The sequence below is a fragment of the Streptomyces sp. NPDC004111 genome, from assembly GCF_042874215.1.
Taxonomy (GTDB): Bacteria; Actinomycetota; Actinomycetes; order Streptomycetales; family Streptomycetaceae; genus Streptomyces.
On the sequence record NZ_JBIAMU010000018.1, the window covers coordinates 173,015 to 221,858 of the forward strand.

The 48,844-nt window shown below is 68.8% G+C and carries 47 protein-coding genes and 1 pseudogene (1 of these 48 only partly in view); 27 read left to right on the top strand and 21 right to left on the bottom strand.

Annotated features, from left to right (window positions below; all coding sequences use genetic code 11):
* Positions 1 to 239, bottom strand: partial view of a type I-E CRISPR-associated protein Cse1/CasA gene (locus tag ACFYVL_RS31635; protein WP_389250934.1) — the beginning only. The gene continues 1,375 nt to the left of window position 1, outside the view; only the first 239 of its 1,614 coding nucleotides appear in the window; it begins with the start codon at positions 237 to 239; its stop codon lies beyond the left edge, outside the window.
* Between the two features lie 482 nt (positions 240 to 721).
* Here ACFYVL_RS31635 and ACFYVL_RS31640 point away from each other — a divergent pair, with 482 nt between their 5' ends.
* The 5 genes from ACFYVL_RS31640 to ACFYVL_RS31660 all read left to right on the top strand — a co-directional run bounded on the left by ACFYVL_RS31640 (position 722) and on the right by ACFYVL_RS31660 (position 5,025).
* Positions 722 to 1,456, top strand: coding sequence for a hypothetical protein (locus tag ACFYVL_RS31640; protein ID WP_389250935.1), 735 nt, complete (start codon positions 722 to 724; stop codon positions 1,454 to 1,456).
* A 163-nt stretch (positions 1,457 to 1,619) separates the two neighbouring features.
* Positions 1,620 to 2,027: a hypothetical protein gene (locus tag ACFYVL_RS31645; RefSeq protein ID WP_389250937.1), complete on the top strand. Its 408-nt coding sequence runs from the start codon at positions 1,620 to 1,622 to the stop codon at positions 2,025 to 2,027.
* 287 nt (positions 2,028 to 2,314) lie between these two features.
* Complete coding sequence (locus ACFYVL_RS31650; protein WP_389250939.1) at positions 2,315 to 2,755, top strand: hypothetical protein; 441 nt, start codon at positions 2,315 to 2,317, stop codon at positions 2,753 to 2,755.
* Between the two features lie 171 nt (positions 2,756 to 2,926).
* Positions 2,927 to 3,499 carry a transcriptional regulator gene (locus tag ACFYVL_RS31655; protein ID WP_389250941.1) on the top strand — a complete coding sequence of 191 codons (573 nt, stop codon included), beginning with the start codon at positions 2,927 to 2,929 and terminating at the stop codon, positions 3,497 to 3,499.
* A 1,103-nt stretch (positions 3,500 to 4,602) separates the two neighbouring features.
* Positions 4,603 to 5,025 (top strand): sigma-70 family RNA polymerase sigma factor, encoded by a 423-nt coding sequence (locus ACFYVL_RS31660; protein WP_389250943.1) that lies wholly within the window; start codon positions 4,603 to 4,605, stop codon positions 5,023 to 5,025.
* Positions 5,026 to 5,357: 332 nt separating this feature from the next.
* Here the strand turns inward: ACFYVL_RS31660 and ACFYVL_RS31665 are convergent, their stop codons facing one another.
* Entirely contained in the window at positions 5,358 to 5,561 is a 204-nt protein-coding gene (locus ACFYVL_RS31665) for a hypothetical protein (RefSeq protein ID WP_389250945.1), read from the bottom strand.
* A 1,476-nt stretch (positions 5,562 to 7,037) separates the two neighbouring features.
* Here ACFYVL_RS31665 and ACFYVL_RS31670 point away from each other — a divergent pair.
* Positions 7,038 to 7,622, top strand: coding sequence for a GAF and ANTAR domain-containing protein (locus tag ACFYVL_RS31670; RefSeq protein ID WP_389250947.1), 585 nt, complete (start codon positions 7,038 to 7,040; stop codon positions 7,620 to 7,622).
* An 87-nt stretch (positions 7,623 to 7,709) separates the two neighbouring features.
* Here the strand turns inward: ACFYVL_RS31670 and ACFYVL_RS31675 are convergent, their stop codons facing one another.
* Both ACFYVL_RS31675 and ACFYVL_RS31680 read right to left on the bottom strand, forming a co-directional pair.
* A complete protein-coding gene (locus ACFYVL_RS31675; RefSeq protein WP_389250949.1) occupies positions 7,710 to 8,054 on the bottom strand; it encodes an STAS domain-containing protein in 345 nt (114 codons plus the stop codon).
* Between the two features lie 261 nt (positions 8,055 to 8,315).
* Entirely contained in the window at positions 8,316 to 8,588 is a 273-nt protein-coding gene (locus tag ACFYVL_RS31680) for a hypothetical protein (RefSeq protein WP_389250950.1), read from the bottom strand.
* 1,136 nt (positions 8,589 to 9,724) lie between these two features.
* On the opposite strand from ACFYVL_RS31680, the gene ACFYVL_RS31685 reads away from it, so the two are divergent.
* From ACFYVL_RS31685 to ACFYVL_RS31695, 3 genes are all read left to right on the top strand, one after another.
* Complete coding sequence (locus ACFYVL_RS31685; protein WP_389250952.1) at positions 9,725 to 9,865, top strand: hypothetical protein; 141 nt, start codon at positions 9,725 to 9,727, stop codon at positions 9,863 to 9,865.
* Between the two features lie 554 nt (positions 9,866 to 10,419).
* Positions 10,420 to 10,644, top strand: a complete 225-nt coding sequence (locus ACFYVL_RS31690; protein WP_389250954.1) for a hypothetical protein — start codon at positions 10,420 to 10,422, stop codon at positions 10,642 to 10,644.
* Entirely contained in the window at positions 10,641 to 13,043 is a 2,403-nt protein-coding gene (locus tag ACFYVL_RS31695) for a substrate-binding domain-containing protein (protein ID WP_389250955.1), read from the top strand. The genes ACFYVL_RS31690 and ACFYVL_RS31695 overlap by 4 nt, the downstream gene beginning before the upstream one ends.
* A gap of 477 nt (positions 13,044 to 13,520) precedes the next feature.
* Here ACFYVL_RS31695 and ACFYVL_RS31700 read toward each other — a convergent pair whose 3' ends face one another.
* A complete protein-coding gene (locus ACFYVL_RS31700) occupies positions 13,521 to 14,558 on the bottom strand; it encodes a hypothetical protein (protein WP_389250957.1) in 1,038 nt (345 codons plus the stop codon).
* A 98-nt stretch (positions 14,559 to 14,656) separates the two neighbouring features.
* Here ACFYVL_RS31700 and ACFYVL_RS31705 point away from each other — a divergent pair, with 98 nt between their 5' ends.
* Complete coding sequence (locus tag ACFYVL_RS31705; RefSeq protein WP_389250959.1) at positions 14,657 to 14,893, top strand: hypothetical protein; 237 nt, start codon at positions 14,657 to 14,659, stop codon at positions 14,891 to 14,893.
* Between the two features lie 498 nt (positions 14,894 to 15,391).
* Here the strand turns inward: ACFYVL_RS31705 and ACFYVL_RS31710 are convergent, their stop codons facing one another.
* From ACFYVL_RS31710 to ACFYVL_RS31735, 6 genes are all read right to left on the bottom strand, one after another.
* Entirely contained in the window at positions 15,392 to 16,093 is a 702-nt protein-coding gene (locus ACFYVL_RS31710; protein WP_389250961.1) for a hypothetical protein, read from the bottom strand.
* Positions 16,094 to 16,474: 381 nt separating this feature from the next.
* Positions 16,475 to 17,656 (bottom strand): low temperature requirement protein A, encoded by a 1,182-nt coding sequence (locus ACFYVL_RS31715; RefSeq protein ID WP_389250962.1) that lies wholly within the window; start codon positions 17,654 to 17,656, stop codon positions 16,475 to 16,477.
* 203 nt (positions 17,657 to 17,859) lie between these two features.
* A complete protein-coding gene (locus ACFYVL_RS31720) occupies positions 17,860 to 18,240 on the bottom strand; it encodes a DUF2255 family protein (RefSeq protein ID WP_389250964.1) in 381 nt (126 codons plus the stop codon).
* A gap of 24 nt (positions 18,241 to 18,264) precedes the next feature.
* Positions 18,265 to 19,077, bottom strand: coding sequence for an SDR family oxidoreductase (locus ACFYVL_RS31725; protein ID WP_389250966.1), 813 nt, complete (start codon positions 19,075 to 19,077; stop codon positions 18,265 to 18,267).
* Positions 19,078 to 19,148: 71 nt separating this feature from the next.
* On the bottom strand, positions 19,149 to 20,063 hold the full coding sequence (locus tag ACFYVL_RS31730; protein ID WP_389250968.1) for an alpha/beta hydrolase: 915 nt from the start codon (positions 20,061 to 20,063) through the stop codon (positions 19,149 to 19,151).
* A gap of 47 nt (positions 20,064 to 20,110) precedes the next feature.
* On the bottom strand, positions 20,111 to 21,049 hold the full coding sequence (locus tag ACFYVL_RS31735) for an alpha/beta hydrolase (protein ID WP_389250970.1): 939 nt from the start codon (positions 21,047 to 21,049) through the stop codon (positions 20,111 to 20,113).
* A gap of 177 nt (positions 21,050 to 21,226) precedes the next feature.
* On the opposite strand from ACFYVL_RS31735, the gene ACFYVL_RS31740 reads away from it, so the two are divergent.
* On the top strand, positions 21,227 to 22,108 hold the full coding sequence (locus ACFYVL_RS31740) for a helix-turn-helix domain-containing protein (RefSeq protein ID WP_389250972.1): 882 nt from the start codon (positions 21,227 to 21,229) through the stop codon (positions 22,106 to 22,108).
* Positions 22,109 to 22,349: 241 nt separating this feature from the next.
* Here ACFYVL_RS31740 and ACFYVL_RS31745 read toward each other — a convergent pair whose 3' ends face one another.
* From ACFYVL_RS31745 to ACFYVL_RS31755, 3 genes are all read right to left on the bottom strand, one after another.
* Positions 22,350 to 23,213 carry a methyltransferase domain-containing protein gene (locus tag ACFYVL_RS31745; RefSeq protein ID WP_389250974.1) on the bottom strand — a complete coding sequence of 288 codons (864 nt, stop codon included), beginning with the start codon at positions 23,211 to 23,213 and terminating at the stop codon, positions 22,350 to 22,352.
* A 24-nt stretch (positions 23,214 to 23,237) separates the two neighbouring features.
* Positions 23,238 to 23,363 (bottom strand): hypothetical protein, encoded by a 126-nt coding sequence (locus tag ACFYVL_RS31750; RefSeq protein WP_389250976.1) that lies wholly within the window; start codon positions 23,361 to 23,363, stop codon positions 23,238 to 23,240.
* 361 nt (positions 23,364 to 23,724) lie between these two features.
* Entirely contained in the window at positions 23,725 to 23,940 is a 216-nt protein-coding gene (locus tag ACFYVL_RS31755; protein WP_389250978.1) for a hypothetical protein, read from the bottom strand.
* Between the two features lie 1,037 nt (positions 23,941 to 24,977).
* Between ACFYVL_RS31755 and ACFYVL_RS31760 the strand changes: the two genes are divergently transcribed.
* From ACFYVL_RS31760 to ACFYVL_RS31775, 4 genes and pseudogenes are all read left to right on the top strand, one after another.
* Positions 24,978 to 25,406: a hypothetical protein gene (locus tag ACFYVL_RS31760; RefSeq protein WP_389250980.1), complete on the top strand. Its 429-nt coding sequence runs from the start codon at positions 24,978 to 24,980 to the stop codon at positions 25,404 to 25,406.
* Positions 25,407 to 25,581: 175 nt separating this feature from the next.
* Positions 25,582 to 26,094 (top strand): ANTAR domain-containing protein, encoded by a 513-nt coding sequence (locus ACFYVL_RS31765; protein WP_389250982.1) that lies wholly within the window; start codon positions 25,582 to 25,584, stop codon positions 26,092 to 26,094.
* Between the two features lie 612 nt (positions 26,095 to 26,706).
* A pseudogene (locus ACFYVL_RS31770) lies at positions 26,707 to 27,280 on the top strand (transcriptional regulator).
* Between the two features lie 148 nt (positions 27,281 to 27,428).
* Complete coding sequence (locus ACFYVL_RS31775) at positions 27,429 to 28,055, top strand: hypothetical protein (protein WP_389250983.1); 627 nt, start codon at positions 27,429 to 27,431, stop codon at positions 28,053 to 28,055.
* A 13-nt stretch (positions 28,056 to 28,068) separates the two neighbouring features.
* Here ACFYVL_RS31775 and ACFYVL_RS31780 read toward each other — a convergent pair whose 3' ends face one another.
* Positions 28,069 to 29,064 carry a hypothetical protein gene (locus ACFYVL_RS31780; protein ID WP_389250985.1) on the bottom strand — a complete coding sequence of 332 codons (996 nt, stop codon included), beginning with the start codon at positions 29,062 to 29,064 and terminating at the stop codon, positions 28,069 to 28,071.
* Positions 29,064 to 29,453, bottom strand: a complete 390-nt coding sequence (locus tag ACFYVL_RS31785; RefSeq protein WP_389250987.1) for a hypothetical protein — start codon at positions 29,451 to 29,453, stop codon at positions 29,064 to 29,066. Before ACFYVL_RS31785 ends, ACFYVL_RS31780 begins: the two co-directional genes overlap by 1 nt.
* A 163-nt stretch (positions 29,454 to 29,616) precedes the next feature.
* Here ACFYVL_RS31785 and ACFYVL_RS31790 point away from each other — a divergent pair, with 163 nt between their 5' ends.
* From ACFYVL_RS31790 to ACFYVL_RS31810, 5 genes are all read left to right on the top strand, one after another.
* Complete coding sequence (locus tag ACFYVL_RS31790) at positions 29,617 to 32,589, top strand: CHAT domain-containing protein (RefSeq protein ID WP_389250989.1); 2,973 nt, start codon at positions 29,617 to 29,619, stop codon at positions 32,587 to 32,589.
* 35 nt (positions 32,590 to 32,624) lie between these two features.
* A complete protein-coding gene (locus ACFYVL_RS31795) occupies positions 32,625 to 33,917 on the top strand; it encodes a hypothetical protein (RefSeq protein ID WP_389250991.1) in 1,293 nt (430 codons plus the stop codon).
* A gap of 335 nt (positions 33,918 to 34,252) precedes the next feature.
* Positions 34,253 to 34,696 carry a DEAD/DEAH box helicase family protein gene (locus tag ACFYVL_RS31800; RefSeq protein ID WP_389250993.1) on the top strand — a complete coding sequence of 148 codons (444 nt, stop codon included), beginning with the start codon at positions 34,253 to 34,255 and terminating at the stop codon, positions 34,694 to 34,696.
* Positions 34,668 to 34,934, top strand: coding sequence for a hypothetical protein (locus tag ACFYVL_RS31805; protein ID WP_389250995.1), 267 nt, complete (start codon positions 34,668 to 34,670; stop codon positions 34,932 to 34,934). The genes ACFYVL_RS31800 and ACFYVL_RS31805 overlap by 29 nt, the downstream gene beginning before the upstream one ends.
* Positions 34,935 to 34,983: 49 nt before the next feature.
* Positions 34,984 to 35,289, top strand: coding sequence for a hypothetical protein (locus ACFYVL_RS31810; RefSeq protein ID WP_389250996.1), 306 nt, complete (start codon positions 34,984 to 34,986; stop codon positions 35,287 to 35,289).
* Between the two features lie 459 nt (positions 35,290 to 35,748).
* On the opposite strand, the gene ACFYVL_RS31815 is transcribed toward ACFYVL_RS31810, so the two are convergent.
* Both ACFYVL_RS31815 and ACFYVL_RS31820 read right to left on the bottom strand, forming a co-directional pair.
* The gene (locus ACFYVL_RS31815) at positions 35,749 to 36,351 is read right to left on the bottom strand and encodes a hypothetical protein (RefSeq protein ID WP_389250999.1); all 603 of its coding nucleotides are present in this window, start codon (positions 36,349 to 36,351) and stop codon (positions 35,749 to 35,751) included.
* A gap of 411 nt (positions 36,352 to 36,762) precedes the next feature.
* Positions 36,763 to 37,338 carry a TetR/AcrR family transcriptional regulator gene (locus tag ACFYVL_RS31820; RefSeq protein WP_389251001.1) on the bottom strand — a complete coding sequence of 192 codons (576 nt, stop codon included), beginning with the start codon at positions 37,336 to 37,338 and terminating at the stop codon, positions 36,763 to 36,765.
* 104 nt (positions 37,339 to 37,442) lie between these two features.
* Here ACFYVL_RS31820 and ACFYVL_RS31825 point away from each other — a divergent pair, with 104 nt between their 5' ends.
* From ACFYVL_RS31825 to ACFYVL_RS31835, 3 genes are all read left to right on the top strand, one after another.
* A complete protein-coding gene (locus ACFYVL_RS31825) occupies positions 37,443 to 37,625 on the top strand; it encodes a hypothetical protein (protein WP_389251003.1) in 183 nt (60 codons plus the stop codon).
* 2 nt (positions 37,626 to 37,627) lie between these two features.
* Entirely contained in the window at positions 37,628 to 38,458 is an 831-nt protein-coding gene (locus ACFYVL_RS31830; protein WP_389251005.1) for an SGNH/GDSL hydrolase family protein, read from the top strand.
* A 761-nt stretch (positions 38,459 to 39,219) separates the two neighbouring features.
* Entirely contained in the window at positions 39,220 to 40,005 is a 786-nt protein-coding gene (locus ACFYVL_RS31835; protein ID WP_389251007.1) for a SigB/SigF/SigG family RNA polymerase sigma factor, read from the top strand.
* Between the two features lie 176 nt (positions 40,006 to 40,181).
* Here the strand turns inward: ACFYVL_RS31835 and ACFYVL_RS31840 are convergent, their stop codons facing one another.
* Positions 40,182 to 40,532 carry a hypothetical protein gene (locus tag ACFYVL_RS31840; protein ID WP_389251008.1) on the bottom strand — a complete coding sequence of 117 codons (351 nt, stop codon included), beginning with the start codon at positions 40,530 to 40,532 and terminating at the stop codon, positions 40,182 to 40,184.
* 342 nt (positions 40,533 to 40,874) lie between these two features.
* A complete protein-coding gene (locus ACFYVL_RS31845) occupies positions 40,875 to 41,327 on the bottom strand; it encodes a hypothetical protein (protein WP_389251010.1) in 453 nt (150 codons plus the stop codon).
* 149 nt (positions 41,328 to 41,476) lie between these two features.
* Between ACFYVL_RS31845 and ACFYVL_RS31850 the strand changes: the two genes are divergently transcribed.
* The 4 genes from ACFYVL_RS31850 to ACFYVL_RS31865 are packed head-to-tail and all read left to right on the top strand — an operon-like array spanning position 41,477 to position 47,227.
* Positions 41,477 to 42,346 (top strand): DUF4158 domain-containing protein, encoded by an 870-nt coding sequence (locus ACFYVL_RS31850; protein WP_389251012.1) that lies wholly within the window; start codon positions 41,477 to 41,479, stop codon positions 42,344 to 42,346.
* Between the two features lie 32 nt (positions 42,347 to 42,378).
* On the top strand, positions 42,379 to 43,053 hold the full coding sequence (locus tag ACFYVL_RS31855; protein ID WP_389251014.1) for a hypothetical protein: 675 nt from the start codon (positions 42,379 to 42,381) through the stop codon (positions 43,051 to 43,053).
* A complete protein-coding gene (locus tag ACFYVL_RS31860) occupies positions 43,050 to 45,137 on the top strand; it encodes a hypothetical protein (RefSeq protein WP_389251015.1) in 2,088 nt (695 codons plus the stop codon). Before ACFYVL_RS31855 ends, ACFYVL_RS31860 begins: the two co-directional genes overlap by 4 nt.
* Positions 45,138 to 45,181: 44 nt before the next feature.
* Positions 45,182 to 47,227 carry a hypothetical protein gene (locus ACFYVL_RS31865; protein ID WP_389251017.1) on the top strand — a complete coding sequence of 682 codons (2,046 nt, stop codon included), beginning with the start codon at positions 45,182 to 45,184 and terminating at the stop codon, positions 47,225 to 47,227.
* A 413-nt stretch (positions 47,228 to 47,640) separates the two neighbouring features.
* On the opposite strand, the gene ACFYVL_RS31870 is transcribed toward ACFYVL_RS31865, so the two are convergent.
* Positions 47,641 to 48,036: a hypothetical protein gene (locus ACFYVL_RS31870; RefSeq protein WP_389251019.1), complete on the bottom strand. Its 396-nt coding sequence runs from the start codon at positions 48,034 to 48,036 to the stop codon at positions 47,641 to 47,643.
* Between the last annotated feature and the right edge of the window lie 808 nt (positions 48,037 to 48,844).

Below are 48,844 nucleotides of genomic sequence, written 5' to 3' on the forward strand. Positions count from 1 at the left end.
GCGGAGACCGGGTACGTCCCCGAGGCGTAGCAGATGGCCAGCAAGAACTCGATGAGCGCCACCTTCTCCCCGGGCGTGGACGCCTCGATCGTCCGCAACCGGTCGGCCCCGCGGAGCAAGTCGACGAGACTGAGTTCAAGGAGCTCACCGTCGAGAGCCAGCGCCGTGACGCACACATCCCGCCGGGGATCCCACCGCGCGCGTATCGATTCATCGCCCGGAACAGGTAACTCAACCAAGTCGCACCGGTCACTCCCTGCGCTCAGCGCTTGCCTGGTGGTGATGTGAGGCCGAAGCTAGCAGGTGAAGGACAGCAGAAGGAAAGATTCTTGAAATATTGTGATCACAGCCGAGGAAGGACACCCGGAGGCGGTCCTGCCCTGACCTCGCGGCTCATGGGCCTACACCATCGGGAAGTTCTGCGTGGTCCGTAACCTCCTTGTGCTGCCTGAAGCTGTGCGGCTCATCCCTCGGTAGTGGAGTAGTGGAGTAGTGGAGTGGAGGGGTCTGGCCGGAGCACCTGCTACGTGGACGGTCTTCTCCCGGCGCTGGCGGGGCTGGACCGGGGCGTATGCGAACCCCGGCGTACAAGCTGCCCTGGTTCCCGTATGTCGAACAGGGGCCCGCAGGACGGGCCAGTTGCGGGCAAGGCCACCCGCGACAGCGCGGTGGGGGAGGGACCGCCGCGTTCCTTGCAGCGAACGCCCACCGACCACCGCCGATGTTCGAGGATCGGCTGAACCAGTGGTGCCGTGCCGCGGGCAAGGCGATCCGCGCCCGGGTGAGCCCCAGGGTGGACACCAGGCTCGCGGCTATTGATGTCGCCGCGGTCGTGTTCACGGTGCGCGAATCCTTCGCCCGCCGCCACGTCCTGGCCGAAGCCCGCCGCCACCTGATGGAGACCCTGCGCGGCCGCGCGTTCCCGCCCGGCCTGGACAACTACATCGCCGACGCAGCCCTCTACCGCCACGCCCGCCAGACCACCGAGCCCCAAGAGGGGCGCCCTGCCCCGACTGCGGACCGGCTCGTCTACACCGCCGGCTTTGCCCTGCCGCACCGGTGGTGGATCGCCGCCGCCGACGGGAAACCGCCGCGGGAGTCGAGCCTGTACGAACGCGCCCAAGTCGCCAGCCTCGCCCTGCAGAACGCGATCCGCGACGCCCGGATCCGCCACGACCACCCCGACCGGGACACCGCCCTCGCCCCGGCCCAGCAGGCGGCGATGCCGCAGGAGTATCCGCAGGGCCGTACGACGGATCCGGCGACGTGGCTGCGCAGTCCGAAGAACATGGCCCGGCTCGGCGCCCTCACCCGGGCCTCCGAAGCCCGCCGCCGTGACATCGAGGACCGGGAAGCCCCGGCGCCCGCCCCCACCGCCGACCGGGGTGACCCGCACCGCCAGGAGCACGAGCTGCCCCGGCAGCCCCACCCCGGCCACGGGCCCGGTGTCGCGTGACAGGGAACTTGGACCGTTTGCCATCGAAGTTGGACCACCACTCGATGCGTGACAGCGAAGCCGGACGGGGAGCTGAGAGGTCAGCGCAGCCTACGAGGTCGAGGAGTGTGCTGAGGAAACCCGCGCTTGACCTCAACCGGGGTTGAGGGGCGAGTGTCGAGGCATGACTACTCACGACTCGTCGAGTCTCCTCTTCCGAAACACCATGCGCATCACCGAAGGTCACTTGGAGGCCTTCCGTGACGTCATCAGCAGGGCAGTCACGTTCGCGCAGGAGCACGGTCCTCAGCTGATGGTGGAGACCTTCGTGGACGAGGAGCGGATGCTCGCCCACAGCTTCCAGCTCTACCAGGACTCCGACGCGGTCCGCCTCCACTGGAAGCTGGCGGATCCGTACATCCAAGAGGTGATGAAGCACTGCCAGGTGGAACGCTTCGAGGTGTTCGGCGCGCCGGACGCCGACGTGGTGGCAGGCGTCCGTTCGGCTCTCGGCGAGCAGTGCATGTTGACGTTCAATCCGCGCATCGCCGGCTTCGTCCGCTTCGCCACCGGGCACCACGCACAGCTCTAGCCTCCTCATGCCCGGCACCAGCGGTCCAACTTCGATGGCAAACGGTCCAGCATCGCTGTCAGAGGACACCCGGCCTCCAGCCCTGACACGGCACGGCACTGCTCTGCTCCGGTGTCACGCCCGGCTGTCACGCTCGGGTGTCACGGTGACAGCACAGGGGGCTGACCTGCGGATACGTGGTGGTTTCCTTGCCGGGCTGTCAGCGTGACACCCAGGGCTGGTACCGCAGAGCCGGGCTCTCGGGCCGGTGGATTCTGTCCACAGGCAGGGCGTCAGATCCTCGGGTCATGAAGACGAAAGCACCGGGCCGTGCCCGGAAGAAGAAGGACCGCCAGGGGTGCGCCGTGGTGTGCAGGGCCCACGACGACTGGCTCACCGAGGACGAACGCGCCCTGCTCCTGGAGGAGTTCCCCACTGGCCTGCCGGCGCAGGTGCGCCTCATCCTGGACAAGGACGAGAGGGAGTGGAACGTGTCCCGTCTCGCCTCGTTGGTGAACCTGATGCCGCTCACGGTCCGCCTTCTCCTCCGGGGGTGGCGGCTGCCGGTCGGGTCGGGACCACGCCGCGCGATACGGCGCTGGGTTGTGGACCTGGTGTGCCCCGGGTGCATCGCCTTCCGCCAGCGCGAGCGGGACGAGCAGCAGGCCGCGGCCGGCCGGCGGGCCCGCCGTGCGCAACTGCGCGCACGCCACCGGGCCCTGGAAGCGGCCCGTTGGCGGCAGGAGTGAGAGCGCCCGGGGCCCGGAGTCCGGCGGCGGCCATGCCGAAGCCCGGCACGGAGAAGGGCGATGCAGCCGGCTGTGCAAGCCGTCGTGGCTAGATGCAAGATCGGCTTGTCAGTGCTGTCTGGCAGGCTTCACTCACCGGCACGCAGGACCGGCAGAGGACTGGGGGAGTAAGTGCCGCAGAAGAACAAGAACTTTGGGTTGTTCGGTGCCAGCGGTATCAAGGGCGGCGACGCCCTCGCCCGCCAGCTCGACCGCCTCGCCGGAGGTATTGCCACTCCGGTCACTTCCCGGCGCGGGTGGAGCGCCCGGCTGAACTATCTCACCCGCACCGCCCATGCCCGCCAGGCTGCCCGCGACGCCGGGCTGACTGTCACCGACCGCACCCTCAAGGCCTGGCAGAGCGGCAGGCAGACCCCGTCGCGGGCGAGTCTGGAGAAGATCGAGCGCGCCTATACGCAGGTGCGCCGCCAGAACGTGGCCGCCCATCTCCTCAAGCGTCTGAACCGGGAGGGGCGCGGGACTCGGATGGAGATACACCCGCTCAACCAGTCCCGCGTCGACCAGCAGCTCACCCGCGTCGTGGAGTTCCGCACGATGAACGTCCGCCGCTGGGACAGCATCGTCGCCTCCTGGGCTTCGGGCGACATCCAGGGCCTGGATGCGGCGTGGGACGACACCATTACCGATCTCGGCTCGAACTGGGGGCAGTACGAGTTCGTCACCACCGTCGGCTTCGCCGCATAGCCCCAGGGCCCGCAGGGTGCAGGGCCCGCGCCCTCGGGGGGACCGGAGGTGTGCGGGCCCTGCTGCCATGTGCGCATAGCGGTGTGCGCGTGGGGCCGCCCGCAGCCGGCCGGTCCCCATGGCCTTTCTGCGGAGCGTCCCGCCCCGGCACCCACCTGTCGATCCCCCGGACGAGTGAGGCCTGCCCCGTTCCGTCCGGCGGAACCGCGGGCAGCCGGCCGACCGGTGGGAGGGTGGAATCCAGAAGGCCCCCGGGTGTGCACGCGACCGGGGGCCTTCTCATGGAGTCGGTGCTCTGGGGGCACCGCCCGGTTCAACGACCGCCCCGCAGCACGAGTCACGGCCGCGGGCTCGGGTCCGCGGATCCGAAGTGACCGTGCCCGCCGCCCGGGTTCGCGCGGAACGTGGTGCCACCGGCCCGGCAAGCCCTGCCAGCCCCAGGCTTGCCCACCGGCGCTGACCTCACAGGCGGCAACCCAAGTTGCCGACAACCGGCGGTTGCCGCCCGCCCGCGCGTCGGCGGCGCCGTCCGTTGCACGGCTAAGGGGTCGGGGGCCTCGCCGTGCGCCGCCCTCGCGCACACGGGGCCAGGCCGCGGGCGCTCCGGCCCGTACACCCCCTTTGGAGGGAAGTAGTCGGCGCGCCGCCGCCACGCAAGAACCTGCTGTGAACTGGGGTTTTCGTGCCGCCCGCGCGGGGGGCTCCGCGACCCGGGGCGCGACGTGGAGTGCGACGTGGAGTGCGACCTGTGGAACCGGCCGGGGGTTGCACTGGGAGGGGGCTGCACAGGGGGCTGCACCGGGGGAATCAGCGGCGGATCGGAGGTCGCACCGCAGGTAGGCACCCCCCAAACCGGACATGGCCCGTTGTGCCTGGTCAGGGCATGTCGGGGGCCACCCTGTGGTGCGGACACCTCTTCTCGCGGAGCCGGGAGAGGTCCAGATGCGGGTGCGGGCGGGGTGGGCGGAGCGGCCCGGCGGTACGTCGGCGCTCATCCTCTTCTGTGCCGTCACCGCCCCCGGGAGCACACCGGCGCGAGCGCTGCGGCGCGCCGTCGGCCGGTGGCTCGGGCAGCGGGCTGTGTCCCTCGTTTGTATGGGGGGATGTATTGGGGGATTGGGGGATCGGAACGGTGTTTCCCCGAACTCGCGACCCAGGCGGGCCTCACCACTGACGAGGCCCGCGACGGCCTGGAAGCACAGCATGCCTTCGCCTCCCTGTCCCTGGACCGGCCCACCACCGACAACGGCACCGACTACGCGCTGAAGGACACCCTGGAGGCCACGGACACCGGATACGCCCTGGCGGTGGACCGGGAGGCGGTGAAGCCGCTGCTGCGGGCGCTGCCCGCGCGGGAGAAGACGATCCTGTACCTGCGCTACTTCGACGACATGACGCAGGCGGAGATCGCCCGGAAAGTGGGCCTGTCCCAGATGCATGTGTCGCGGATCCTGTCGCGCACCTGTACCCGTATCCGCCAGCAGGCCCTGCTCACCGGCGGACGCCAACCCGCCCGCGCGGCATGAGCGCTGCCGCTGCCCGCCCGGGTGTGCTCGCGCGTATGACCGAGGGCCGGAGGAGGGTGTCCGGCGCATCTGCGGGCCCGGCCGCTTTCTGGGCGCGGGCTTGGGCGTTCGTGCCGGGTTTGGGTTTCCGCTTGCGGGCAACTCGGGGTGCCAGGCCCTCTCTGAGGCTCTGGCGCATGGTTCGTGTGGGGCTTTCCCGCGCCCGGGAACCGGTGGCAGGGCGTGCGCCCTGCAGGCCCGTGGCGACCGGTCGCGCGGGGCGCACACGCCTCCGGCGGGAGCCCAGTGGTGCGCCCGAGTACCACTGCTTGCACCCCGTGACAACTCACTGTTCACGCGGGCGGCTGTCTTCCGGGCTCGGGGGGTGGTTCGGGCAGGTGGCCGTCGGGGGCGGGGAGTTCGCCCTGGCCTTCGGACCAGTGGTTGACCCATCCGCACAGGGTGCAGGCGTAGCGGCCGTTGAGCCCGTCGATGTCGGCATGGCAGCGCGGGCACACGCTGTGGGTGATCTCCGGGGGCACGGGTTCCGGCTGCATGTGCGCCTTTTTCTCTGTCCGGCCGGACCGCACGCTGGCGTTTGCGAGGGAGGCGGGCTTCGAGCGCGGATCCCTTGACGTGGTGTGCCCGGGTCCGGGCGCACCACGTCAAAAGGTCCCGGGCCCTGTGCGGTTCGGCGGTGGTGGCCGACCGTATGGGGGTGTCGTTCTGGCGGCGGGTGCGGGAGTGCCCGGCGGGGTAGGCAGGGCACGGGGCGGGATGCTGGGTCGTCGGCTGCGGCGCCCCGCCGGCCCGGGTGGTGGGGGAGAGTCTGCTCCCGTGTCCGGGCGTTGGGAGGGAGGAACGCGCGCATCGCGGGTCGGGGGTGGGTGTGCCGTGGTGCGGCGGGTGATCTGGCGGCGCAGTTCCTGGTGCAGGGCGGGGTCGAGGCGGAGGGTGTGGGCCCAGGAAACGGTCTGCTGTAAGGCGGTGCGCACCGAGATCTCGCGCAGCATGCCCCCTGCCTCGTCGACGAGCGGTATCCGCGTGGTCGCGGCGAGTACGCCGATGGCCTGGTCGACGAGGCGGTGCGTGGTGATCGCCTGCCCGAGGTCGGCGGCTTCTTCCTCCGGGGCCCGGACGTGGCCCGGGGTTCCTTCCTGCTCTCCCGGGCCGGGCGGGTGCACATGACTGGTTGCCTCCACAGGATGGCCGAGTGTCTGCGGACCTTTGTGAAGCCGCCTGTCCCCAACCACAGTGCCTGCACGCTTATTAGTTCACTGCCCAGGAGCGTGGGGCGCGGGCGGCGGGAACCGGCCAGAGGGGGCCTGGCCCTTCCCGGCCCGGGCCGCCCGGTGGTTGTCTACCAGTGCCGGGAGCGCCGCGGCTGCAGGTGTTCTCCCGGCCGGCCCTCGCGCGGGGTTGCGGAGCTTTTCCCGCCGCCGCAGCCCCTTTGCGGGGGTGCGCGGGGCCGCCTTCCTGGGGTATGCCCTGCGCCCGGCCGCCGTCCAACGCGGACATGACGGCGGCCGGCACCGCCACCTGTCCTCGGTGGGTGCGTGCCAGAGGGGGTGCCCGGTCGCGGGCCTGAACCCGGCCGCGGGGTGCCGGGGCCAAGACCATCCGCAAACCGCCCTGCCGCCGCGGTCGTCGCACGGGGCAGGCCGCGTCGGCGAGTTCGCCGAAGACATCGTGGTGGGGGTACAGCACGCGCCGGTCCACGTCGGCGGTGGCCGCCGGCCAGGGGGCCCGGGCATGTGGTGGAGGATCGTTCCGCCACGGACTGGATTGCCACATGCGTGTCTGTCGCACGGTATTTCGATGCACACTGAAAGGGCGTGAGTGCCCGGCCCGGACCCCGCCGGAGCAAGTCCTGTGAGCGGACTCCCCGGGGGCTGGAAGTGAGTGAGCGGTTGCATGTGGCGGCGTACCTCCTGGCCGAGGCAGCGTGTGAGCCTGACCCGTACCGTCTGCCCGTCCGTATCGTGCATGCCCTGCGGATGGGGATGCGTGCGGAGGGTGCTGCGGTCACCCTGATGCCGCACACGGCCACGGCGCAGCTGTTGTGCGCCTCCGACGACACCGCTCTGCGTCTGGAGGAGCTGCAGTTCGAGGTGGGCCGCGGTCCCGGGATCGCGTGCGCGGCCGACGGACAGCCGGTGGTCGTCGGCGACTGCCGGCAGGTTGACCCTCGGTGGCCGGTTTTCAGCACGGTTGTGGGGGAGCAGTTGCCGCAGGTGCGCGCCCTGCGGGCCTTCCCCGTGGTGCGCGGCTGTGAAGTACTCGGCTGCGTGCTGCTCTACCGCACGTGCCTGTGGCCCGCCCGGCCCGGGGAGGTGGAGCAGGGGAGGCTGGCGGCCCGGGCGGTGGCCCGCCTCCTGGAGGACATGGACAGTGCCCTGCGGGCCGAGGACCCGAGTCGTTTGTGGGATCCGCGCCGGATGATCGACGCGCACTGGGGCAGCACCCACCGGGCCGCCGGGATGCTCGCGGAACACCTCGGCCTGCCGGTGTCCGATGCCCTGCTGCTGATACGGGCCCGCGCGTTGAGCACCAACACCCCCCTGCCACGACTGGCCGACACCATTGCCCGGGACCCGGCAGGCTGGGACGAGGGCTGAGAGCCGCCACGGCCTGGGGGCCCCAAGCCCGCGTCGCCCGGTGGTCACCGTCCGCGCGCTCGCGTGGGCGGGCGGGGTGGTGGGGTTTCAGGCGGTTGCTGTGCGTGCGTCGTCGAGGGTGGGGTGGAGGTTGAGGACCTGGTCGGTGCCGGTGACCTCCAGGAGGCGCCGGAGGAGGTGGCCGGGTGCGGCGAGGTGCAGGGCGGTGGCCTGGTGGGTGGCGAGGAAGAGGCTGAGGGCGGTGGAGTCGGCGAAGGTGACCGCCTCCAGGTCCAGGATGACCGGTGTGCCGGTGACGGCGGCGAGGGTGAGGGCATGTGTCAGGGGTGGCAGGGAGGCGAGGTCGAGTTCGCCCCGCGCGGTGATGATCTGCCGCCCCTGGGCGTCGTACTGGCCGGTGAACGAGGCGAGGGGGCTGCTGTGGTCGGGCACGGTGACTCCACGGCGGGCGGGGGCGCGGGCATACGGCGACCACCGTCTGGGAAACCAGGGCCCCCGGCCGGGCACTGCGACGATACTTGCCGTGCGGCAACAGTTGCCGTCCGGGCCGTGCCCTGCCCCGAACCTTCACCCCACATCCGATTCACCCAGGCCCACCAGCCCCTTCCGCCCACGGCCACCCGCGGGCCGACGGCCACAGCAACAGTGGCGAGCAGGAGCGGCCCGGGCTGCTGCCCCGCGGTACCGTCGAGATCACCGACCGCCGGCGCTGCGGCAACGGCAGGCCCGGGCACCGTGTTCCAGCACACTGGTGAGTGCCGCGACGGCCGACTCCTGCTCGACCAGAGCCGCCAGCAGGACTGACTCCGCGCGCAGGGCGTCTCGGCGCGCCCGGTGTCGTGCCGCCTCGGCCTGGGCGGCGGCGGCGTGGGTGGCGCGGTAGCGTTCCTGGGCTGCTCGCACAGCGTCTTCGGTGTTCTTGCAGCGTGCGGTGGCCGTGTGCAGGGCCTCATCGTTTGCGGGCATGCCCACACAACGCTTCTTCCTGCGCGGTGATGCGATGCAGGTTCCGTAGGCGGCACCTTGTCGTGCGCAACGCCGCACCTGCAGTGGCCCTGGGCAGCGCCGATAGATTTCAAACGGGTGCGGCAGCTCCTCTTTCGAGTGGGGTGGAGCACAGCTGTCCCCTTTGGTACCTGGTCTTGATCCACCTATGATTCTGCGCCCGGGAAGCGGGGAGAGGCGGAAATGTCCATGAGTTCGGTGTGCTGGTGCCCGGCCGGAACGGGCCTGTCAGCCGAGTTCGCCGGTCAGTGGGCGGTACGTTTTGTAGGCGGGTTTGGGGCGGTAGTCGCTGGTGATGAGGCCGAGGCGGGGCGGTCGCCTCGGGGCGCGCCGAGTCGGCGTCGTGCAGGGCGAAGAGTTCCGTCTGGGTAGAGGCCCAGGCCCACGTCGGGGTGGGGGTGCGACAGGTCAACGGGACAGGGCGGCAGTTGCCCGTTCGGGTGATGGGCGGGGTCCTGGTATCGCGGGAGGATCCGCGTGTGTGGGGGGACGGTTGTTGAGCGCGGCCGCTACCGCGCGCCCCGTCGACCGGGGCGCACTCCCACGCATGGCAGAGCCCGTGGACGAGTTCCCCCTGGCCGGGCTCTGCCGCTGCTGTTGTGCCGCCCGCCCCCGGGTGGGCGGCCGGGGTCCCTCGCAGGGGTGATGGACGGGGTCCGCGGCCCGCAGGACGATGCGCAGAAAGCGTGTGGGGGCCGGTCATGTGAACGCGGCCGGTCCCGCGCGTGCCCTGTCCGCCGGGGCGCGCACGGCCGGGGAGCTTGTCGGCGGAGAGGACCGTCTCCGCCGACGGGCTCCTGTGTGTGCCTGCCCAGGGAGCCCGCTCGTACCGGCCGGTGCCGGAAAGGGTCCGAAAGGGGCGGGCGGGGGCACGCACGAGAGGTTCATCCCCGTGTGTGATGGACGGTGGCCGGAGTCCGCAGGACGATGCGCACAAGCCGTGTGTGGGGGCGGGCCGTTGGGGAGCCGGCCGGGCGTGCGCCTTGTTCGTCGGTCGGGGCGCGCACCACACACCGGCGGGGCCCGGCGAGACCCACCACCTCCGCCGGGCTCCGCACCGACGGTGCGGTCAGGGTTCTGCGGGGGAGGTGTGGGGGGTGCTGCTGACCGCCCTCGTCATCGGCCTCGTCACCGGAGGCCTCACCTTCCTGACAGGCGTTCCGGCAGCAGCCGCCGTCCTCGCCGGAATGACCAGTACGGGAGCCAGCATCCCTGTTCTGCGCACTCTCATCCGGTGACCATCCCCGGCCACCCCGCCGTACTCAGTCATACAAATCCTGTGAGGTCACTCAGAACCAGGGTTGGGAGTGACGAGAGGCGGGGCCGGCCCTCCGTTGCAGCGGGGGGCCGGCCCTGTGAGGTGCGGTGTCCGGACCAGTGGACCTCCGCTGGCCCCGGCCGACGGGGCGGGGCGTTGGTCCCAGTGTGGTTGATCCGGGGCAGTCGTGGTTGTGCGGCCTGTTGCGGATTGCGGTGCAACACCTGCGCACCTGTTGCGACCCGCAGTGTTGTGTCTTCCTGCGAGATGGCGCCGGGCCGGGAGCCGCGCCCGGCCGCAGAGGCTGTTGCTCCGGGGCGGGGATGGTGATGCGTCCAGCGGGCGGGCGCGGTGTCCGTGAGGTGAGAGTTGCGGGACCCACCGTGCAACCCCAAACGCTGGTGACGCGGCGGGGAGTTGAGGAAAGCTGAGGGCAAGTCAGCCGCTGGAGGCGCGGGTTGGGATTGCAGTCCCGGTCCGCGGAGGCACCGGGCGGCGGACGATCCAAGTGTCCGGACCAGAAGGAGCACCACGATGATCCTCACTCCTTACCGCAGGCGCCTCTGTCCGCCTGTGCCGTTGCCGCCCGTCGGACGGCTGACCATCCTCGTCGTGGTCTACGCCGTGGTGATCACCCTGGTGCTCGCGGGCTACAGCGCCGCTACGGTTCTGGCCGTCGTCTCGGGCGGGGTACTGGCTGCCACGCACGTGGCCGGTTACCTCTTCACCGCGCCGCTCACTTCTGCGGGTCTCCGGTGAGCGGGGAGCACCCTTCGGGCGCACCCCGTCCGGGCGGGCCCGGGAGCCCCCGCCCCCTCGACCCGCGCCACAGCCCAGCGCAGGCGTTCGCCTGGGCGCTGGTGAGGCTGCGAGAGGAGCAGATGGTCACGCAGAAGGGACTGGCGGACGCCCTCAGCCTCGACAAGAGCGCCGTCTCCCGGATGACCGAGGGCAAGAACCTGCCCGATGAGCAGCGCGTGAGGAAGTACGCCGAGCGTTGCGGCGCCGACCAGGAGCAGTGGGCGCGCCTGCGCAGGCTCGCCTCGGAAGCGATGTCCGCTCCCGCGGGCGATGCCGCACGCAAGGACCGGGAGACGTTCGCGCAGGCCCTGGTGGAACGCTGTGCCGCAGATCTCTCCGGCCTCAGCACCGTGCTGGGTGACGCGCAGTCACTGGCGTCAGCCTGGGCCGGCACCGGCAGTCCCTCCAGCTTGCCCACGGGGGCGGGTACCAGCAGCACGCCCGGCCCCGCCGCAGGGGCGGGGACGGATGCGGGCACGCCCGGGGCACCAGCTGCCGGGGCAGGTGCGGCTGCCGGGGAGACAGCGAGGAATACCGACCCCCTTGGGCACAGCCGCAAGGGACAGCGCAGGACGCTTCTCCTCTCCGGTGCACTGGTCGTGCTGGCGGCAGCCGTGAGCATCCCTCTCTCGTGCGAAGGCAACGGCGAGAAGCAGCCCGGCACTGCGTCCGGACTGGACTCCTGCCGCCAGCCCGCCCAGACGCTGCAAGTCGTCTCCTCGACCGACAAGTCCGCCGTCCTCGCCGACCTGGCGCACCGGTACGGAGCGCGTTCCAGCGGCGGCCAGTGCGTCAAGATCGAGGTCAGCAGCGTCGACTCGGGCACTGCGATGAAGGCGCTGGTCCGGGGCTGGGACACCCGCACGGACGGGCCGCGCCCGGATGTATGGACACCGGCTTCCACGGTATGGCTGGCGATCGCCCGCCAGCGAGCAGCAGGCAAAGACACCCTCGCCCTGCTGCCGCAGAGTGCGGGCGCCTCCCTCGCTTCCAGCCCTCTGACCGTCGCCATGCCCCGGCCGGCCGCCGTCAAGCTCGGCTGGCCCAGCAAGAAACTCAGCTGGGCAGACCTGGCCAACCTTGCCTCGAAGCCCGGATTCAAGCTGGGGAAGACGAACCCGGAGACGTCCACCTCCGGCCTGAACGCCACCATCGCTGCCTTCTACACCCAGACCGGCACGACGGGCGAACTCGTCCCCAGCGACCTCACCAACAAGAACAACCAGAACAAGGTCCGCACCATCGAGAAGGCAGCCGTCCACTACGGCGAAACCACGCTGACCTTCCTGGCCAACCTTCGCCGCTACGACGACGCCGGCCAGGCAGCCTCGTACATCGACGCGATAACCATGGAGGAGAACAGCGTCGTCGCCTACAACGAGGGCTACCCCTGCGGGAGCCGCTCCGCAGAACCCGGCTGCGCCAAGAAGGCCCCGCCCCGCACCAAACTCGTCGCCTTCTACCCCACCAACGACAGCGGCGTCGGCACGATCTACAGCGACCACCCCTACACCAAGCTGAACGGACTCACTGATGCCAAGCAGGGCGTCGCCGACGACTTCGCCCGCTTCCTGGCCTCCCAGACCGCCCAGGACAGCTTCACCGACCTCGGCTTCCGCACGCCCTCCAACGAACCCACCAAGAAAATCACCTCCGACAACGGGGCACGGCCCGACGCCCCTCTGCCCCAGCCCCTCCAGGCTCCTCCGGCCGGCGTGCTGGACAAGGTCCTGGAGGTCTGGCGGCAACTGCGCAAGCCCGCCAACGTCCTGATCCTCATGGACACCTCGGGATCCATGGGCTCCAACGCCGAGGACCGGAAACCCATCACGGGAGAGCCCAGCAAACTCGACCTCGTCAAACAGGCCCGCGGCCCGCTGCTGGACGGCTTCAGCGAGCAAGACCGGGTCGGACTGTGGCACTTCTCCGCCACCCACGTGGCCGACGCCGACCCCGCACCCATGGGCGCGAGGCAACCCGACGGGTCCACCCAGCGCGCTCGTCTCCAGGCCCAGGTCGCCCGGCTGAGCCCTGACGCAGCCACCGCCCTGTACAGCACCATCAACAAGGCGGTGCAGAACCTCCGCGACCACTACGACGCCGACGCCATCAACGCAGTCGTCGTCCTGACCGACGGAAAGAACGAGACCAAGGGAGGACCCGAACTCGAAGAGCTCAAGAGGATCATCGGCGACCCGGACAAACCGCCCATCCGCGTCTTCACCATCGCCTACGGAACCAATGCCGGCGCCTCGGAGCTGAAGCAGATCGCCGAAGCCACCAACGCCCGCGCCTACCGCGCCAGCGACCCCAACACCATCCCCAACGTTCTCACCAACGTCATCTCGAACTTCTGACACTCAGCGGACGCGGCGTCCGACCTACCTCCTCCGACGGCGGCGCCGGAGCACTCCGGCGCGCCGGGCGGCACTCCCAGCGCCAGGACGAGGACCGCGGCGCCCGTCCGCGCTCCGGCCCCGCGCCCGGGACCGGCGCGGAGGCGGGGCCAAGTCCCCTATGCAGTCCCCTTCACAGTCCCCTACGAGGGGTTCCCGGCCTCTCCGACTGTTTTCGCAGGTCAGCCCCCGTGGTCAGTGCGCCGGGAAACCCGGACAACCCCCGCTCGCCGCCGGCCTGCCCGCCCACCCACGAAAAGAATGGGGTGGGTGGGCAGGCAGGCCGGGGACTCGCGGGCGTTCCGCGACCCCGTTCAAGAGCAGCAGCAGCGCCGGCCTGGGCGGCCCGGCACCGGGCTCCGACCAGTGGAGCGGGCCCCTCCCCGGACAGTGGGGGTGAGCAGGGCGTCGGCGGCATGCTCGGGAAGCGCCGACAGCTCAGCGGCCGTCAGCGGAGCTTCTGCCGGCAGGACGGGCAGGTAGAGCGCAGCGTGTACCCGTCACTTTGAAGCTGTTGACGAAGAGTCCGCAGGCGCTGCATTTGAGGTCACCAGGGAGCTTGTAATCAAGCACGGTGACTTTCTTGTTACTTGTATTGGTGTCGTTGTACGCGCCGCAGTGGTCGCAGGACCAGATCCCTGTCTGTCCGGGCGCAGCCTTGTGGTAACACGCGAAGCACTGGACGCCCCCGGCGCTGCCGGGCTGATCAGGGGCGTGAGGGGCCGCTCGGACGGCATCCTCGTGCCGCGCAACGATCGCGCGTAGCAGGGCGGATCGCTCATCGTCCGCGTGCAGCGCGGCCGCGGCCATGTCGCCCGCGTGGAGAACGGTCTGGCTGCGGAGCCACTCGTCGAGCCAGTTGATGACGGTTCCCCCCGCGATGAGCATGGTCGCAACGGGAGAAGCTCCCGCATGCGCCTGGGCAGAGACGAAATCCACCATCTGCGACAGAGCCGCCTCGATCTGGCTGGCTGGCAGGGCGGCCGGTACGGCGGCCGGGTCCTCCGTCTCTGCAGCAGCGGAGACAGCGGGAGACCGGCGGGCGGCGGCACGCAGGGCTTCGATGGCGTTCCACCGCTCACGCCACGGTTCCAGCCGAGGATCTCGCCGCTCGGGCGGCTGCACTTCTTCGCCGTCGTCGTAGGACAGCAGCGTGCGCACGAGCCAGAGCAGCCGGTTCAGGGAGGAAGGACCGCGCCGCCCCGCGAAGATCTCACTCATCGAGGCCAGCGAGACCGCCCATTCCGCACCGAGTACCCGCGCTCCGCGCGAGCGGAGCTGACGGTAGGACGGGGCGCCCCGCTCCCGTTTCAGCTCGGTAAGTGCCACGCCGAGCTCCCTCAAAGCCCCTTCGTAGCCGCGGCCCTCGGCACCGCCGTTGCCCGTCATCGCCCCGCCCCCGTTCAGCCCCTGGGACCGCAGCGTAAGACTGAAGCGGCAGAACGGCACCGAACTCGACGGAACACGGCGGAACACCACAGGAAGTGTTCCGTACCGCCCACAGACTGATCGGACCACACCGGAGTTGTTCGATTTATGCAGGTCAGAGCCCTCTCCAGGGCCATGTTTCTGCCATGACGCACACAACACCACCACCGGCCGGTCCCCCCTCAAGGCCCGCACCGGAGCCCCCGTTCCTGTCCCTGCACACCACCGTCGTCCTCCTCACCGCCCTCGTCATCGGACTGGTGTCCGGCGGCCTGACCGCACTGACCGGGGCACCCCCCGCAGCCGCCGTGCTGGCCGGACTCACCAGCACCGGCCTCTCCGTACCGGTCCTCATTTCCCTGATCGGCGGACGAGATCGCTGAACGACCACGGCCCCGCCACTCCCGGGGCCCACCACCCGAACAGCAAGGTGCTGCGTCGGACCGAACGGCCCGCCGCAGCACCGACCACCAGGGCCGCACCCCCGGCCCCGCCGCAGCCACCCGACAGGGCCCCTGAGGGCAGGCAGGCAGACCGGGCGCTCCCGGGGGCTCCGCGACCCGTTCTGATGCAGCGGTGCCGAACCGGGGCGGCCCGGCACCGGGCCCCGCCCGGGGCGCGCCCCGCCCCGGACAGTGGGGGTGACAGTTGGGTTGACAGTGGGGGTGACACCCCCACGGCGCCGCGCGCCCGTTTCCCCAGGTCAGCCCCCGTGGTCAGTACCTTCCGAAACCCGGACAACCCCCGGTCGCCCCCGCCCTGCCCGCCCACCCACGGAAAGAAAGGGGTGGGAGGGACGGCCAGGCCGGGCGCTCCCGGGGCCACAGCAGCACGAACGAGGAAGAGTCCCCGTGGCTCGTCCCGGGCCCGCAGAAGGCCCCTCAGGCGCCGCCCTCGTCATCAACGCCATCAACGCCGGGCTCAGGTTCAGGGAGACCGGTTCCGGCCTGCCCCCGGTACTCGGCCGCCCGCTCAGGCTCTTCCCGGGCAAGCCGCTCACACTCATCAGCCAGCGCGCTCTCAGTCGCAGCCAGCGCAGACTCCACTGACGCCAACTGCCGCCGCAGACGGATCACCCTCGCCTCCAGAACCGCCCGCACCGTAGGCCCCTCCCGGGACTGACGCACCCGGGAGTCTGCCACCTCCCCCTCGATGGCCAGCTGCTCCCGGTCATCTCTCGCGTCCGCGCGGCGCATCGCCGCTTCACTGCGGTCCAGCCGGCCCTGGCTGGCGTACAGCAGCTGCCGGGACCGCTCGATCGCCTCGTACGCACGGTTCCGCAGGCCGGGACCGTGATGCCCCATCCTGCGAGCCCGGGTGTCCAGCAGTTCCTCCCACACCACGAGCTGACGTTCCCGCTCGTTGGCCACCCGCTCCCGTTCGTCGGCCGTCGACTCCCGCTCGTTGGCCACCCGCTCCCGTTCGTCGGCCGTCGACTCCCGCTCGTTGGCCACCCGCTCCCGTTCGTCGGCCGTCGACTCCCGCTCGTTGGCCACCCGCTCCCGTTCGTCGGCCGTCCGCTCCCGCTTGTCGGCAGCAGCATCGGCCAACGAGCGCTCCTCATCCGACCGGCTTGTCTCCATGCCGTCAGTTTGCCCGCACAAACACCAGATCATCACACAGTGTGACAACCAAGGGGCATGGTGCAGCTTTCGACAACCCCGGGCCGAACCGACACCTGTCCCGGTCCTGGTGGCGGCTGCGCCCAGCGTTCCCGGGGGTCACGGCCGATCAGGAGCAGCGGTGCCGGACCGGGATGGCCCGGCACCGGGCACCGGGGCGGCGTGCGGTGCAGCGACGGCTTACGCGGCGGTGGTAAAGGCGGCGGTGAGAGTCGGATACAGAGTCAGGACCTGATCGGCCCCGGTGACCTCGAGCAGACGCCGGGTCGGCGGTCGAGTCGGGGCAGCAGCCTCGGTCGTATGGCGGATCTCCGCGACCGGCGGGGGCTGCGGGGAGGAGGGTCAGGCGTTGGCGGTGTCGATCGGCTGTCTCCAGACGAGCACGGCGACGGTGCCCGCGAGGATGACCGCGGTGAGGGCGAAGGGGACCGGGATCAGGGGGTCGATCAGGACCAGGAGGCCGGCCAGGGGCACGACGGTGTTGACGACGCGGTCGGCGTGCGGTCTGATCGCCAGGGCCCAGATGCCCAGGACGAACACTGCCAGAGGGATCGTGTAGGCGAGCGACGCCCAGGGCTGGTGGAGGTCGCTGTGCCCGGTGAGCACATCGATTTCGACTTCGATGCCCGCGGAGAATGCACCGGCGGCGGCGAAGATGAAGAAGTGTCCGTACCCGTAGGCCAGGGAGCTGGAAAAGCTGGAGATGGCGTGGTGGTGCGGTGGCCAGAAGTAGATCCACCACAGGGCGGCGGTGGCAGCCAGCGTCAGTGCGGCGACGCCGATCAGAGGCGTGAGGTGGTCGGTCTCGTGGAGGGCCTCGATGATCGCGTTGGCCGACGCGAGCAGGCTCTCACCGAGCAGGATGAGGGTGAACAGGCCGTAGCGCTCGGTGATGTGGTGCGGGTGCCACGGGGTGGAGCCGGTGCGCTCGGCGACGATCGGCACGGCGAGTTCGGCGCCCACCAGGACGACGAGGGCGACGGAGAACGCCGATTGGGGCAGCAGCAGGGAGGCCAGCCACAGTAGTTGGACGCCGGTGATGCCCCCGGCGTAGATGAGCGTGGCGCGCCGTGCCTGTCCGGCGGAGCGGGAGGCGCGCAGCCACTGGGCGACCAGGGCCAGGCGCATGACGACGTAGGCGAGGATCAGTACCGAGTAGTTGTGGTCCTCGAAGGCCGGTTGGATCCCGGAGGCGAGGACGAGCACGCCGCCCATCTGCACGATGGTGAGCACGCGGTAGAGCCAGTCGTCGGTGTCGAAGGAGGTGGCGAACCAGGTGAAGTTCATCCAGGCCCACCAGATCCCGAAGAACACGATCCCGTAGTTGAGGATCCCTTCGAGGACGTGCCCGCCCGTAAGGGCGTGGTGGAGCGACACCGCGGCGATGCTGACGGCGACGACGAAGACGAGGTCGAAGAAGAGTTCGAGGGTGGAGGCGGTGCGGCCCTCCTCGTCGGGGTCGCGCGGCCGCATGGGGACGAGCCGGAAGCGGGATCCGGTGGTCACGCGGGATTCGGTGGTCATGACGGGGATGCCTCCGTGTCCTGGTCATGGGAGGTCCGGGACCAGGGGTGGGGTGCCCGGTCCCGGATGCTTGCCGCAGAGGGCGGCGACGACGGGGATGACTGGACCGTTCGCACCGGCAGAGGGGACTGGTGAGGGCGGGCAGAACAGGCCGTGCGGTCCGGGGCGTCACCCGCCCCGGACCGCTGCGCGCATCCGGAGCTTCACTCCTCGGGGACAACCTCCAGGGTGTTGCGGCGTACGGGCTCGGTCGACATCGTCACCGAGTACTCGCTGTCCGCGTACTTCTCCAGGTAGGAGGCGTCGACGGCCTGGTTGGTCTCCTCGTCGTCCGGGGCGACCGGCACGAAGCGCACGCTCTTCTCGACTCCGCCGGCCGAGATGCGCCCGCGGCCGGTCTTGAGCGCGGGCCCGTACCACTTTCCCTGGGTGCCGTTGTAGGAGCGGATGAAGATCCGGTCCCCGACGGGCACCGACCAGATGTCCACGGTTTTCGGAGTGGTGCCATCGGGCAGGGTGGCACCGACGGTGAAGTAGCCCTCGGCGTTGATCCGGTCCAGTTCTTCCTGTGTCCAGGTGCCCATCTCGTCAGCCTTTCTCGGGTTCTCTCACGATGCGCTGGTCGTCGTCGCCGTGATCTCCGCGGTACGGTCCCAGCTCTTGAGACGGTCCCCGTAGTGACGGCGCACGTCGTCCAGGCCATGGCCCACGTAGAGGCGCAGCGGCGCGTCGGGCCTGCCGGCGACGGACTCGACCGCGCGCGCGGCCGCGCCGAGGTCTCCGGGGGTCCAGTCGTACAGGTCGGGCAGTTGGGCGGCCGCGGGATCGTAGGCTTCGATCGGCGAGGCGGGCGAGACGACCGAGGACCCGAGCTCGGTCTCGAAGACTCCGGGTTCGATGATCGTGACCTCGATGCCGAGATGCGCCACCGAGCGGGCCAGCGACTCGCTGAGCCCCTCGACGGCGAACTTCGACGCGGCGTACGCGTCCATCCGGGGGATCCCGACGAGTCCCGCGCCCGAGGAGAAGGTGATGATGTGGCCGTTTCCGCGCGCCCGCATTCCCGGCAGGATCGCCTGGATGACGGCTGCGGTTCCGACCACGTTGGTCTCGAACTGGTCACGCAGAGAGTCGAGGTCTATCTCCTCGACCGTGCCCTGCACGACGAATCCCGCGGCGTTGACGAGGACGTCGACCGAGCCGAACCGCTGCTCGGCAGCGGTCACGGCCTCGGTGATGGAAGCCGGATCCGTCACGTCCAGGGGCGCGACCAGGATGCGCTCGTGCTCGCGGAGTGCGGACTGTGCCCGGTCGGGGGTGCGCATGGTGGCCACGACGTTCCAGCCGGAGTCGGCGAACGTTGTGGCCAGGGCGGCGCCGAATCCGGAGCGTGCTCCGGTGATCAATACGGTGCGAGTCATGTGCATGCCTTGTTCTATCGGGCCAGGGGGCGGCGAAACACACGTGTCCCGCCGCCCCCTGGGGGCAACTGTCAGAGCTTGTCGGCGAAGAAGGGGCCGAGCTTGCTGACGGCCTCGGCGACCTCCTTCTCGCCGTCGTAGAGCTCCATGTGGTTCGATCCCTCGACGACGTGGAAGGACTTGTCCTTGCTCGCGGCCCGCGCGAACAGGTCATCGCTCATCCACTTCGATCCGGCCTCGCTGCCCGCGACGACCAGCAGCGGCTGCGTGAGGAACGCCTCGGCCTTGTGGAAGGCGTCGTAGGTGATGATCTGGCTCAGGCTGCGCGTGGTCATGAAGCCGGGTGCGTTGGGGTGCTCGCAACGCGGCGTGTGGTAGTACTCCCACGCCTGGCGCAGCTCCTCGTTCGGCGCGTCTTCCTCGCGCATCGGTGCGAGCGGGAAGGGGTTGTCCTTGCCCTCCGCGTCGGTGGTGCGGGCCTCCGCGCCCATCGCGAGCAGGGGAGCGGCGTCGGCGTCGGCGACGTCGTTCGTCCAGCCGTTGCGGAACATCTGACCGATGTTGACCAGGCTCACAGTGCCCACGGCCTTGATGCGGGGGTCGTTGATCGCGGCGTTCGCGGTGTAGCCGGCCCCGGCACAGATGCCCATCGCGCCGATGCGGCTGCTGTCCACGTAGTCGAGCGTGGTCAGGTGGTCGACCACGGCGCTGACGTCCTCGGTGCGGATGTGCGGGTTCTCCAGCTGCCGCGGCTCCCCGGTGCTCGCGCCCTGGAACGAGGCGTCGTAGGCGACGGTCACGAAGCCGTGCTCGGCGAGCTTGCCCGCGTACAGGCCGGCTGCCTGCTCCTTCACGCCGCCGCCCGGGTGGGAGACGACGATCGCCGGGTAGGTCTTCGACGCGTCGAAGCCTTCCGGGAAGTTGATCACCGTGGCCAGGGTGGTGCCGTAGCCGTTGAGGGTCCTGATGCTGATGTTCTCGCTCATGATTTTCCTCGGGTTTGCTGTCGCATGGGTTTCTGGGCGGGCCGGGCTCACAGGTGGGTGCCGAAGAATTCCGTCGCGGCCTCGATGGCCTGGCGCGTCGGCTCCGGCCGGTCGTAGAGGTCGTAGTGCGAGGTGTCCTCCACGACGAGGAGCCGCTTGTCCTTCGAGGCGGCGCGGCCGTAGATCTCCTGGCCGTCGCGGTAGGCGCCGAACCCGCCGGGCTTGTCGCCGATCACGACCAGCAGCGGCCGGGTGAGCAGCTGCTCCGCGCCGAAGAACGCGTCCCAGCCGATCGCCGCCCCGCGACGCGACAGCACCGCGCTCGTGGCGCCGCCCGGGCTCTGTCCCCGGCCGGTCTTGTAGTAGTCCGTGGCCTCCAGCACGTCGATGTCCGTCAGCCCCGCCTCCCGTCCGGCCTCGACCGAGGCAGGCAGGAGGTCGTCGACCCGCAGGTCCGCGCCGCGTGCCTCGGCGGTGCGCTGCGCCGCCATCTGCTCCAGAGCGCCGATCGGGTCGTAGCCGCTGAACGACTCGCGGCTCAGGCGCCCGAAGTTCACGCCGGTGATGCTGGTGACGGCCTTGATCCGGCGGTCGGTCATGGTCGCGTTGATGACGTAGCCGCCACCCCCGCAGACCCCGATCCCGCCGATACGGTCCGCATCCACGTACGGCAGCGTCACGAGGTGATCGACCGCGACGCGGATGTCCTCCACGCGCTGCGCGGGATCCTCGACCAGACGCGGCTGCCCGCCGCTCCCACCCTGGTAACTGGCGTCGAAGGCCAGGACCACGTAGCCGGCTTCCGCCAGCGCCTTCGCGTACACGTTGCCGGCGGTCTGTTCCTTGCAGCTGCCGATCGGGTGAACGCTCACGATCGCCGGATACGAGCCGTCCTCGTCGAAATCCGCGGGGAGGTGGAGGATTCCCGCCAGGTCCCAGGCCATCCCCGGGGCACGGAAGCTCACGCGCTCGGTCCGTTCAGTCATGATTCCTCCTGGCTGTCCCACTCATCGTTGTCCGGGCCTCGGGCCGGCGCCCGTCGGCTCCTACGACATCAACTGTGGGTGCCCCCGAACGAGCGCGGAAGGTTGCGATGGAACCCCCCTCAGAGGGGGGTCTGGCGGAACCTGGCCCCTGGCCCCGATCACCCATAGCGTGAGGTCATGGCACCGAAGGACGAGCGCGTACGGGACTTCCTGGCCACCCGCCGCGCGAAGATCACCCCCGACATGGCCGGCATCCCGAAGGGCGGCGGAGCGCGCCGCGTCCCCGGCCTGCGCCGGGAGGAAGTCGCGATGCTCTCCGGCGTCTCGGTCGACTACTACACCCGGATCGAGAAGGGCGACCTGACAGGGGTCTCCGACGAGGTCCTCGACGCCCTTGCCCGCGCCCTGCAGCTGACCGCGGACGAGAGCGCCTACCTCTACGACCTCGCCCGCACCGCGCGCCGCCCCTCGCGGGCGCGGAGACAGCCGAAGGCCGCGGCGGGCGTGCCGCAGCAGGTACAGCTGCTCATCGATGCGATGAGCGCCACCCCCGTCATCGCCCTGAGCAAGAGGCTCGACGTCCTCGCGTCCAACGCCCTCGGCCGGGCCCTGTTCGACATGGCCTTCACCAGCCCGACCCGGCGCTCATCAGCCTCCCCGCCGAACCTGGCCTCCGTTGTCTTCCTCGACCCCGCCGCGGCCAAGTTCTACGACGACCTCGACGACGCGGCAGCCGCGTGCGTACGCATCCTCCGCGCCCAGGCGGGCGCGACACCGCACGACAAGCAGCTGATACAGCTCATCGGCGAGCTGTCCACGCGAAGCACCGACTTCAGATCCCGCTGGGCCGCTCACGATGTCGGCGTCCACCGCGCGGGCAGCAAGACCCTCCACCACCATCAGGTCGGAGAGCTCATCCTGGGCTTCGAGGAACTGACCCTCGACTCCTCTCCCTCCATCACCCTGTCCGCGTACATTGCCGAGCCTGCCTCCCCCACCGCCGAGCGTCTGCAACTGCTGGCCAGCTGGGCAGCGACGACCGCGGCGGCACACCCGTGAATCACGGCTGAGCTGCCCGCCGACGCGGGCCTCCCGCTGCCGACAGGCCCACAGGAACAAGATCAGCACACACCTGGGACACCCTGGCGACCAAGCCCGTCGAGCACAAGATCCGCAGCCACCTCATTCTGAAACCATCAGTAAAGCGCACGGAACGAACTCTGCTCGGCGCAACTCCCCACCAGCTTCGTGGAGATGGTGCCGCGTTGGCCTGGCGGCAGCACCTTCGTGGCTTTTGCCGTCAGCGGGTGCGCAGTGTCTGTCCCTGGTCGGGGGTGACGGTCAGCGACCACTGGGGCCAGGTGGGCCACCCGGTCTCACGCCACGGCCGGGACTCGCGCTGACCGCGGACTTTCATGAAGTACAGGGCCGTGACCAGTCTTCCCTCGCCGCCGCCCTGGCCGTCGCTCTTCAGCCAGGCGAGAGCGTCGCACCGCATCGGCGTGGCGATCGGCGTGACGATGACGCCGCCCGCCCGCACCTGCCGCAGCCACGCCGCCGGGATCTCTCGCACACCCGCAGTCGAGATCAGCCGGTCGTACGGTGCCCCCTCCTGCCACCCCTCTTCACCGTCCCCGCACAGTATCCGGAGGCGGTACCCGAGCGCGGCGAGCCGGGCCTCGGCCCGCTCCGCGAGGTCCTGCTGCACTTCCATGGTGACCAGGTTCCTGTCACCGACACGGTGAGCGGTCAGGGCGGTGCTGTAGCCGGTGCCGGTGCCGATTTCGAGGACTCGCTCGCCGGGCCGCGGGTCGAAGTGGTGCAGCATGTTGATCACGGCGGCCGTGCTGGAGATCGACGAAGTGAAGTCGTTGCTGGGGGTGGGACCGTCCTCGACCCGTACGGCGCCGTCCGCGATCTGCGTGATCAGAGCCCAGCCCGGCCGGTAGACCGCCTCCAACCACCCGGCGGGGTCCCGGGCACGGTCCAGGACCGGGTACCGCCCGTCCTCGCCGCGCTCGGGAGCCCACACCCGGTCGGGGACGAAGTGGTGACGGGGGACAGCACGGAACGCTTCCCGCAGCCACGCACGGTCGTGGAAGTATCCGCCCTTATAGGTGTCGATGACCTGCTCGCAACGCTGCCGAAGCTCCGCATCGTCCACGCCCGGCCTCCCGGCTCCTCGCTCCTAGTCGGACGGCAGACCCGGGTCCTCGTCCTCGTGCCCGTTCCCGGTGTCTTCCTGGCCGGTGTCGGGGATGTCCCCCTCGTCGTGCTGCGGCGGATCGGAACTTCCGCCGTTCGTACGGTCCACGTACGCCCCCCTTTTGCGTGTCCGTCCTTTCACGGTGCCGCATCCCGACACCGGACGGAAGACCGGGCGCGAAGTGCGTAACGCGGGCCCGCTCACCCAGCGCCTCCTCCAGATGCCCGGCTTCGCGAGCGTGGGTGAGAGACAGATCAGGCCAGGGCATGAACGCACGATGCCGTACAGGGCGCGGACCCGTCCCGGGGAGCACGGCGCGATGCCGTCTGCGGAACTCTCTCGTGCCTGCGCGGCTACTCCCGCGTGTTCTGGAAATCCAGAACACGACGGTACCCCTGGTGCTACCGACAGCACACCGCGCCGAGCACCGGAGACCCGGCCCGCCCGAGGCTCTGGCGGCATAGGCCCGTCAGTCGCCGACGGCGCGGGACCAGCGCTCGCGGATCACGGCCAGCTGCTGCTCGAACGCCGCATCCCACTCCCGCGTGGCGAAGGCGCCGGGAATGGCGAGCGAACGACTCCGCACCCGGACGGCCCGCACGTCCCACCACGACCCACCGCGCGTCAGGTGCTCCCGCTTCTCGATCCCGACGATCTCGCTCCACGGGACCGAGCGCCGACTCACGAAGGTCCGGAACTCCATCCCGCTCGCAGTGAGGAGCGTCCGCCCGTACCCCATGGTTGATCATGTAAAACGAGGTAGCCACCCATGCCACGCCCACCCCAATGACCCACCCCCAGCGGGTCTGCGCCGGAGCGGTGAAGCCCATAGCCACAGCCCCACCGGCAAAGACGAAGGCCAAGAACCCGGTCCACCACCAGTTCCGGCGCCGGGCAGCATCACTGAAACCGATCCACACCTCAGGCATGTCCATGATGCTAACGACGCATTCGAACAACGACCCGCTCTGCTCGACAAGCTGAACGCCTGAGCGGCCTGCGCCGCCCGTCGGGCCTCGGGGGGCGTCCTGGCCGTCCAGGAGGCGCAGCGCACGGTGCAGCGCCTCGCGGGCCGCCGTGCTGTCGGGTGCGGCGGTCGGTGCGGCATGTACAACCCCCTCGTCTGCGAGCTGAGTTGACCGCAGTGGTTGCGACGTATCGGCGCTTCACTCGGGCGGGCTGTGACGACGCTGCCACTCCTCCACCAGGTCCCGGAGCTGCTGGCGCTGCCGGTTTACCTCGGCGAGCTGCTCCGTCAGGGCGTCGACGGTCACGAGGGGGGGGCGAGGGCGGCGAGTACCAGGCGGCGCAGCTCCTCGGCGTCGAGGGCTTCGATCTCCCTTTGCACGGGGTGCGCCGGGTCGAGTCCGTGGGGGTGGGCGAAGGCAGGCCACCGCAGACCTGCTCGACGGTCCTTCGGCGGCAGGCCCCTCGGTCGGCTGTGTTGCGGTTCCTCCACGGACTCGCGACGCACCGCGGCCAACGTGGCGCGGTGCGGGCCCACCTTGGTGAACGGGGCGGTACAGGACGGCTTTGACCCCGTGATCACACCAGTCACATCAAGGTCATCTCACTCGGGGCCATGCGTTAGGGGACAGCCCGTGGCATCAAGGGCAGTTTTGGCAAATGCCTTGCGGAGGCGACCCGCCTAGGCCCAGGCATGAACGTGCTATCTACACTTTTACCTTCCGGACGATCACCAACGAGAGGGCTCACCGTCACATGCGCACATCTCGAATCACCGCTGTCCTCGGCGGCATAGCCGCCGCCACACTCCTCACGGTCACCCAGGCATCCGCCGCCGGCGCCGAGACGGAGCGCGCAACTGAAACCAACCGCCCCAACGTTCAGTGGACGAAGTGCATCGCCACTCACGGCGATAACGACGAGTACCAGGCCTGCTTCGCCCCCGAAGGTGACTGGTTCATGATCTCTGACGGGGTATCCGACGGTTCCTCTGGCGTCGTGGATTGGCAGGTCGGGTCCCGTTACGGCGCCATCTTCAACGCCGACGGCGCAAGCTCTCAGCGCTACAAGAATAAGAACTTCCCCGAGAGTGCAACCGTCAAATTCCGTGTCTGCAAGGGCCACTGGAGCACCAAGAAGATCACAGCGGGCACGTGCTCCGGCTGGGTATCCAATCTGGCCTGACGCCGGGAAGCCGCGGGCAAGAAGTCGAACAACGACGCCCCCACCGACACGTTCGCCCTGATCCTCGGCAACGTCGATTGCGGGGCGTGCACCGAGGTGCGGGTGGCAGCCCACCTCGGAGTCCCCGTCCGGGCGGGGCAGCCACAGCCGCACGGGCGGGCTGAAGGGCTTGTTCGTGTTCGCCGTCAGCGAGCTCCAGCAGGTCCGGCTTCGGCCCCAGCAGCGAATCATCGTCTCGTTCACCCGGCAGCCCCACCCGCTGCGGCCCCTGTTCAGCACCGCCGTCGGCGAGCAACTGCCCCAGGTCCAGGGGCTGTGGGCGCTCCCGGTCCTGTCCGGCGGCGAGGCCCTGGCCACCATCGTCCTGTACCGCACCTGCCCGTGGCCCGCGCACCCCAGAACCGTCCAGCAGGGCATGTTCGCCGCATGGGCGGTGGCCCGCCTCTGGGAGCACCTGCAGAGCGTGCTGCTCGACGACGGAGCAGGCCCCCTGTGGGAGCCCCGCGAGGTGATCGACGCGCACTGGCTGAGCACCCACCGCGCCGCGGGCATGCTCGCGGAACACCTCGGAGTGACCGGGCCCGAGGCCCTGCTGCTGATGCGGGCCAGAGCCCTGCGCACCGGCACACCCCTCCCGCAACTCGCCGCCGGCATCACGCACAGCCCCGCGTCCTGGACCGACGACTGACGCACCCCGTTACCCCCGGCGGCGGTGCGGGCGGTGCGGGCGCGGGCGGACCACGGCTGCCGGGGTCTGGCGGGCTCAGGTGGGGTACGGCGGGCTGCCCCACAGTCCGCTTGCTGCTGACGTAGAGGGCCTGCGCCGGGAACGAGCGGGAGAGCGGCTGTCCTGGGGCCTTCTTTCTCCCGCTCACCAGCTGTGACCCGCCCCGGGAGCGCGGTCCTGCAAGCCGTCCTGCCGGCACGGGGGTGGGGAGTCCGATGGAGGGACTGCCCGGGCTTCGGGCCTGGTTCTACGCTGGGCTGGCCGAAACTGCCTGGTTCGCCGGGCGGGCAGCCTCTTGGGGGCGGCGTGCATGGACGGGTCGGTCCAAGAGTTCCTGGACAGTGTGGATGCGGTGGCGTCCGAGGAGGAGCGCCGCACATGGGCGACCGAAGCGGACCGGGCCGCCCGAAATCCAGTGGTACGACGGCATCAGCGCATCCCGCTTCGAATACGTCAGCTATGAGCAGTGGCTGCACACAGGCGGGTGACAGCCGCGCCCGCACCGCTGCCGTGGGGGCGCGGGCCGTAGGCTGACCGACGTCACGGTTATCACGGCGAGGGACGGAAGGCCAAGTGCCCCAGAAGAAAATGGAGTTCGGCAAGTACGGCACCCAAGGGATCAAGGGCAGCGACGCCGTGGCCCGCAGCCTGGACTACCTCGTCGACTTCATCGCCACCCCCCGTCACCACCAAGCGCGGCCTGACCGCCCGCCTGAACTACCTGACCAAGTCTGCCCGCACCCTCCAGGCTGCCCGCCAGCTGGGGCTGACCGTCACCGACCGCACCCTGAACGCGTGGCGAGCCGGCACGCAGCGCCCCACGAAGGCCAACCTGGAGCGCCTCGATGCCGTTTACCGCAGGGTGCGCCGCCACCACGTCGCCCGCCACCTCCTCACACGTCTCAACGCCGGCGGCGGCACCCGCGTGGAGATCCACCCGTTCAACCAGTCCCGGGTCACCCGCCTGCACCAGCGTGTCGTCTCCTACCGGAAGATGAACGTGCGCCGCTGGGACGCCATCGTCACCGCCTGGGCCAACAAGGACCCCCGCGCCCTCGAGGAGGCATGGACCACTGACGTGCTGCCCGACCTCGGCTCCCAGTGGGGCCAGTACGAGTACGTGACGAGCATCGGTTTTGCCGCCTGAGCCTCTTGGCGGGCCTCAAGTTCGGTTGCGTGCCTTCTTCCGGTGGTACACGCCTCACGGTCATCATGTGTGCTGAGGGAGGCGGCGGACTCGTCTTGAGGCGTGTGCTCTGCTCCGCACCGTGCCTCGGCGTGAGGGGGAGTGAATTGTGAGCCACAGGCACCATCGTGACTACGACCTCGACGCGCTCCCCTTACCGCACCCAGGGCCTCTCTACGCCGACCTCAGCGGTGCCATCCCGGCGGATTCCGTCACGCCGCTGGTGCCCTTCTATGCGGCGGACGAGCAGGGGCCGCTCGCCGTGGTGCGGATGGACGCGCCGAGCGTGGACGAGCTCTCCGCCGTGAAGGACGCAGTTGACCAGGGGCGCTGCCTCCTGGTCAGTGACCTGAACTCGTACCCCACATACCCCATCATGACCTTTTCCCTGTTCTTGTACGACCGCCCCGAGGGTCCGCTGCGGCTTGAGGGGTTTCCCGATGTCGCACTGGCCGATATACAGCACTTCGTGGCCGCGGTCGGCCGACACGGGGGCCATGGGCGGGTCATGTTGTACAGCGGATACCCGGCGGAGTACGTCACGACCGGATGGTTCACGCTGAAGCTCCCGCCCTTTCGCGATGTGCTCTTCCCACATGAGGTGAACGCCGAGCACCTGCAGAGGTTCTGGGCGATGTACCGGCACGCCGTGGACCTGCGCGGGCGGATTCCTGAGGAGCACCGTGACCATACGCAGGCGGTTGCTACGCACATGGAAACCGAGCCCCCGTTGTGACTGCGATCTGCGCTCAGGATTCGGCACTTGGCGGGGGGACACGACTGCTCAGGTATCGAGTGAGGGCACGTCCTGCCGCTCGGTTGAAGGGCTGGGGTTGCGCCTGCGCGGCCAATTGGCCAGGACTGCCGTCGGCCTCACCCGTCGCCCCGGCGGAGGTCAGGCCGAGTTGGGCCGCCAGGGCAGCGACGTGGAGTCGGGTCGTGGCTTCCAGGGCCTGAGCGAAGGCATGGACGGTCACGTGTAGGCGATGCCGGGCGACGACTGCGAGAACCGCACTGAGAGGCGCTGCCGGCCACCACAATGCGGTCAAGGGCGCGTACAGCAAGGCCCATGCACCCAGCGTGGCCGCGCGGGACACAGACGCGCGCATTGCGGTGAGTTCGGCGCGGACATCGTCGGGCAGGATCAGCCACAGGTGGGGCCAGACGGTCGCAAGGTCGAGATGGTGGTCCCGGTCGAGGCGGAGCGCGGCGGCGTGCATGCGATCGCCGATCCAGGTGGGACGATCAGGCCGCTCAAGTGCGATCCGGTCCCGACGGCGGGCTGCGCGGTGGCGTGCGGAGGGCTCAGGCCGATGCTGAGGGTCGGGGGAACGGGCCGCCTCGTACGCTGCGTACCAGACATCGTGCTCGGTCTTCCAACGTCGTTGGCGCCGGGCGACCATCGACCGTGTGACCGCGCGTAGCGGGCCGGGCCACCGGCGCCATCCGGCGGCGAGGGTCACGTGCTCCATGAGACTGCCGAGGGCTTGGGCCACCAGCCCGGCCACCGCGGAGCCGGCGAGCACCGTGAGCAGCAGCACCACCTGTCCGGCGGTGGACCGCACATCCGGCGCCTTGGCGTACGCGGTGATTTCGTCGACCAGCCGGGAAACGCCCAGGGAATGGTCCTGGCCGAGCGTCACCGCGGTGAAGACGACTGCCAGGAAGAGGGAACCGGGCAGGACGAGCAAGGAAATCCAGCGCTCGGCGAGCCGCTTGGCGAGTTCGCTCAGGAATCCCTGCATCAGGCCAGATGCTCGCGCCGCAACTCCGCGCCGTTGACAGAGCAGCGCGGCAGAGCCCCGGTGATCTCCCTCTCCAGGCGGCCGGTGCACAGGGCAAGCGGGCAGCGGTAGACGACGTCGAGGCTGTCCACGCCAACCGCGTCGACCGGACTACGCATCGCGTGACCGAACAGCCCCAGGGCGTCTTCCCCGGCTTGCAGGGCCTCGTGGATCGCGTTCAGTAGATCCGCGATGTGCTGGCGATCGTCCGGAGACGGTGTGCCCAGCTGCCGGGCGTTGGCCCTCAGCAGGGGGAGCAGGCGCGATAGCGGCTCGGAGACGGAGTCGTTGTCGTTCTGGATCTCTTCCAGGTTCTCGCACAGGTAGCCCAAGGCGGATGCGGTCTTCAACGTCCCCTCCCGCATCCCATCAACCTCCGTATATTCGGCTGGAGTTGTATCGCACCGTGAAAAGGGCGGCGCCGTTTGGCACGATGGTAAAGCTTCACGAACGGGGCGGCCAGCAAGACATCGGCACTGCCCTGCCGACTTCATGGGCGGACGGGGGCGGGCATTGAGCAGCGAAGGCACGGGGCACTACGCCACTGCCGATCTCGATGAACGGATCACGCGCTTGCGAGACGGCGTGCGCACCAGCCAAGTGGGCTATCCGGCACGGCCGTTCCTCCTGACGCAGCTTGCGCAGGCGCTCTTCGACCGCGCCGAAAGTACGGGAGACGATCAGGATTCGATGGCGGCGGTGGAGGCAGGCAAGGAAGCTGTGCAACTTACACCGGAGGGCCATCCCGCCCTGGTGGAGCGCTTGAACCTTCTGCACCTGAGCCTGCGCCTGGTGTGGGAGCACACAGGTGCCCTCACCTACCTGCATGAGGCTGAAGACGTCGGAGGCCGAGCGGTCGAGGCCGCGCCGGCTGACCATGCCTATCGAGTGGGGTGCTTGTCGAGCTGGGGGATCACACTGTGGAGCTTGTACGAATGTACCGGTGATGCGGAGTATCTCGATCGGGCCGTCGCATCGTGCAACCAGGCCATTGAGCTGACGCCGCAGGACTCCCCGATCTTTGGAGCGCTGCACAACAACCTCAGTGTCGCCCTGCGCCTGCGGTTCGAGCACGGCGCCGTGGACGCGGACGGGGACCGAGCGGTCAGCGCCGCTCGCCATGCCGTGGACCTGGCCGATGGAGACGAGGAGCGAGCCCCGTACCTTTACAACCTCGGAGGTGCCCTGCAGAGCAGATACGAGCACACCTGTGCGCTGGAGGACCTGGAGGCGCAGGCCGTCGCGTGCCAGGACGCGGTGCGTGCCACGACGGACAGGGATCCTTTGCTCGTCGAGCGGCAGCATCAGCTCGCGGTCGCGCTGCACCTTCGTTTCCAGCGGCTCGGCGAGCAGCGGGACCTCCAGGAGGCGCTCACGGCAGCCCGCTCCGCGGCGCAGGCGGTGCCCGAGGGGCACGTCATTCGCGGTCTGTGTTTCACCACCCTGGCCTCGGTGCTGCTCTTCAGCTATGAGACCGGCGGCTCGCTTGAGGACTTGGACGAAGCTGTCGACTGGGGCCGCAGCGCGGTGAATGCCCTGCCGGAAGGCCACCGGATGCTGCCTGTAGCACTCGCCAACCTGTCGGGAATGCTGGCCCGGCGATACTGGCGCACCGGCTCGGTCGATGACCTCAACCAGGCGGTTGCCGCAGCCCGTGCGGTAGACAGCAGCGACAACGCCGACCAGTTCCATCTGACGAAGCTCTGGATCAACCTGGGAACCGCGCTGGACATGCGATACCGGCGCACCAATGCGATCACTTCACTGGAACAGGCCGCCGCCGCCTACGCGCGGGCAGCCGACCACACCCTGGCCGGCCCCAACGACAGGATCACGGCCGCGCAGCACGCCGCCACGCTGCTGGCCCGTTTCGACACCGCACAGGCGGCACAAGTCCTCGAACAGGCCGTGCGGCTGCTACCCACAGTGGCTGGCCGACACCTCGGCCGCGGCGATCAGCAGGAGGCCCTGGCCCGCTTTTCCGGCCTGGCCGCCGATGCGGCCGCGCTGCGCCTGGCCCAGGGTGGTGAGGGCAGCGACGCAGGCGCACTACAGACCCTGGAACTCGGGCGTGCCGTCCTCCTGAGCCAGGCACTCGACGCCCGCAGTGACCTCACCGACCTCCGCCAACGCCATCCCGAACTGGCCGCACGGTTCATGGACCTGTGCGACCAGCTTGACCAACCCGTAGGAGAGCCTGCCGAGCTTGCCGCGCCAACCACCCAGCTCGCCGGCAACGACAAAAGGAGCTGGCTGGCCCGGCAACTGGCGGCAGTGCTCGAAGAGATCCGAGCCCAGGAGAGCTTCGCCTCGTTCGCCCTCCCGCCGCCACTCGTCTCGCTGCGCGCCGAGGCGAAGCAGGGACCGGTGGTGGCGTTGAACGTGAGTGAATACCGCAGCGACGCACTCGTCCTCACGACGTCCGGCGTCAACGCGATTGCCCTGCCGAAGCTGCGTGCGGAGGAGTTGACCAGGCGCGCCGACGCCTTTCGTGCCGCGCTGCACGATGCCGTCCGGGGGCACAGCATGCGGCGGCGGAAGGACGCGCAAGCAGTGCTGCGCAACACGCTGGAGTGGCTGTGGGACTCGGCACTCGAGCCGGTTCTTGAGGAGATGGGGTTCACCGAGCAGCCGCGCGAAGGCGAGCCGTGGCCGCGGGTGTGGTGGATCGCTGGTGGTCTTCTGGCAGAACTTCCGTTGCACGCAGCCGGCCACCAGGGTGATCCGGCAGACATGCCAGGCCGCCGCACTGTCATGGACCGCGTGGTCTCGTCCTATACACCGAGCGTCCGCGCCCTCGGCTACGCCCGGCAGCGCGCGATGGCGTCCACACCCGCCCGTGCTTTGGTCGTTGCCCTTCCCACCACCCCAGGCCTGGCCGAGGACGGCCGCTTGCACTACGTCGACGCCGAGGTCGGGGCAGTTACAAAGCAATTGGCGCAATGGGTGCTGCTCCGCCAAGCGCAGAACCCAAGCCCGCAGGACCAGGAGGCCGACGGCCAACTACCCACCCAAGAAAGGGTGTTGACGTACCTGCCGCAATATCCGGTCGCCCACTTCGCCTGCCACGGCATCAGCGATCCCGACGACCCTTCACACAGCCGTCTGCTGCTGCATGACCACTCAAGCAGCCCGTTCACCGTCGCCGCTCTGACCGCCGCACGGCTGGAGTCGGTACAGGTCGCCTACTTGTCAGCCTGCCGGAGCGCTTCAATCCAGACCCGCGCACTACACGACGAGTCGATCCACCTGGCAACCGCGTTCCAACTCGCCGGAGTGCCACGCGTCGTAGGCACTCTCTGGGAGGTCGATGACCAGGTAGCTGCGATGGTAGGCGGAGACTTCTACACACACCTACGCGCCGAAGGCCCCAGACTTGCTGTGGAGCGGGCGGCACATGCCTTGCATGCGGCGGTGCGCGCACGACGCGACAGATTTCCACGCACACCGTCCCTCTGGGCCGGATACCTGCATGCCGGCGCCTGAACGGGCGAAGCCAGAGGAGGAGATGAGCAGCGACCATGACAATCCACGTATCCGCTGCCGTACGCGCAGTCATCGGAGAACCCAACGCCGACGACATCGTCGCTACTCCGCCAGAAGGGCCACACCAGTGCCGAGTCTGTGGACAGGACCTCCGTCTCGTAGAGGAGGACATCTCGCTCTCCACCCTGCGCCACAGCATCCTGGCCGATGAGGTACCGATTCACTTCATGCTCTTTTCTCATGCTCGTTGCGCTGGCTCAGCCATTCTGACCGACGAGGAGATCGCTGCCGAGGCTCGCGAGCCGTCACCAGACGGCCGAGTGCCAGGCGGACTCGTCGTCTTCGCGATGGGTCGATGGCACGGCAGGGCCGACGGTTCTCTCCCTGATGCCCTGGTGCAAGAGATAATTCAGAAGTCGTCGAAGAAATCCCCTACGCCTGGCCCGGACAGCACTCCCGATGCGTCAACGGGACCACGGGGCTTCAAGGAACCAGCTGATTTATACAGCAATGACGCCCCAGACGGCCTTGCCGAGGACGAGATACTGTCCGCCCTCGGTCTCATCTCCTATGCAGCGGAGGGTTGGTATCGAGGTGACACCGTCGAGGCAATAAAGCTTCGCAAGAGGGCTGAAGTTGAGTACCCCAACGCGTACTCATATTTAACCGGCGGAGAATTGCCCAAAGTCGTCGGGAACCCGCAACACTCCGGATACAACGACTGGAGCAGGTTAGCTCATGATCGGGCCTTTCAGTTTCTGCTTGACAAGCGGTATCCGGAGTCGCCCCCTCGCCCATGGCCGCCCTTCCTTTCATGGAGGCGCTGGGTGAGGAGGAGGAATATGCGTGAAGAGGCGGAGCGGCGAGCAGAGTTGCACCGCGAGCTCAACCAGCGGGTCGAAGCAGAGAAGAACGGGCTACGGATAGAACGAGCGGATCGTCGACACCAACGCTTTCTGAGAGAGGAGCATGCGCCAGTGATGGCCCGGATATGCGAACACCTCAGTAAGCCGAACAACTGGCGAGATGGTGTCATCACAACTGAAGAAGTCTTCGTGGCGGCGAAGGCCTATCTCGGCGCGAACCTGGAGCCTCTCGCTATCAAGTTGTACAGAGCTTTCGAGGCAAGGCGTGGCAACCAAGACTGGGAACAGCGAGTAAAGGATGTCGGGAGGGAGGCGGGGCAGGCCGGAGGCTGCCTTCTTATGATGGTGATCGCCTATCGTGCAAACGTGTTGATGAAGGAACACGACCCGATGCTCCTGGGCGGGGCCACTCCGGTGCAGTGGTGTGACCGCCTATGGAGCGGAATCTGCGGTTGGATGTAGAGACCAGGCGCCCATGACCTCGCAGACTTTGCAGTTATTGATCCCAGATCCCCCCTTCCACAGCCCGACCTGAGGCCGCCTCAGAGTCGTCCAGGGCCGTGATCCAGAGGGCGACGGCGAGCCCTCTTTCGAGGAAACGCCACTCTTGAGCTGCTGCTGGAGTGCGCCGGGGATGACGTCCAGTACGAGGCCGACGACGCTCGGCTCGGGCCAACCGATACACGGCCGGCTGACGGATTCCCAGGGCACCCGCGTGGGATACGCCGACTGCGAGACCATAGAACCCCGCAAGCCCCGACACCTGGTCGTCTCGCCCGCTGAGGTTCTCTGCCGCGATGCCCAACCCCATACCGCCCACCACCCCTGCTCGTCGTGTGCCGCGTCCGGATCAGAACGCGGCCATCGACGCTGCGGTCCGGCACCTGAAGCACCCGGGATCGCGCGGCCACCTCGTGTCCGCGTGCGGGACGGGCAAGACGCTGATCGCGCTCAGAACCGCCGAGGCACTGGACACCTACCACAGCACCCCGGGCTCCAGCCGCCGACTTCGGCCGGCCCTCCCCGGCCCTGATCGCCCGCGCCGACCGCGGCTACGCCCGCTTCCTCGCCGCCCCAGCCCCGGGGCCTGCCCCGGACGCCGACCACGGCGACCACGACCACGGCCAGGACGGCAACGCGGCGGGCGACCGCGGGGCGGTACCCACACGGTGCCGCATCAGGCAACGTTCGCCCTGCTTGTACGGTCAGGGCATGGATGCCAGCAGCCAGCCAACTCTTGATGCGATCGAAGATCGCTTCGTTGAGCTTGTCGCGGGTCGGCTGCTCAGGGACGAGGCCGATCGCTGGGCGGCGAGGTGGGTGATGGAGGACGGGACCGTCTGGGACGATCTATCGTGGTGGGCGCTGAACCGCCTCTACGGAATCGATCTCCCGGCGGGCGAGCGCGGCGGCTATCTGCACGATGACGAACAGGTGGGGGCATGGCTCGCTGAGCTGAGGAAACGCCGAGCGATGTGAAGCGGCTGCGGCGCCGTCCCCAAGTCCCGGTTGCTGTAAGGATGTGCGCGTGGCCGAGGTGGAACTGCAGATCGACCAGGCCACCGTCGTGAGCGCGACCGAGGCCATCGCCGCCGTGCGCTGCACACTCGGGCCCGTTCGCCGCGGAGCCCGCTTCGACCGCCTCCGCGACTTGGCGGAAGCCATCGACCTGGAACTGACGCAGATCCTCGCCTACCACCGCTCCGTCGAGGAACTCGACCCCGTCCACACCGCGCTCGTGACCCTCCAAGGCCGAGGCGTCCAACACCTCACGTCAGCCACCCCGGGCTCCCACTGGCAGGTCATCCAGGGAACCAACCCACCAACATCATGAGAAACCCATCCACAGGTATTGGCTATTGCTCTGGTCAAGGAACAGGGCGCCCGCTTCCCGGCAGCTTATGGGCCGCTGGGCAGGCTGGTCGGTGTTCTGGAGGGGGGTGGGGCGTTGAGGAGCGTGGTTCCGGCGGTGGTGATCGTGTGGGAGACGGCTGCCCGATGGCGCAGGGTGTTGATCAGCCCTGCGTTGCGCAGGGCGGTGGCATGCTCGCTGGCGCTTGACTTGGAGATGCCGATGAGCGAGGCCAACTGCTGGGTAGAGCCCCCGGGTACTCTCCGATCATGGTGAGGACCGCCGTGCGGGTAGGCCCCATCAGAGACTCCAGGGCACTGCGGCGGTCGGCAGCCGTGCACAAAGAGCCTCCCACGCACTGCTCAACTCCGGTGCCCGGTAAGGAGGTTCACTGAGCGAGCACGCCGGGGTGCGTGGTTGATGCTCAGAGCTGTCCCGTAACTACTGATCGGGATGGACGCCTCGGATATGTGCGATCGCGTCTGGTTGGCCCAGGCCGACACGGTTGATCCGGCCTCGGCCTCGGATCACGCCGTCTGCGGCCAGTCTTTTGCGCAGTGCGTCCGGTGCAAGAGAGGTCTCGAAGCCCTCACTGAGGCCTCGCCCTGTATCTGCGTACTCGTAGCGGACCGCGTACGTCCTTCCCTCGTGATGCCATTCGCAGCGAATCAGAGGTCGCGCGAGGACAGCTTCGAACCACTCTGCCGCCCTCCTCCCCAGCTCCGCAGGGCATCCCGCGGCTTCGAAGGTGAGCTCACTCGCGGCCTGCTGGATGGTGAAGTCCTGGTTGTGGAGTTTGCCCCCACGGACGACGGCCCCGTCGAAGTGGGCGCCCACCGTCAGAACTCCCTGGTTGCGTTGTGGGTCGCCGATGTCCAGATAGACGATCAGCTGGCCGTCGAAGGTGCGCGCCGAGGGCAGCACGACCGTGTCGATCGGGTCCACCAGCCAGGAGCCCGCGCGCTCGGCCAGAACGTCTACGAACGTGCGTTGGGCTACGTTCAGGTCGTCCTCTTCATACTCGAACCAGGGGATCTCATCCATGACCGCACTCTACGGTCGACGCAAGGCCGCCCAGGAGCTAGACGCCTGGACCGCCATGCGGTGAGGGCCGCCTCCAGATGGGGGCGCAGATGCTCGGGCAGCGGGTTGCCGCCGGTGAGGTCGGCGGTGATCGTGGAGAGGTTCGCTGGAGGGGTTCCTGCGCTCCCCTCGGGAGTCCAGCTCACGCTGCCGTGGCCCCGCTCGGTGGTGGTGATGATCAGGAGGGGGAGTGTTTCGGGGCCGTGGCGCGGGAGCGGGTCGGTGAGGTCTCAGCGAGACCAGCCGCCGGTTTTCCAGCCGGGGGCGGTGGACAACTGCTCCGGTAGAACACCTGCGGGTCGGCGCAGCAGGCTTCGCCTCACTGCTGTGTTCTTACCACGGCTCATGACATCCGTGGTCGGTGGAAGGCGGTCACAGCAGTGGCCGTACGACCGCCCTGGCGAGGCCCTCGGCGAAGGCGTGCGGTGCCGCTGGGGCATTTACACCGTGGGTGTAGTAGCGCAGGAACGACTCCTGGAAACACGCGCCCACCAGCAGGCTCGCGGCCGCGCCCGTATCGGCGTCCGGGGCGATTCGGCCGAGGGTCTGCTCGGCTCGCAGGTAGCTTGCGAACCCGGCGACCGCCTGTTCCGGCCCGGCGCCGTGGCGACCCATCGCTTCACGGTGGGCTGCCATCCTCCGTGGGTCGGCGAATAGGGCCCCCAGCATGGGGATCGCGCGCTGGTAGAAATCCGCGGCCGCGTGGGCGAGCGCCGCGAGATTTTCCTCGATCTCGCCCTCGCCTGGGTGGATGCTGACGCGGGACATGCCCGGAAGACGCTCTTCCAGGACGGCGAGCAGCAGCCGTTCCTTGTCTCCGAAGTACTTGTACAGCGTGGGCTCCGACACCCCCGACGCCTGCGCGATCTCCTTCGTCGTGGCGTGCACCACGCCGCGGTTGTGCAGGATCTCCGCAGCCGCATCGAGGATCTTGTCCCGTGTGCTCATGGCCTGCCGTCCTCCTCGGTTCGCCTTCTTCGCTTGACAGGTTAGTGAACACTAGCGCACTCTGCCGCTAGTGTTCACTAACCCGCTCTGATCAGGAGATCGGCATGCGCGTCAACATCTTCAGCGCCACCAGCAGCACCGGCCGACAACCCGTAACCCTGGCACTCGGCACACCCCGCCCCCACTGCCCCACCGCCGACGGCAACGAGCTCGGCGGCATCACTCACGTCGGCACCGGCCTCGCCTGCCCGTACACCGCCCACGACACCACCGCCCCGGGGTACTGATCATGAAGAACCTGTTCACGAACAAGCGCATCATCGTCACCCTGTCCGCCCTGCTCCTCGCCGTGCTGGGCGCGGCCGGCACAGTCGGCTACCTCACCTTCGTGCGCTCGCCCACCAACGCATCTGTCGACGCCTGCGCCGATGGGCGCCCACAGGCCGAGGGTCAGGTCGTTGTCGCCGCCGGTGCCAGCATGGTCCAAGGCACTCTCGGCCACGACTGGGTCGACGACCTGCGCCAGAAACCCGCCTTCCGCGACCACGAGTTCGTCAATGCCGGCGACAATGGCAACACGAGCGCTGACCTGCTGGAACGTGTCGACAGCGATATCGTGGCGTGCGGCCCCGACCGGGTCGCCATCCTCGTTGGCGCCAACGATGTCCGCGACGGGGTGCCGCTGAACGACTACCGCGACAATCTCCGCGCAATCGTCGACCGCATCAGGGACAAGACCTCGGCCCGTATCGCCCTGATGTCCCTGCCCCCGCTCGGCGAGAACCTCGAAGCCGAAATCAACCACAAACTGCGCGACTACAACACTGCGATCAAGGACACTGCCACCCACGCCAAGATCGACTATGTGCCGGTCAACGAACGATTCACCGACCGGCTCAAAAACCAGAATGACCGGCCCGCCTACAACTTCAGTTTCCCCACCTCCTATCTGGCAGCCACCAAGCACTACTTGCTCGGCCACAGTTGGGACGACGTCGCTCAACGCAACGGACTCGAACTGCTCGTTGATCACATCCACCTGAGCGACCGGGGCGGCGCCATCGTCACCGAACTCGCCACAGACTGGCTGTCCGGCGACGTCGCTGCCGCGAGGCGGTGAGGCGATACCTTGAGAGCTTGAGACCGAGCCGGAACCATGCAGCGAAGGCCGCTGAACGGACGTCGTGACACGAGGTGTTCCGCCCCCTGGTGGTCGCCCTCCAACGCCCGTCCGAAGGGCGACACTGGGCGGACGGCCTTGTCGATCGCGGGCAACGACCCTGCGGCCAAGAAGGCTGTGGCACGGTTCTTGGAAGCGGTCGGCTACGACGTGGTCGATGCCGGTCCGCTCGCGGAGAGCTGGCGGATCGAGCCCGAGTTACTGGCCGTACGTCCATGCCATCCCCGACGGGATCACCGGCGATGAGGAGAAGCGCTGCTATCTCGAACACCCGGTTGCGCCCGTCTCACTCGAAGCCTCCCGCACGATGATCGACAGCCCGATTAAGGGGGTGAGGTCGACACCACCGACCTGCCAGGGTCCACTGGTGACGGAGGCGGCCGGTTGGTTCCGGCTGCGAATGCGCTGTTTCCGGCCGTGCCCGTGCTGTGCGGCAGGTGTGCGGACGCCCCATCGTTTGAGGTGGGGGCCGTAGGGCAGGCGCGCCTTGAACACCCCTCGCGTGTGCTTCGGACCAGCAGGCACTCCACCGCGTTCACCACATACGTCCCACGACAGCGCTCCCGGACAGCACCGGGGATGCGTTTCGTGGACTGGCGTGGTGACCACTTCCTGGAGTTGCCATGACTGCGCTACCCGCCACCGCCCCCCACACCCCGCAGACCCCGGAAGATTCCGGTGCTCCCGCTACCCCGGATGCGGTGCGCAAACACGACGACGCCCCGGACACCGACCAGCTGTTCCTCAAGGCAGCCCAGCTGGAAGGTGCGGCGCGGGAGCGGGTCCTGGGCGAGATCACCGGCCAGTGGCTGCCGATGGCGCACCGGATCGCCGCGAAGTACCGCGACCGCGGCGAGGGCCTGGAGGATCTGAAGCAGGTCGCCGCGCTGGGCCTGGTGAAGGCGGTGAGCCGGTTCGACCCGGCACGGGAGCTGGCGTTCGAGGTGTTCGCGGTCCCCACGATCACGGGGGAGATCAAGCGGCACTTCCGCGACCACATGTGGTCGGTGCACGTGCCGCGCCGGGTCCAGCAGCATCGCAACCAGCTGCGCAGGGCCCGCCAGGAACTGGCCGAGCACACCGGCGCGGAACCCACCCTCGCCGAGCTGGCCGCCCAGGCCGGCCTCACCACTGACGAGGCCCGCGACGGCCTGGAAGCACAGCACGCCTTCGCCTCCCTGTCCCTGGACCGGCCCACCACCGACAACGGCACCGACTACGCGCTGAAGGACACCCTGGAGGCCACCGACACCGGATACGCCCTGGCGGTGGACCGGGAGGCGGTGAAACCGCTGCTGCGGGCGCTGCCCGCGAGGGAGAAGACGATCCTGTACCTGCGGTTCTTCGACGACATGAGCCAGGCCGAGATCGGCCGCACGGTCGGCCTGTCCCAGATGCACGTCTCGCGCATCCTCTCCCGCACCTGCACCCGCATCCGCCAACAGGCCCTGACCGCCGACAGGCCGCACCTCGCCCCCGCGGCGTGAACCCGCCCCTTGGGCAGAACCACCGCCGGTGGCGGAGGGACGTGAGGCTGCGGCCCGCCGTACCCGACGGCAACTGCGCGACTGCCTGTTCTGCGGCCGTCCCACGCCCTGGGCCGGGCCTGGGACGGCCGCAGGTCGTATTCCCCCTCACCCTCACCTCGCGGGCGCTCTGGCCGTTAGGAGCTCTTCGCCTTGCATGAGGTGAACGGGCCGTCGACCTGTTCGAGGACCGACATGATGCGGAACGCCTCGTTCTTCGGCGTCTTCACCTGCGCCTCTTTACCCGTTGCGACCTCGTCGTCATGCTCCATCTTCGCCTCGTACGAGGCTTCTGAACCCTCGCTCGCTTCGGCCGGGAACTTGCACGTTTCCTCGCACTCGTCGTCGTCGCTCTCCTTTTGCAAGAGCTTCGTCGTCTTAAGCTGGGGGCAGTCGTCAGCGGTCGCGGTGGTCGCAGTGGTGCCCATCGACACGGCTGCAGTGGCAGACAGGACCAGCCCGGCGATAACGGCTCGCGGGCGCGTCATGCGGCTATTCGACACGGAAGTTCTCCCAGTTCGTTCGGTCAACAGCGGGGCGCCAGCGCAAACCGCCCACCCCGCTGCATAAACGATCACCCTGGGAGATGGGCACGGCGCGAGCCCGCGGACTGCGGCGCTTGGCAGCGCCCGGGCTACCGCCCGACGACACCCTGAACCCGCCAGAGCCGACCGAAACGCGGGTTTGTTCAGGGCTGAACCAGAGGCTCGCCGACCATGATCGTTTTCACCGGGATTTCCTACACGCCAACTACTCGCACCCGGGGAGGCCCGGGGGTTCAGGGAAACCGAAGTCTGTTCAGCGGGAACTCGCGGGTCGGTCCGTGTGCATCAGCTGGGCGAATCCGTGGGTTCGGCGGGAACCGTGGGGTGGGCTGCGAGGCGGCGGGCTTCGGCGGTGACCTCGGCATTGACCTGGTCCACGGTTCTGTCGCCGTATTCGAGGATGTCGTACTCGTCGTCGAGTTCAGCGAGGCGCTCGGTCAGGGGCAGCTCGTGTCCGTGGCGCTGGTGAATCCGGAAGGTGAACTCCCGTGGCGTGAGCTCTCCGGCGAGCATGCGGCGTGCGAGGGCTCGGGCGGCGGCTTCCTGACCGGCCTCGCTGCCGACCGGATAGAAGGCGAGGCCGAGTTCGTCGAGTGCGGCGGGAAGCAGGTCGTGGACGTCGTAGTCCGCCTCGGCGCGCGTGCAGGCGGCGAGGATGCGAAGGCCAGGAGTGTCGAGTCCGGCGACGAGCGCATCACAGGCGGCATTCACCACGTCGCTCGCGCGGATTTCTCCCATGCTCCAGAGAGCGGCATGGTCCTGGAGAGGGGAGCAAGTAACCCGCCAGTAGTTCCTGGGAGGTCCGCACGCGCCGTTTCCCGGCGCTCTGCGCTCTCGTTGAGCCGAGCGGGTGAACGCCCGTGGGGCCCGACGGCGAGGGGGCTGGTGTGCGGCAGGAGTGGTCACCAGAGGACGTGGTGGCGTGCTGGACCCTGGTGGATGGTGACTGGGAGCTGGTCGCGAACAAGTCGGGGTCGACCCGGCTGGGCTTCTGCCTCATGCTCAAGTTCTTCGAGATCGAGGCCCGGTTCCCGGAGTTCGTCGAGGAGTTTCCGCAGCCCGCGGTGGAGTACGTCGCCGGGCTGGTTAAGGTCCCGGCGGACGAGCTGGCGAAGTACGACCTGGCGTGCGCGAAGCGGCACCGCAGGCAGATCCGTGAGGCGCTCGGGTTCCGGCCGGCGACGCTCGCGGACGAGGAGGCACTCACCGGGTGGCTGGCCGCGGAGGTGTGTCCGGTCGAGCTGGTGGGGGACCGGCAGCGCGATGCCCTGCTGGTCGAGTACCGGGCGCGGAAGATCGAGCCGCCGGGGCGGACCCGCGTCGAGAAGATCCTGGTCGCGGCCCGGGGCCGGTGGGAGGCGGCGTTCTGCGCCCGCGTCATCGAGAGCGTGGGCGAGACGGGCACGACCCGGCTGCTGTCCCTGGTGGCCGAGGACAACGAGGCGGGGACCGCCCTGCTGGCCGCGCTCAAGCGCGACCCGGGCGCCGTCGGCCTGGACTCCCTGCTCACCGAGATCACCAAGCTCAACGATGTACGCAAGCTCGGGCTGCCCGACGGGCTGTTCGCGGACTGCTCGGAGAAGCTGGTGGCCGCGTGGCGGGCGCGGGCGATCAAGATGTACCCCTCGGACTTCCGTGACACGGCAAAGGGCGTGCGGATCACGCTGCTCGCGGCACTTTGCTGGTCGCGGCAGGCGGAGATCACCGACGCCCTGGGTCTGTCCAGATGCCCTGAGTGGTCAGTGCCGAGGCATTGAGCAATCACACCACGACTCATTACGGTGTGTGAGTGGATGATGACGAGGGGGATCGCTTCTCCGACGCGATTCGGCTTTTGCTGCTCATAGCAGCGGTATCCGATCCGTTGAACGAGGCAGAGCAGCAGGCCGCGCCGAAGGATGCGGTGGCTGTGCTGCGCGCTGAGGGTCGGCTGCAGAAGCTGGACTTCTGGCTGCGCAATCCGGATTACCTGGCTGATGAGCTTCTCAACGACTACGAGCGCGAGAAGGAAGCCATCAACCTGGAGCTGGCCGGCAGCATCCTGGACTCGGATGAGCCCGAGATCTGCGCCATCCCCATGCTGCGCTACCTGTTCGGGGCGTTCGAGTACATCGACCAGGCAATGAGCATCCTGGCCGCCCCGCGGCTGGTGCTAGTTGTGCCGCGGCGCACCGCCAACCGGGTTCTCCAGGACAATTACTACATCACGGCCAAGGGCCGCGAGCTCGCCGAACGGGCTACGGAGCAGTTTCCGGTCCTGGCCTGGTACACCGAGCGCGCCCGCCTCGTCCGCGCGCTGGCCGAGGCCACCGGGCACTCCGCCCTGGCGCTACGTAAACGGCAGTACCTGCAGCGCGACTACGCCCAGACCCCGCTGAACGAGGTCATCCCGTCGATTGCCGACCGGGCCCGCACGCGCCTGGCCCGGCTGCGCGCCGAAGCAGAGCAGGGGGACGCCGCATGACCACAGAGCCTTTACCGGTGCCATCTGAGGCTGAGCTGTATGAGCAGATCGCCGCCCGCGTGCCATCCGTCGGCGCGGAGAGGGTCCGCGACGCTCTGTCCGCCCACAGCATCCAACTCACCAGCCCACTGCCCGCGCGACGGCAACTGGTCGTGCACCGGCTGTACTGCGAAGGCACCAAGTCCGACACGGACGACAACGACGGCGCCTTCACCCGCGACATGACGCTGGGACCGGGCCCGTGGGCGATCGCCAGCACCCTGAACAATGCCGGCAAGTCGAGCCTTCTGTGGGCGCTGAGCTACGCCCTGCGCGGCGACGGCTTCGACGCCTTCAAACGACCCGAAACAGTGGGCTGGTTCTCCTACGTCCGCGCGGACATCGAGGTCGCTGGCGTCGCCGCCTCCATCCGCCTGACCTTCGACAAACCCGACCGCCCCAGCTGCCGGCTCCTGAGCGCCGACACCCTCGATCACCTCACAGTCCTCAAGGGCTGCCAGGAGACCGGCCCCGGCGTCCGCGTGGTGGCCACCGCGGAACCCGACGGCGTCAAGGAGCTCATCGACCGCTTCATGCTCGACCGCTTGGGGCTGCGACCGCTGCCCCTGTGGGCGGCCGAGGCTGGGGCACCGAAGGATGCCGACGGCAACCGCGACAGCGCGGAGCAGGTGCACGGCTGGGCCAGCTACTTCTATGCCATCGCGCTGAACGCGGGGAACTCCAGCATCCTGCTGGGCCCGACGTCGTACAACCAGCTCCCTGTGAAGCTGATGCAGCTCTTCCTCGACATCCCCTATGCGTCCGAGCTGACCCAGATCAACACGGCCCGCAAGAAGGACACCCAGGAGAGCAACCGCGTTCAACGCCGGGCACGCGAGGATACCCAGGCCCGCGAGCAGCAGACCGAGCCGCTGCGCCGGGCGCTCAGCGCTGCCAAGGAGAAGGTGGCGGCCCTGGAAGCGGGCCAGCCCGACCTGACGGGTCTGCTCGCCGACGTCGATGCCGCCGCACGCCGGCTCGCGCACGACCAGGCGGCTCTCCAGGAGGCTGAAGAAGGCAGCGCCCTCGCGCGCAAGGCGCGTCTGAAGGACGAGAGAGCCGTTCGCCGGGCTGAGCAAAGCAGCGCGGCCCGGGCCCTTTTGGGAGCGCTTGAGCCTGAGTCCTGCCCACGCTGCGACCACGAGATCGACGATGCCCGTCGCACCGCAGAAGAAAGCGAACACCGGTGTTCCGTGTGCGCAAGCCCTCTGCCGGAAGTGGCGGACGATCCCGAGGCGCGGGCGGCTCTGCTCAGCCGGCTGGAGGATCGGGTGAACGCCTCCCGCGCAGCTGAAGCCACTGCTCGGCAGGCTGCCGAGACGACCGGCGCCACTTGCGACAACAGCCGTGCCGCGTACGAGCTTGCGAACGCCCGGCTTACCGCGGCGCGCTCCGGCAGTTGGTACTCCCGTCTCGACTCCGCCCGGGAGGCCGTCTACCAGCTGCGCGGTGCTCTGGCAGTCGCCACCGGCAACGGGACGGGCCTGCCGGAGGCGGTTGGTGACTACGTCACTGCGACGACGAGCCTGGCGGACGTCGAGGACGACTCCGACGACAGTGATGCCATCTTGGAGGCGGCCGCCGAGGTGTTGTCGAAGGTGGTCGCCGACCACAGCAAGGCCCTCTTCACCGATCTGAACGACGAGATCGTCAGCATTGCCCACGACTTGGGCGTGGCCAACCTGACCAGCGTCGACCTCAACCTGGCGGGACACCTCAACGCCCGCAAGACCGGCAAAAAGCACCCTTTCAAGGCGTTCAGCCCCACCGACCGCCTGCGTATGCGTATCGCGGCCATCGTCGGCATGATCAAAGTCGGCCGTAAACGCGGCATCATGTCCCACCCCGGTCTGCTGCTCATCGACGCGCCCACAGCCGAAGAGCTCTCCCACGAGAACGCGCGTCAGTGCATCAAGACCCTCTACGAGACCGCGGCAGACGACCCGGGCATCCAGATCGTGATCACATCGATCGACGACGCCGTTTGGGAGTTCTTCCCCGAGGACCGTACCGTGACCGGTTCTGACAAACGCCAGCTCTTCTAGGCCAGGCCACCAGGGCTCAGACGACAGGGGAGGCAGAAGGCATCGTGCACGTCATCGACGAACGCCTGGCCCAGTGGGCCGCACACGCCTCCCGCCCCCAGCTGCGCGCCGGCCCGGCGGTGGCCGACCTCGGAGGTCTTGACGCAGTCCTCGCCGCCGCGGACCACCTCGCCCAGGGCGCCTTCCTTCACTACCTCATCCAGGCGACCGCACATCACCTCGACGCTTTCGGTACCGAAGCGTGCAAGCCGCTGTACGACGCCGTCCTCAACGGCCTTAGGGCCAACAAGAACCACGCGGCCTTCGCCAGCGCCACCGACGTCCTAGCCAGCCGCCCATCGCTGGCACGTGAACTCGGCACCCCATTGACCCGCGTGCTACTCACCCGTCTCCAACAAGCTCAGGATGCCGACGACGACATCGCCGCGGCCCTCATCGGAGTGGAAGCCGCGGACTGCCTCGTCCAGCTCACCCTGTCCGGCGTCACCAAGGCCGCGCGTCTCCTCGGCGCCATGGACGAAGCAACCGAGGACCTGGCTGCACTTCCCGAGGCAATGGCTACTCGCCTGCCCCGCCTCCTCGGCGTCCTCGACGCCCACCACCCCGGCGCCGGCCTCCGCGAAGCCCTTGAACGCTGCCTGATGCTCGACCACACCTGCCGGGACGCGGCGTTCGAACTCGCCCTCGGCGACCTACGCCAGGCTCTGGAACAAGACCAATACACACCCATGGCCGAGCAACTCCGCAAAACCCAGGACCGGCTGGCCGAGCTGATCACTCTCGATCCCGACCGCCTGGACGCCCAGCTCTACCACGCAGCCCTCGAAGCCATCCTCGGCCTGTCCGCTCCCGATGCCCCCACACGCGTCCGCACCGCCGCATCCACCCTGCGCGACACCCTCCACCGCTACCGGGACTATCGCTACCGCACACGCACCCCAGCTTGGGGGCGGCCGCGCCACAACGACGTCACCGCCTGGTCAGAACTCACCGTCGTGCTCGACGGCGCTGCTACACACCTTGCGGACGACGACCCCTGGTACGAGGGCGGCCACGACATCCTCACGGCACTGTTCCGCGCGTACACCGCGCACAACACGGTCGCCGTACTCACGGATACCCCTGCAGCTGCGGCCGTGGAGACCCTGGTGGCCCCCGTGATCGAGGACGCCTTCCTCCAGCACGAGCACCGGCAGCGTTTCCTCCAGCACGCCCTGGCCCACGACGAGGAGATCCGCGACGATCCCGCGGCCCAGCAGCTCCTGGCCGGCCTCCTCAGCCGAACCAAGAGCAGAGGGAACCCCAGCGATCAGCAGGCAGCTGATCAGGGAAAAGCACGACGCTGGCAGCGGCTGGCACACCAACTCAAAGACGACTTCGCTGCGTTCGCTGACCAGACGCCCGAGCATGTCCTCGACCGCCTGGAGCTCGGCCTGCGCACTCACGACGACGTCCTCGCGCCCATCGCCGACCCCAAGTACGGCCGCCTCAAGGCGCGACTCCTCACACAGCTGGAAGGCTCCCGCGACTGGCTTCCCGGCATCGCCGACGAGTTCACCGTTCTCCTGGAAACCACGATCCGTTTCGCGTACCTCTGCTACGACGTCGGCCGGAAGATGGGCGGCTCCTACACGGAGTACCTCCGCAAGCGCGACAAGGACCAGAAGAAGCAAAAGGTGGACGAAGCTCTGTTCCACCAGCACTACCGAGAGGTGCTGCAGTTCTCGGCGCTTTTCGGAGTCGTTAACTCAGAAGTCATTGACAAGGCAGGCGGAAGAACCGACATCCTCGTCTCCTTCGGCGCCGTTCAATTCAACGTCGAATGCAAGATCGAAGAAGACGACGCGAGCGAAACCGCACTCCGTCAATACGTCGCCCAAGCCGCCGAATACCAAAACGCCAACGCTGGATTCGCCATCCTGCTAGCTCTCGACAAAACCGTGGACGCTGAAGGCGCCGCGAACCTCTTCGACAGTATCTGGATCGAACCCGTCCAACGTGCCGGCGAAGCCGAGCCATGCCTTGTCGTCACCATCCGAGTCCCGGGAGGACGCGAGAATCCCAACCTGTTGCGCCCCGCCCCCGCGTAGCTGTCGACGTATCCCCGGACGCGGCGCCGCCTGGCTCTCAGGTGAGGATGCCGTGTTGTTGGGCTTCCTGAACCTGGTCGGGGGTGAGGCGGTCGCGGCGGTTGCGGGTGTTGCTGCGCCATACCCCGAGACGGATCTCCTCGTCACGGAGGCCTTTATCGCCGTGGTCGATGCGGAGCCCGCAGGAAGCCCCTCAGGGCCCTTCTGCGGCGGGTGCTGCGCCCCCACGGTGGTGAACCGGGTTGTCGCCAGGACTGGCGCCGTGGTCCTGGCGGGCGTCCCGGGCTTCGGAAGTGAGTGCCGGTGGCTTTGTCCACGAGAACGGACAGCAGATGTTCACGACTTCAGGAGGCACCGGAGCCACCGAGAATTCGAACGCTGAATTCTCGACCCGAGAGACGGCCTGGATGTGTTCAGCGGTCGCCCGTGTGTGGGGGCACAGAGCGTGGCAGTGGCTGACGCCAGTCGCCCAGCCGCGCAAGGAGGAACTGGCGGGCGAGAGAACGGATGTCGTCCCACGCCGGATCCGTGGTCAGGGCGTTGTCCCAGAGGCCGACGCGGCGGGTGGCATCGATCTCGCCGAGGCGCCGGCCGATGGCCCGAAGATTACGCATGTCTTCGGGCTCGAAGGCTCCGCGCTCCGCGAGTTCTTCGGAGACACGGCAGAGCAGCTCCACCTCTTCGACGACGTCTTTCGTCTCCAGTTCATGCTCGCCCAGCCAAGCAAGCTGATCTCGGGTCTCGGCTGCCAGGAGAGCCATGAAGCGTAGCGTCCACGTGCGCAGATGCGCCTCGCCGAGATGGTTCATGGTGCCAGGATCGCACCTGGCCGCCGCAACCGTGTTCGATGGTGCGGAGGGTGCCATCGGTCGGCGCAGCGCTCGCGGATGTCGAGGCGCGAGCACTGCACCGCAATCGAACAGCGCCAGACGAAAGTGCCTCCCGAAGTCGTGAACATCTGCTGTCCGTTCTCGTGGACAAAGCCATGCCGGTCAATTTGTGTTCCTGGCCCGGAATTTGGGTGCGTCGAATTCGGTTCGGTGTGAATTCGCGGGGTCGGGTCCGGGTATTTCGGGGGGGAGGGGCCGAATTCGGCGGCGGGTGTGCGGTGTCGGGTGGCAAAATTTGGTTCGAGGGGGTTCGGGATTCCGAATCAGGTCCCTGACAGGGTGTCAGTTTGGTGGGCGTGGGTGTGGGTGTTTTTCCAGGTCAGATTAGGTGTGTGGGCGGTGGTGGGGTGGGTGTGGTGGGTTGTGATCACGTCGGGTAGTCCGGCGGATGTACGGTTTCCCAGGACAATCCAGCGGGGGTTAGTTTTGACGCACGCGGGGGAGCGGCTCGGAGGGTGCTGTTCCGTTTTGGGTCCGGGTGTCACTCGGTATGACCGGTGGGTGCCGACCTCGGCCACCCTCACCCCGTAGCCAGCCACCCGCGAAGCGGGTCAACTCGACTGCGGAGCAGGAGAGTTGCAGACGCGAAGCGTCTGAGTGCCGGAGGCCGCGAAGCGGCCTCCGGCAACGTAGGGCCACGGAGTGGACCGGAGTCCTCGGGCGCGGAGCGCCCGAGGGAAGAGCCGCGTAGCGGCTCCGCGTCGTGTCTGCGGAGCAGACCGCGCGC

What these genes read in the sequence shown, in the direction of transcription:
- ACFYVL_RS31680 (WP_389250950.1), bottom strand. Translation starts at nt 8,588, where the DNA reads ATGCCCGCAAACGATGAGGCCCTGCACACGGCCACCGCACGCTGCAAG.
- ACFYVL_RS31795 (WP_389250991.1), top strand. Translation starts at nt 32,625, where the DNA reads ATGACAATCCACGTATCCGCTGCCGTACGCGCAGTCATCGGAGAACCC.
- ACFYVL_RS31830 (WP_389251005.1), top strand. Translation starts at nt 37,628, where the DNA reads ATGAAGAACCTGTTCACGAACAAGCGCATCATCGTCACCCTGTCCGCC.
- ACFYVL_RS31670 (WP_389250947.1), top strand. Translation starts at nt 7,038, where the DNA reads ATGCCGCACACGGCCACGGCGCAGCTGTTGTGCGCCTCCGACGACACC.
- ACFYVL_RS31760 (WP_389250980.1), top strand. Translation starts at nt 24,978, where the DNA reads ATGCGCACATCTCGAATCACCGCTGTCCTCGGCGGCATAGCCGCCGCC.
- ACFYVL_RS31660 (WP_389250943.1), top strand. Translation starts at nt 4,603, where the DNA reads ATGTATTGGGGGATTGGGGGATCGGAACGGTGTTTCCCCGAACTCGCG.
- ACFYVL_RS31820 (WP_389251001.1), bottom strand. Translation starts at nt 37,338, where the DNA reads ATGAGCACACGGGACAAGATCCTCGATGCGGCTGCGGAGATCCTGCAC.
- ACFYVL_RS31735 (WP_389250970.1), bottom strand. Translation starts at nt 21,049, where the DNA reads ATGACTGAACGGACCGAGCGCGTGAGCTTCCGTGCCCCGGGGATGGCC.
- ACFYVL_RS31845 (WP_389251010.1), bottom strand. Translation starts at nt 41,327, where the DNA reads ATGGGAGAAATCCGCGCGAGCGACGTGGTGAATGCCGCCTGTGATGCG.
- ACFYVL_RS31690 (WP_389250954.1), top strand. Translation starts at nt 10,420, where the DNA reads ATGATCCTCACTCCTTACCGCAGGCGCCTCTGTCCGCCTGTGCCGTTG.
- ACFYVL_RS31665 (WP_389250945.1), bottom strand. Translation starts at nt 5,561, where the DNA reads ATGCAGCCGGAACCCGTGCCCCCGGAGATCACCCACAGCGTGTGCCCG.
- ACFYVL_RS31640 (WP_389250935.1), top strand. Translation starts at nt 722, where the DNA reads ATGTTCGAGGATCGGCTGAACCAGTGGTGCCGTGCCGCGGGCAAGGCG.
- ACFYVL_RS31715 (WP_389250962.1), bottom strand. Translation starts at nt 17,656, where the DNA reads ATGACCACCGAATCCCGCGTGACCACCGGATCCCGCTTCCGGCTCGTC.
- ACFYVL_RS31650 (WP_389250939.1), top strand. Translation starts at nt 2,315, where the DNA reads ATGAAGACGAAAGCACCGGGCCGTGCCCGGAAGAAGAAGGACCGCCAG.
- ACFYVL_RS31720 (WP_389250964.1), bottom strand. Translation starts at nt 18,240, where the DNA reads ATGGGCACCTGGACACAGGAAGAACTGGACCGGATCAACGCCGAGGGC.
- ACFYVL_RS31740 (WP_389250972.1), top strand. Translation starts at nt 21,227, where the DNA reads ATGGCACCGAAGGACGAGCGCGTACGGGACTTCCTGGCCACCCGCCGC.
- ACFYVL_RS31840 (WP_389251008.1), bottom strand. Translation starts at nt 40,532, where the DNA reads ATGACGCGCCCGCGAGCCGTTATCGCCGGGCTGGTCCTGTCTGCCACT.
- ACFYVL_RS31710 (WP_389250961.1), bottom strand. Translation starts at nt 16,093, where the DNA reads ATGGAGACAAGCCGGTCGGATGAGGAGCGCTCGTTGGCCGATGCTGCT.
- ACFYVL_RS31780 (WP_389250985.1), bottom strand. Translation starts at nt 29,064, where the DNA reads ATGCAGGGATTCCTGAGCGAACTCGCCAAGCGGCTCGCCGAGCGCTGG.
- ACFYVL_RS31725 (WP_389250966.1), bottom strand. Translation starts at nt 19,077, where the DNA reads ATGACTCGCACCGTATTGATCACCGGAGCACGCTCCGGATTCGGCGCC.
- ACFYVL_RS31815 (WP_389250999.1), bottom strand. Translation starts at nt 36,351, where the DNA reads ATGGATGAGATCCCCTGGTTCGAGTATGAAGAGGACGACCTGAACGTA.
- ACFYVL_RS31870 (WP_389251019.1), bottom strand. Translation starts at nt 48,036, where the DNA reads ATGAACCATCTCGGCGAGGCGCATCTGCGCACGTGGACGCTACGCTTC.
- ACFYVL_RS31800 (WP_389250993.1), top strand. Translation starts at nt 34,253, where the DNA reads ATGCCCAACCCCATACCGCCCACCACCCCTGCTCGTCGTGTGCCGCGT.
- ACFYVL_RS31805 (WP_389250995.1), top strand. Translation starts at nt 34,668, where the DNA reads ATGGATGCCAGCAGCCAGCCAACTCTTGATGCGATCGAAGATCGCTTC.
- ACFYVL_RS31645 (WP_389250937.1), top strand. Translation starts at nt 1,620, where the DNA reads ATGACTACTCACGACTCGTCGAGTCTCCTCTTCCGAAACACCATGCGC.
- ACFYVL_RS31705 (WP_389250959.1), top strand. Translation starts at nt 14,657, where the DNA reads ATGACGCACACAACACCACCACCGGCCGGTCCCCCCTCAAGGCCCGCA.
- ACFYVL_RS31860 (WP_389251015.1), top strand. Translation starts at nt 43,050, where the DNA reads ATGACCACAGAGCCTTTACCGGTGCCATCTGAGGCTGAGCTGTATGAG.
- ACFYVL_RS31730 (WP_389250968.1), bottom strand. Translation starts at nt 20,063, where the DNA reads ATGAGCGAGAACATCAGCATCAGGACCCTCAACGGCTACGGCACCACC.
- ACFYVL_RS31825 (WP_389251003.1), top strand. Translation starts at nt 37,443, where the DNA reads ATGCGCGTCAACATCTTCAGCGCCACCAGCAGCACCGGCCGACAACCC.